This is a genomic window from Pullulanibacillus pueri, assembly GCF_014639255.1.
Lineage (GTDB): Bacteria > Bacillota > Bacilli > Bacillales > Sporolactobacillaceae > Pullulanibacillus > Pullulanibacillus pueri.
Genome location: NZ_BMFV01000020.1, coordinates 1 through 57,671, shown reverse-complemented (window position 1 = coordinate 57,671; position 57,671 = coordinate 1). Strand labels below are relative to the sequence as shown.

Genomic DNA, 57,671 nt, shown 5'->3' with positions numbered 1-57,671 from the left:
TGATGAGAAAAGAAAATTATTTTCGCTTACATTTTCAATTTTATTTTATTTTCATTTACTTATTCTTCTTGTCCTTGTTTTATTTGGGGGCGTTCTTATTTCAATGATGGTGTTTGGACACCGTTCAGATCCGAGTCATTTCGACTCTACGCGAAATAGAATTTCGCTTATTTTCATTGTTTTTTACATTTTTCATCATGGGCTTTTGAGACTGAGGTTAATCGGTTATTTTAAAGGTAGGATGAAATTTTATATAGACTTAGTCGCATCCTTTGTGATCTATCGATGGTTGAATTTTTTTGTGTTTATTTTGGTGGGGTTAAGTCAAGGGTAGTTTATGTAGCTTAGGGGGTTTGGGTTGTGAATCAAAAGGATATTGTTGTGGCTGTGGATATTGGAACAACGAGTACAAAATCGGCGGCGTTCGATCCGACCGGACATATATATGCAGAGTCTGCTCAAGAATATCCGCTCTATTCTGAGGTAGCCTCACGTGCCGAGCAAGATCCAGAGGAGATTTTTCAAGCGATAATGAAAACCCTCTCAGATGTTGTCGCGAGTATGGGTGAGGCGCGTGCGCGAATTGCTGCGGTTTCTTTTAGTAGTGCGATGCACAGTTTAATTGCACTTGACCGTGAGGGAACACCGCTCACACGCTCGATGACTTGGGCTGATCAGCGTGCCAGTCTTCATGCTGAACAATTGAAGGCAACGGCTGTGGGCCAAGGCATCTATCAGCGAACAGGGACACCGATTCATCCGATGTCCCCTCTCGTCAAATTACTTTGGTTTAAAGATGAGGACCAAGAAACTTATCAAAAGGCTGCGAAATGGGTTGGCATTAAAGAGTATGCCTTTTTCCGTTTGTTTGGAACGTATGTGGTCGATTATTCGATCGCGTCGGCTACAGGATTATTTAATCTTCACACGTGTGACTGGGATGCCGAGGCTTTGGCCCTAACGGGTGTACCTAAGGAGAAATTGCCTGAGCCAGTACCAACTACTCAAGTCATTCAAGGCTTGAACAAGGCCGATGCCGAACAGTTAGGACTGCCTGCGGATCTCCCGTTTGTCGTTGGAGCAAGTGACGGTGTGCTCGCCAACCTAGGTGTGGGCGCTATTGCACCGGGAACTGTTGCTTGTTCGATTGGAACGAGTGGCGCTGTTCGCACGGTGGTTAATGCACCAACAACGGATCCTAAAGGTCGACTTTTCTGTTATGCGCTCACGGAAGATCAGTGGGTTATTGGTGGCCCTATTAATAATGGTGGTGTTGCCTTCCGTTGGGCTCGGGATCACATTTTTCCTGACCTCAAAGCGGGTAGTGAGGACCCTTATGAGTATTTGACTCAACTGGCGTCGGAGATTGACCCTGGTTCAGAAGGGCTGCTTTTCCTGCCGTATCTCACTGGTGAGCGTGCCCCATTATGGAATGCGGATACGAAAGGTGTGTTTTTTGGACTCACTTTAAATCATGATCGTCGCCATATGATTCGGGCGGTGATGGAGGGCGTCATGTTCCAGATGCATGCGGTTGTGGCAGCATTAAAAGAAACGGGAGTTGACCCGCAAGCCTTCCGAGTGACCGGTGGCTTTACAAAATCATTGCTTTGGCGGCAAATCATGGCCGATATTTTCGAAAGAGGCATTCATGTGCCTGAAACACCACAAGGCTCCAGCTTCGGTGCGGCCTTGCTCGCCATGAAAGCACTAGGGATTTTAAACGATTTTTCAACAGTGGAAGAGATTGTAGCTATCGGCCATCGTCATACACCGAATGACGAGGCGAGTCAGGTTTATCGCAAGCTTAAGCCGATTTTTATGGATCTAGCAGAAAAGCTCACGCCTGATTTTAAGGCACTCTCCGCTGTTCAAAGAGACTTAGGACAAAAGCAATAATTTAAAATACATCATAGATTTGAGGTAAGAGGCAATGAATATTGGTTTAGTTGGATTAGGTAAAATGGGTTTCAATTTAGCATTAAATATGCTGGATCATGGTCACGGCGTTGTGGCCTATGATACCAATCAAAATGCAGTGAAAAAAAGCACAGAACATGGTGTGGTCGGTGCAACGTCATTAGCTGATTTAGTGGACAAACTCCCGGCCCCTCGCTTGGTATGGTTAATGGTACCCGCAGGGAAGATCACGGATTTAGTCGTTAATGAACTCAAGCCCCTTCTCGCGGCCGGTGATCGCGTGATTGATGGAGGCAACTCTAATTATAAAGATTCTCTCAGCCGATACGAAGCTTTTGCAGACCTGGGCGTTCACTTCTTTGATGTTGGCACCAGTGGAGGGACAAGTGGCTCTCGCGAAGGGGGTTGCTTTATGATCGGTGGCGATGCCGAGGAATTTAAAGCGATCGAACCCTTATTTGCTGATATCTCCGTAGAAAATGGCTACCTTTATACAGGAAAAGCAGGAAGCGGACACTTCTTGAAGATGGTCCACAATGGTATCGAGTATGGCATGATGGCGGCCATCGGTGAAGGTTTTGACATTCTTGAAAAGAGCCCGTTTGATTATGACTATGAAAAAGTGGCTAAGGTGTGGAATAACGGGTCTGTCATCCGTAGCTGGTTAATGGAACTGATGGAGAATGCCTTTAGTAAGGATCCCCACCTTGATGATATTCGCGGCGTTATGAATTCCTCTGGTGAAGGCAAATGGACAGTCGAATCAGCCCTTGATTTTGAGGTTCCTGCGCCTGTTATCGCTCTTTCCTTAATGATGCGCTATCGCTCCCAGGAAAATGATACTTTTACCGGTAAAGTCGTCGCGGCCTTACGTAATGAATTTGGTGGTCATGCGACAGTCAAAAGCCATTCATAATACTTATTTCAGCGGGTGGAGATTTCACTCTTCCCCCGCTATCTCATGCAACTAGACTCACATTCTTAGGAGGAACAACTCATGTCTGATTGGTATTTAATTCTGATGACCCTACTTGCAATTGTGATCGTTATCATTGGGGTCACCGTTCTCAAATTGCACCCTTTTATCAGTTTACTTATTGCCAGTTTATTCTTAGGGATTGTCGCCGGGCTTCCTGTGACTAAAATCGTTAGCTCTTATGAAACTGGGGTTGGAAACACGTTATCCAGTCTCGCCGTCATTATCGGTCTTGGTACAGTATTAGGCGGTATGATTACACAGTCGGGTGGCGGGACACAGATCGCCAACACTCTGACCCATAAATTAGGAATGAATCGTCTTCACTGGGCCATGATGATTTCAGGATTTATTATTGGTCTCCCAGTGTTCTTTGAAGTCGGTGTCGTCTTATTAATTCCACTTGTAATTTCAGTGTCTCGGAATACGAAAAAATCGATTCTTTTCGTTGGACTGCCATTGATTGCTGGTTTATCGATTGTACACGGGATCGTCCCTCCCCATCCAGGTGCGATGACAGCCATTGATATTTATCATGCAGATATTGGTAAGGTTTTGATTTATGCCCTCATTGTCGCTATTCCATCAGTTATTGTTGCTGGACCGTTATTTGGGAAGTGGATTGCCAAACACGTCGTTCCAGTAGGTCAGCCTAAACTTGGCGGAGCCGTTTTCTCGGGTCCTAACGGTGAAAACGATAAGGAAGCTGGGCCATTACCCAGTGCGTTTGCTTCATTCTTTACTGTCCTACTCCCGATTATTTTAATTTTAATTGCAACCATTGTGCCTTACCTACACTTCAATAAAAGCGTTGAACATGTCATCGAGTTTATTGGTGACCCGATGATGGCCTTACTGATTTCTGTTGTCGTTGCTTTCTTCACGCTCGGCTATACGAAAAAAGTGAACAAAGGAAGAGTGGGTGCTCTCATTGATGATTGCTTGAAACCCATTGCAGCTATTCTCTTAATCATCGGTTCTGGTGGTGGCTTTAAGCAAATTCTTATTGATAGTGGTGTCGGTGATGCAATTGCTAATATTTCTGGACATTTCAACATGTCTCCGATCGTATTGGCCTTCATCATTGCTGCCCTTGTCCGTATTGCTACCGGTTCAGCTACAGTCTCCTTGATTACCGCTGCCGGCATCGTCGCACCGATTATCGAGCATACCACTGGCGTGAACAAAGAGCTCCTCGTGATCGCAACAGGTGCTGGGTCTCTGATCTTCTCCCACGTCAATGACGCTGGCTTCTGGTTGATCAAAGAATACCTTGGTCTTACCGTCAAAGAAACGTTTAAAACCTGGACTGTGCTCGAAACCTTACTTTCCGTGACGGCCTTCATCTGCGTTTTAATCGTCAGCGTATTTGTATAATACATTATGTGCTTTAGGCGGGAACCCTTTGTGGTTCCCGCTTTTTTCATGCCTAACGTGATGTAGAGCTATGGAATCATAGGACAATAGTTGGATAAGGATTAGAGTATACAAGGTGGGCAAGGCGCAAGCGGTTCAAGCTACAAATGAGCCTGCACACTTCCAAATGAAGCACTCTGATTCACAAAAGGATGATGAAGCGCGACGTAAGAAGGGATGATGAACAAAAGCTGGCTACCACTCAAAATGGTGCTCGAATCAAAGCCGAAACTGACAAATAGGCGCTGCACCCACACATAAGAACGCGCCAATTCACAAAAAAAGCGCTCGCTCCTTTATTGAACGCGTCGCGCTTTTATGTTCTTCTGTTTTTTATCTTCTGAGGAAGCGGTTGACTTCTTCTAATGTTGGTATGCCGTTTTGGGCGCCGTGGGCTTTGACGGAAAGGGCTCCGACGGCGTTGGCAAAGTGAATGGCAGATTCAAGGGGTTCACCGATGGCGAGACTGTAGGCTAAGGCGCCGTTGAAGGCATCGCCTGCACCAGTTGTATCAGCAACCTCGACATTATAGGTGGGAACAGTGGCTAATTTTTCACCATCAAAGTATTGGGCACCCCTTTTTCCTTTGGTCACGATCAATTTTCTTGCTAGTTCTTTGGTCCGGGCATCTTTCATGAGATTATCGTATTCTAATTCATTAGGTGTGATATAATCTACCGTTTCGACTAATGCTTCGGGAAGACGCTGAAAGGGCGCCGGATTGAGTATCACCTTAACATTATGTTGATGGGCAAGCGCTGCGGCCCGCACGACAGTCTCTATCGGAATTTCCAGCTGAAGTAAGACGACATCGCTTTCCTTAATCAGAGCCTCAGCCTCTTGAATGTGGTCAACTGAAAGTTCGCGATTCGCTCCTGGAACCACAACAATACTGTTATTGCCCTTATGCACTGTAATTTGAGCGACTCCTGAGCTTTTACCCTTTAATGTTCGAACTTTATCTATGTGAATCCCTTTGGTCTTGAGGTTATCCATCAATTGTTCTCCAAAGAGGTCATCACCGACACAACCCACCATGGCAACATCGGCCCCAATTTTCGCAGCTGCTACCGCTTGATTGGCTCCCTTTCCGCCAGGGTGAAGGTAAAAATTGAGTCCTCGAACAGTTTCACCTTGTTTCGGTGGGCGCTCAACCTCCGTCACTAAATCCATATTAATACTGCCGATTACTGTTATTTTAGGCGCCACGATAAAAGTCCTCCTTTGGCATCCTTTTCGCATCACTTATAGAAACACATTTTATCCTTAAGCTTTCAATTCTGCAACTCTTACTCAGGATTTCATGGGCCATCGTTAGGATGTGAAGCCCTCTTCACCTTTTTGAACTACCCACCACTTAGCACGCTTACGAGTGGCTTGAAGTGGGAGTCTTCTGTCGGAAAACGATAAATTTTCCCTTTTTGAGTTTTATTAAATCTTGAAGTTTAGCTTAAGTCTATTTTTTCTTTCCCTAAATTTCGCTCTCTAACACCAAAAATTGACATCACATGGCAAAATATATATTTTTTGAAAATAAAAATTATATTATTGTAAATTTGCCTTTTACCAATTCTGTTAATATGTTATACTACGACTGAAAAGTGTTCCCATTTTTTAAATAATTACGAAGGGACTGAAAAAGTGGTTACCGAAAGAGAATTAGAAATTGAGTTTTTGAAGGGCATTAATCGTGAGCTCACCCCCAAAGAATTAAACTTTATTCGATGGATGGTGGAAAATCAAAAACAAGTAGGTACATCCACAAACAGTCATAAAGCCGAGCAGTAAAAATTCCTGAGCACCGATGCTCAGGAATTTTTTGGTCCTTATTGGTCAATAATTTTTACATTATAATCCTTAAGCCAGGTATTGATCTCAATCAGGTGGGCAATCAATTGTGGTCCCTGCATAAGCTGACCGTACCATGGGACATCAAAGGATTTCCCTTCTGTTTCTAAAATGGTTTGTAACTGCTTTTTATCGAGAAGCTCTTGGATGGGGGATGTGCGATCATTAAGAATATTAGTGAACTCGGTGACAACGGCTTTAGTGTAGGCTGGATGAAAAGTTTTCGGATACGGGCTTTTTTTACGATAGAGAACATCTTCAGGCAATACGCCTTTAAGCGCACGGCGGAAGAGGCCTTTTTCTCTACCATCCATCATTTTCATATCCCAAGGAACATTCCAGAGGTATTCCACAATCCGGTGATCAGCAAACGGCACACGCACCTCTAAGCTTGCCGCCATACTCATTCGGTCTTTCCGTTCCAGTAGCGCCGCCATAAACCAATGCATATTTAAATAAAACAATTGTCTGCGTTTGGCATCGATCTCTGATTCGCCTTCAAGTTTTGGCGTCTCATTAATCGTCTCTTGAAACCGACTGAGGGTATATTCGCGAAGCTGAAGCTTATGCCGCCACTCCTCGGAAAGCAGGTTTTGGCGAGCCTCAGTTGAACGCATCCACGGAAAGCCCTCCTTCGCAGAGGTTTCCGGGCTATGGAACCATGGATAGCCTCCGAAAATTTCATCCGCACATTCGCCGGATAAGGCGACGGTTGCCCCTTCCTTTATGCCTTCGCAAAACCACAGCATCGAAGAATCAATATCGGAGTAACCTGGGAGATCACGGGCATGAACTGAATCTGTTAAGTATTTCACAAGTGACTGTTGATCAATGACTAAGCTATGATGCTTGGTCCCTAGCGCCTTTGTGACCTTTTCAACCCAAGGGCCATCGGGGTCGGGAGTAAATGTGCTGGATTCAAAGTATTGATCATTTCCTTCATAATCAATGGAATAAGTATGGAGCTCCATGTTACGTTTTTTGTATTCTTGTGCTGCGACCGCGGTAATCGCGCTTGAGTCTAGACCACCAGATAAGAAGGTAGCGACAGGTACATCGGCGACGAGCTGGCGAACAACAGCATCATTGAAAAGTTCCCGCAGCTTTTCTATCGTTTGTTCTTCATTATCTTCGTGTGGTGCACTTTTGACATCCCAGTACTTCCACACCTTTAATCCCTCACGTGAAAACAGGAGGGCATGGCCTGAGCGTAATTCGTCAATGTCTTTATACACACCGTGTCCAGGAGTTTTCGATGGTCCTAAGCCGAACACCTCTGCAAGTCCTTCGCGATCAACAATCGGTTCAATATCCGGATGAGCAAGAATCGCTTTATGCTCAGAACCAAAAATAAAATGCCCATTTTTTTCAGTGTAGAAAAACGGTTTGACGCCAAGACGGTCACGGGCAGCAAAGGCTTGCTGTTTCTTTTCATCCCAAATAACAAAAGCAAAAATACCATTAAAACGTTCAAGGCAATCGGGACCCCACTCCATATAAGACGTGAGGAGTACTTCTGTATCGGAATGCCCACGGAAACGATGACCTTTTTTATAGAGTTCACTGCGAATTTCTTCTGTATTATAAAGCTCCCCATTGTAGACCAAAGTATAATGCCGATCACCAAGTGTTCTTGTCATAGGTTGCTTTCCGCCCTCGGGATCAACGACAGTAAGTCTCGCATGGCCAAGGGCTGCATAGGGCGATGTGTACGTATTTAAGTCATCGGGCCCGCGTTTATTAAGGGTTTGAGCCATAGCTCGCACAGTCGCTTCTTCCCCGCGAAGATCTCTATTCCAATCAATCCAACCAGTTATGCCACACATTTCACAACACCTCTTTATTCATGTGCTCGATCGATCATAGGCAAAGGCCCATTAACTAACATATTCAAGTGAAGCAGATGTGTGAACGAAAGTATTAGAATCCAGTAAGAAGTAACGATACCATAGATTGAAAGCCTGTGCATAATGTGGATAAGCTGTGTATAAATGTGTAAAAGCCCACCAGTAAAAGGATTTTTGACAAAAAAGCTATTTTCCCGTCAAAATTCTCTCTATATTTCGCAAGTTGTACACATATTCCTGTGGATAATTGTGGATAACTTGTGGGTTGATACTGGATAATTTATGGATAACTTGTGAGTTATCCATAAAACGCTCCTATTCTTGGGGCGCCAGTAGTGATAAGCCCTGCACTGTTATATGACCGTTTATTAAATTTTGTATATCACGCATTGCTACTAGCTATTATTTCAGCTTGACCTTTTGTTATGTGGCCGACTTTTTTTAGGCGTCAGCACCTTCTTACGTGTGTATCCCCCCGTCTTTTGTTGGAGTCGCTCACCTTTTGTGAGTAACAGCCACAGGTTGCCCTCCTTATTTTTCTATCCAAAGGGGTGTTTTTGACATCTTATTTTAACTATGGATGAGGAAATACAAGCCTATTGACGTTTTTTGTTTTTAAAGAGGCTTTTAAACGATTCTTCGTGTTTGTAAAATATTTAAAAAAACACTATAATGGTTTTGTTGTGTTCGGATCTACTTTCAGGTGGCCTGAAGGTAATCTAATCATAAATGAGGTGTGATATTGAACGTACAGACAATTAAAGACAACTGGTTTTCTAACATCAAGAATGATGTTTTAGCCGGCATGACGGTTTCCTTTGCGCTCATTCCAGAAGCGATTGCTTTCTCTATTGCAGCGGGGGTTGACCCCATGGTTGGGCTTTATGCATCATTCATAATTCCAGTCATCCTTTCTTTCTTTGGTGGGCGTCCAGGGATGATTTCGGCAGCAACAGCGTCAGTAGCCATGCTTGTTGGTGTTTTAGTTAGTAAATACGGTGTCGAATATTTATTTGCCGCATCGATACTCGCAGGGATAATCCAAATGATTTTTGGGGCATTAAAATTCGGGAGGTTCATCACCTTTGTGCCACAGTCGGTTATGATTGGTTTTGTTAATGCACTCGCGATTATGATCTTTATGGCGCAGCTCGTCCATTTTCACGGTGCCTCATGGATCATGTATGCGATGGTTGCAGGTACACTCGCGATTATTTATATCCTTCCACGGTTTACCAAGGCTGCCCCTGCAGCGCTTATTGCAATTATTATTATGACTATTATTGAATACGCAACAGGTATTGATGTTAAAACTGTCGGTGATTTAGGTCACATGTCGAGCCATTTACCTTCCTTTCACCTTCCGTCGGTTCCACTCTCTTTACACATGTTAGCTGTTATTTTTCCTTATTCATTATCTATGGCGGTTGTGGGTTCTTTAGAGACATTAATGACTTCAACGGTTGTCGACGAATATACGGAAACGAAAAGTGATAAAAATAAAGAGGTCAGAGGTCTTGGTCTTGCTAACTTCGTCACTGGATTCTTTGGTGGTATGGCTGGGTGTGCGATGATTGGACAGTCGGTGATTAATGTTCAATCTGGCGGGCGCAAAAGGCTATCCACGTTTATCGCTGGAGCATTCTTAATGGTCCTTATCGTGGTACTCAGTCCTGTTGTTAAAAATGTGCCTATGGGGGCTCTTGTCGGTGTCATGTTTATGGTGTCTATTAATACTTTTGATTGGAAGTCACTCATAAACCTAAGAAAAATGCCGGTTGCAGAAGCTATCACGATGATTCTCACTGTTATTATTGTCGTGTTCACTAGTAACCTTGCCATTGGTGTTGGTGTGGGGGTCGTTATTAGTGCTCTTATCTTTGGCTGGCGGATTGCAAGGATTCATACAAGTGTTGGTGTTAATGAAGAGGGGATAAAAACTTATACTGTCTCTGGGCAAATGTTCTTTGGCACCATGAGTCATTTTGTTGAGACTTTCGAAGTGCGTAATGATCCGAACACAATTATTATCAACTTCGAACACTCTCACATTTGGGATCACTCGGCAGTGACCGGGATCTCTAAAGTTATTGAAAAATATAAGGCGCACAATAAGAGCGTTAAAATTGTTGGACTTAATGATGAAAGTAAAAATGTGATGAATAAAATTGGATTAGGAACATCAGGCCATTAATTGCAGGTAAGGATCTGTCATATAAAATTGACAGATCTTTATTTTTATTGCCATGAGAGGACGCCCGGATCTCCCGCAGCAAGCGAGGGTACTCCACTCAATAGCGAGACAAATACCCTAAAAAAGATTTGAAAAGCCAGACGCCCCTCGGAAATCCAGGTGGGTCTGGCTTGATTTGTTATGTTATGTACATATAGACTTGCGTCAAAATGCATTCAACTTAAGCTTCTTCAGCATCAGCAAGAGCAAACATAAAATCGGCTTCGCAAGCAATTTCGCCGTCTACTGTAGCGACACCGTGGCCTTTGCCCATGCTGCGGCGATACCGAGTGAGTTCCACTTCTAGTTTGAGTTGATCACCAGGCTTCACTTGGCGGCGAATCCGGCAGTTATCGATGCCCGTGAATAAAGCGAGGCGTCCTTTGTTTTCTTCCATAGTAAGGACCGTAATGCCACCGACTTGGGCGAGGGCCTCAATGACGAGAACACCTGGCATCACCGGATATTCAGGAAAATGGCCGTTGAAAAAATCTTCATTAGCTGTGACGTTCTTAAGCCCGACGGCACGCTTACCTGTTTCAAGTTCTAAAATACGGTCTACTAGTAAAAAAGGATAACGATGAGGTAGGATTTTTTTTATTTCGTCTATTGTTAGCATGTCTATTCCGCCTTTCCTTGTTCTATCATTTTTTTTAATCACATGGCAAAAGCGGCATAATAATAGGCCGCCATGTGAGAGAGTCATAAGAAAACTATAATCACCATCATCCTAGTGAGACGTGAATGGCTTCTATCATTAAGTCCCTTTAGTGACGAGATCTTTAATATGCTTCCATGTGTCGACATGGAACACATCCATTGGATTGCCTTTTCCAATCACACCATAGCCAATCATGGCGCCTACGGCAAGAGCTACAAAGGCTAAAACGATCAACAAAACGAGGCGAAGCCAAATCGGAAAGGCTCTGACCTTAAGCTGTTTTTTCTCTTTCCTTAAAGCCTTACGACGTTTTTGTCGCGTCGCCGCTTCTTCCTCTCCATTTTCACCATTTTCTGTTTGCTTTAACCCCTCGCGCTTGGCCGTTCGTGTTTCAACGGGCTGGGACTGGGACAAGGTTCCTGTCCCTATGTCCCCGGGTAAGGCGCCTGTTCCCATAGCGGCGGCAAGTTCGTTAGGGTTAAATTCACGTGTTTGGTCAACCGCTTCGTCACTAGGTTCGTCTTCATGATTTTGATCCGCAGTATGTATCGCTGGATAGCCTGCGTCTTTTTCCTCAGTAGTAAGTGCTTCATGGTCGCTGTCAGCTTCAGGCTGTACTTGTCGTCCATGATCATGATCTTCGGGCTTTGATGACGTGGGGTCATCATGTTTAGGACTGCCTAAATTCGACGTCTGGACAGGCTTTTCTTCATGAGTCATCGGAGGCTTCTCTTCGCCGGTTTTTGGCCTCTCGTCACTTGAATGCTGCGCGAGGTTTTTATTCGAATTGTTATCCTCTGAACCTTTTGCATTACTCATCATTAACATACTCCATTTTCCCCATAGTTGTTTACTGCTGTTGATTTTATCACAACAGACGAGAGCAACCACCCAAACACCCTAATCGCCATGATAGTCGGTGTGGTGGCAGCTGCCTCTGATGCCTGATGGTTTCCACCTTATCCCCATAAACTTTCCTTATCTCATTGAATTAATAAGGTTCATCATATCATCGGAAATACTGATGGCCCGTGCGTCAAACTGGTAAGACCTTTGCAAGTTTGTTAATTGTGTCATCTGGTCAGTGAGGTCAACATTAGAAGCTTCTAATGCGCCCTGCTGGACACTTCGATCGTCGGCATTCAGCTGATCAAAAACATCTGCTCGCGTTAAGCCGAGAGCATTAAGATCGGGCAAAGTAAAGGCACTATCCCCCATCGATTCTAATAACTGTGGATGTTTAATGCTGACTACCCCTAGCTGTCCAACATTGACAGTGTCTAACGTGCCTGGTCTTTGGGCAGTAATAGCCCCTGTATTTGACACCTTAATGTCCTTAAATTGCGCAGGTACTTGGATACGATTCCCTTGGTTATTCAAGACAAAAGACCCATCAGCCGTTACGAGATTCATAAGGTTCGCATTTTGTGCATCCTCTTGTAAATAGAATGCCCCATTCCGCGTATAACGGGTTTCAGCTCCCCCGTCATCATTCACTTGAATGGTAAAGAACTGATTCGGTTTCCCTAAGGCAAAATCTAAGGCGCGATCCGTTTTTTCAATACTGCCTTGGCTTGGATCGATCTGAGTGGCCGCAACTCTTGAACCACTTCCAAAACGCACGCCTAATGGCGATAGCCGTCCAAGATCTTGATTTTTATCGGGCTGTTCATTCATTGACTGAACGAGCAAACTCGAAAAAGATACGTTCCGACCTTTAAACCCCGTCGTATTTAGATTCGAGATATTATTTGAAATAACGTCCATACCTTTTTGCAACTGGCCCATAGACACAGCAGCAGTAATCATTGAACGATCCATGCGTTACCCTCCTTGGGATGTCTCTTCCCGTTTCGATTTAACTAACGGTTATTCAACTTGTCCGACTTTATTAGCTACAAGCTGCATGCTTTGGTCATAGGCTTTGAGCACTTGCTGATTCGCCTGAAAAGTTCTATAGGTGTTCATTAAATCTGTCATAGCCTCTTCAGGGGAGACGTTAGACTGTTCTAAAAAGCCTTGCTTGATACTATAGCCGATCTGTTGATTTCCCACCGCCGAAGGGAGAACCGCACCCTGCTCGCCTGCTTTATATAAACCGTTTCCTTCTTTAACCATTTGGGCAGAATTAGCCGCATAACCAATATTTAATTGCCCACTCACGCGACCATTATCGTAAACTGTACCATCTGAAGCCACTTGGAAATCCTCTGAGCTTACTGTGATTGGTCGGTTGTTTGTACCTAAAATCAAGTTGCCATCGGATGTCTCTAGGCGTCCCAAAGCATCCACACTAAGGTTTCCATTTCTCGTATACCGTGTGCTACCATCTGCTTGCTGAACCGTTAAAAATAGAGCGCCAGGTTGTCCGTTTTTTTGATCGGCTGGAACCTCTGTGGGCACTAACGCTAGGTCCGTCGATTTCCCCGTTTCATTCAATGTCCCCATTGAAAAATCAGGAATGCCTTCTTGGAGGTATACACCGGTTGATAGCCCGCCAAGGTTTTGGCTGGAAGACACGCCACTCAAGCGACTGATCAGCACATCCTTAAATGAACGTAAGCTGGTTTGGTCAGCCTTATATCCCGGTGTATTCGCATTCGCTATATCATTGGTCAGCACTTGCTGACGTTGCATTTGCGCCAGCATGCCACTAGCAGCCGTGTAGTATCCTCTTAACATCGGTTTTCTCCTTTATTTCAAAAGTTCTCTTGATAAAGCCGGGGACCTTTAGCTTAAGCTTGTCCACTCACTGAAGTACACATCTTGAGCGTTGCTTGCAAATGGCGTACGACGCTCGTTTTTCTTAAAAGTCCTTCAATGCATATATTTGTTTCTAAAAAGGATGGTCTAAGCTTGTCATCATGGATAAGGCCTTGGTGTAAGCCCAGTTTTTCTTAGTAGACAATTAGCTTAATTTTTTCTTTGGAAGCTTGTCCAAATGTTCAAGCATACGACCTGTGCCTTCAGCTACGCAGGTCATTGGATTCTCAGCGATAACAACAGGAACCTTTAATTGTTCCGCTAGCAGCTGATCAATACCATGAAGCAGTGCGCCACCGCCCGTTAAAATAATCCCTCGGTCAATAATATCGGCAGAGAGTTCTGGAGGCGTTCTTTCTAATACGTTTTTTGCAGCCTGTGTGATCGTATCCACAGGTTCTTGCAACGCCTTTTGGATTTCTTTGGAGGATATAGTAAGTGTTTTCGGTAGGCCTGACACCATATCTCGTCCACGAATGGTGATCTCCTCAGTACGCAAATCAGGAAAAGCTGTTGCAACCCCGATCTTGATATCTTCGGCAGTGCGTTCACCTATGAGAAGTTTATGCTCTCTTTTTATATAATTTAGAATTTCTTGGTCAAATGTATCTCCGGCAATTCGAGTAGATGTGGCGGTGACGATATCACCCATGGAAAGCACCGCAATATCGGTTGTGCCACCGCCAATATCTATAACCATGTTTCCACTTGGCTGAAAAATATCCATCCCAGCTCCAATCGCAGCAACTTTTGGTTCCTCTTCAAGATACACATGCTTACCACCACTTTTTTCTGCTGCTTCACGTATAGCCTTCTGCTCAACAGAGGTGATGTTTGTTGGCGTACAAATCAAGATCCGTGGCTTACTCATAAAGCCCTTCACTCTGATTTTATTGATAAAATACTTGAGCATAACTTCTGTGATTTCAAAATCAGCAATAACACCATCTCGGAGAGGTCTAATCGCCACAATATTTCCAGGTGTACGGCCGACCATGCGCCGTGCTTCTTCACCGACAGCAAGCGCTCTTCCCGTTTTGGTATCTATCGCAACAACGGATGGTTCGTTTAAAACAATCCCACGACCTTTTACATATATTAAAACATTGGCAGTGCCAAGGTCTATCCCAATGTCCCTTGAAAACATTCCTTATCCCCCTATAACGAGCCCTATTATTCGTCACACTTCGACTTATATCATCTTTTTATTTTAGCATATTTTTTCCCAATAGGGAGTCTTTTATTGAAAAAACTTGGATCACTACAATTTTAATTTCTACCAATAGTCTTCGGTATTCCAAGGGAAAGCGGGATCAGAAAAAGAGTGGGTGTGAAAGGTTATTGACCAACTTTTTCAACGGTATCTTCAGAGTCTTTTTTATACTTTATTCGTGTTGCTTCCCCTCCCCTTAGATGTCGGATTGATTTATGGAAATCAAGGACATCCTTCACCTCATTTGCTAAATCAGGGTTAATAATGGGGAGTCGCTCTGTAAGATCTTTGTGGACGGTACTTTTGGATACTCCAAACTCCTTAGCAATCACACGAACCGTCTTTTTCGTCTCCACGATATGCCTGCCTATCTTGATTGTTCGCTCTTTGATGTAATCATGCACACCACTCGCCTCCCAAAAATTTAAGACATGCAAAATGAGATAGGTGGCAGCAATAGGTCACTTACAATCCACCCTATAGCCCTCATTGCCTGCACAAACTCAGATCATTTTGTGAGTTTTGTAACATTTTATTAAACCGCTAACGGTTATATGCCTAAAACTCAGAAGGGACAAGGGTTTTTATATGATTTTTTATATAAGATTTTATTCAGACGGGCACTACACACGTGTTTGAGCTTCTAACGTCCTGCTTATTTTTTGAAATTTTCATTTTCCTTTTCCGAACATCTCCCTTCGATATCAGGTTAATTATTTGAAGCCATGTTCATGGGTTCTATGAGGGTTAAGCATTTTGGGGATGCGCCTATTTTTGAGGTTTTTACTATTCATGTGAAACCCTTTGTTTTAAGCCGGAGTCTATAGGGTAAATTTAGTCATAAATAACACCATTGGTTGGGGGCCAGCCCCCCTTGAAACTTATGTAAAAGGAAGTGAATCTTATGCCAACGATCATAAAACTTTTGATCCCTCTCTGCTTGCTTGTCCTCCCTCTTGCCGGCTGCGGTTCAAATAAGGATGCGAATAAAAACAGTGACCAAGCAACGGAGTCTCATGAAGGGACGAGTCAAACGAACCCTAACACAGGTAAAAGTGAGGCTGAAAACCAAGCGAAGGACACGCAAAACAACGCGGACAGCCAAACGGGGCAGTCATCATCCAGTGATTCCTCACAGGATGATCAAGGAGACAGCAGTCAAGACGCCCATCAAAGTTCTCCTCCCAAGACCATCCACCAAGCGATGGAGGATACGGCTCATGCTCTCAAAACCTCCGTACCCCTTATTCTCCCTACCGATGCTTCTCTTGCTGAGGGCACATATTTAACTTCGGTCACAAAATCTGAGAAGTGGTTCTATCAGGTGAAATTATATGAAGTTGATCAACCGACTGAGGTCAATAGTGGAGCGGCAGGAAAAGGGAAGTCAATTGGAACAGTCGAAGGAACAGAGTATAAAAATTCGGCAGCGGCGAAAAAGGCGATCACTCATTACTACCAGGTGGATCAGCCCAACATCGATCTTGGTCATAATATTAAAGGAGAAAGTAGCGCAGGCGCTGGCCATTCCTATATTATATGGAACGAAGGCAGATGGTCTCTAAGCATTGATACTCCGACTGACCCTGCCAACCAAACGACACAATTCGATACAGGAAAAACGCTAGCCAAAGAAATTGTCGATTATCTCGAAAGCCATACGCTTCCTGCACCACAATCCATCGGCTCGATTACCGTTCATGCTTGGAAAGACTCACCGAGCATTACAGTGTTTTGGCAGAACCACGAAATGACCTATAAAATAAGCAGTCAAACCGATCCTCTCGGAGTTTTAAAACTCGCAGTGTCTATGAAAGCTTTTTAATAGAAGGAAGTTGAAGTAAAAGTTTGAGGTAAGAAGGACCGGGCATAAAGCATGCCCGGTCCTCATTTAGTTGGACATTAAAAAGTTTTTTTACCAAAAAGGTTTGTCAGTATCAAGTGGATTGCAGCGGAAGACGCGAGATTCGGAACACTTAAACAAAGTGTGTTCCTCAGCGCCGCTGACTCACAGATGCCTAAACTAGAGTCCTTCGGGAACCGCACATGTCCGAAGATCCACTTGGGAAAATCGATTGTCATCCCAAGTTAGCAGAGGCCACTAAGGACGATCGGCTAAAAACGTCACGTCATTAAGGAACTTCGACTAAACCCGTCACGTCCGTGTGACAACGCCGAAGCTAGCACTTCCTGTGCGTCGAACGCCGACCCTACCCACATCGTGTGGGCATGAGGAAAGCGAGCGTTCTGAAGCGTAAATCCACACTCCTGATGACCAAAATTTTGTGCTTTCTTATTCCTTCAGAAAACTAGTCAAAGAGCAGAACAGCCCGTCTGTGTCTAGGCACTATGCATTTTTTATATCAAAAATGCAGCAGCAATAATCAAGTAGATTAGAGCGGAAAATGCGTGATGCCAGTGTCGCGAAACCGTGTCCTGAGATCCGTGCCCCTTGGATAAGTTAATGAACTGCCACTATGACCAAAGACAAACTGCACCTCCATTGTTTCTTAACACGGGAGTGCAGTTGATTTTTTTACTGGATGAATTTATACATGGATTGTCGTTTTATAGCTCGTTTTTCAGGTTCTCTTTGAAAACGGGCGCCACCCGACCGCTCTGGTGACCAATTTTTCTCTTCTCCTTCAAAACGGGCGCCACCCGACCGCTCTGGTGACCATTTTTTCTCTTCTCCTTCAAAACGGGCGCCACCCGCCTTCTCTGGTGACCATTTTTTCTCTTCTCCTTCAAAACGGGCGCCACCCGACCGCTCTGGTGACCGTTTTTTCTCTTCTCCTTCAAAACGGGCGCCACTCGCCTTCTCTGGTGACCGTTTTTTCTCTTCTCCTTCAAAACGGGCGCCACCTGCCCGCTCTGGTGACCAATTTTTCTCTTCTCCTTCAAAACGGGCGCCACTCGACCGCTCTGGTGACCAATTTTTCTCTTCTCCTTCAAAACGGGCGCCACTCGCCTTCTCTGGTGACCGGTTTTTCTCTTCTCCTTCAAAACGGGCGCCACCTGCCCGCTCTGGTGACCAATTTTTCTCTTCTCCTTCAAAACGGGCGCCACCCGACCGCTCTGATGACCATTTTTTCTCTTCTCCTTCAAAACGGGCGCCACCAGCCTTCTCTGGTGACCAATTTTTCTCTTCTCCTTCAAAACGGGCGCCACCCGACCGCTCTGGTGACCAATTTTTCTCTTCTCCTTCAAAACGGGCGCCACCTGCCCGCTCTGATGACCATTTTTTCTCTTCTCCTTCAAAACGGGCGCCACCCGCCTTCTCTGGTGACCGGTTTTTCTCTATATTGCTTTGACCGTTGCTATAGAAGGAGGGCCTGCAAGAGGCTTTAGCTGGCCATAAAGATAGCGCCGTAGCATAAGGAGCCTAAGATCACAAAGGCGGGATGAATCTTCAGCCTTTCGAGCAGGACAAAGCTGACAATGATTAAAAACACGGTCTGAAAGGCGCCGCCTTCCACAAAGGAGCTCCGAAGAAATTCATACGTCATGACCGCGAGTAACACCGCAATTGTTGGACGAATGAGCAGGGTTAATCGTTTGACCTTAGGTGACTTTTTAAAGCGATCTAATAGCTTCAAAAGCACGATCATCAATAGAATAGAGGGGGCAACAGTCGCTAACAACCCTATGACTAAACCCAAAATATTCCCTTGTTCAAACCCAATATAACCCGCCATTTTGGTTGCTATCGGTCCAGGCAGCGAATTTCCAAGTGCTAACACTCGACTAAATTCATTCACTGTTAACCAGTGATAATGTTGGACAACCTCATTCTCAATCAGCGGAATGGAAGCCGGACCTCCACCGTAGCCAACGATACCTGGAATGAAAAAGGCTAAGAAGATATGCCATAAATTAGCCATCTATAGACTTCCCCCTTTTCACTTCAGACTGCTGTGTCTTGTTCGGCATCACGAGGACATAAACGAGAAGCGCCAAGATCACAATGGCAGGATGGAGACCAACACCCTCCATTAACACAACACTGATGACAACCAAAACAATGGCTTTCCACCAGCCTAAGCCTTCTTTAGCCTTTGAAAAAAATTGCCAGGTTAATGTTGCTAGCATGACAGCAACAACAGGGACAACAGCATGCGTCATGCCCTTGACCCAGCCTTTATCTTGAAAGGTTAATAAGAAGGTTAATAGGATAACCATGAGGATAATCGTTGGAACGATCGTAGCGAATAACGCGACCAGCATACCAAAAAAACCCGCGATTCGCCAGCCAATGTATCCCGCCATCTTCGTTGCAATCGGTCCCGGTAAGGCATTGCCTAAGGCGAGCACATCCCCAAACTCATCATCCGTCATCCAACCATATTTATCGACGACTTCTTTATGAACAAGTGGGATGGAGGAGGGGCCTCCACCGTATCCCAGAAGACCGACGCGTAAGAATGCTAGACAGAGATGCCAAAGCGTCATATACACCAAACTCTCTTTTTTATCTTTTTAAGAACTGCAAATCTATTGACCTTAATATCGCGCGCTCCTACCAAGCGGCAATATGTCCATCGGTTCGCGACTCTGTACCCCCGACAAGGGACCCTGTTTCTTGGTCATACCAAATGATTTGCCCACGACCAAAACCATTCGGTTCAAGGGCAATCCGGATATCATGCCCTCGGTCTGCTAATGCTTGGGCGAGATGGTGTGGAAAAGTTGGTTCTACTTCCACCGTTTTATCACGCATCCACTGCCAACGGGGCGCATCGAGTGCCGCTTGGGGATGAAGCTGAAAATCTATCGTATTCATGATTACCTGCAAATGGCCTTGAGGCTGCATAAAGCCGCCCATGACCCCAAAAGGACCGATGGGCTGCCCTTCTTGAGTTAAAAAGCCAGGAATAATTGTATGATAAGTGCGTTTTCCAGGGGTTAAAGCATTTTCATGATTCGGATCCATTGAAAAGTTGTGGCCACGGTTTTGCAGTGCAATCCCTGTGCCTGGGATGACGATACCAGAACCAAAGCCCATATAATTACTTTGGATAAAGGACACCATATTGCCTTCGCCATCGGCCGTTGCTAGATAGACTGTGCCGCCTTTTGGCGGTTCACCTGCTGCTGGAGTTAGTGCGTCTTCGCCTATTAACGCCCGTCTTGTCGCCCCATACTCTTTTGATAGTAATCCTTCAATGGATTGCTTCATAAAGCGTCCATCAGTAATATATTTATTTCCATCGGCGAAGGCGAGCTTCAAAGCTTCAATTTGCTTATGGAATGTCTCCACATGGTCCTTTTCAGGAAAATCCAAGTCTTGGAGAATATTCAGTGCCATTAAAGCGATAAGCCCTTGACCATTGGGGGGGATCTCCCAAACATCATATCCTTTATAATGGATGGAAATCGGTTTAACCCATTCCGGGGAAAAGGCCGCTAAATCCTCTTTCCTTATAAAACCATTGTACTTGCGGGAAAAGGCATCTATTTTATCTGCTAATGCCCCTCTATAGAAGGATTCAGCCTCTGTGTCTGCGATCTCGCGCAAGGTTTTAGCATGGTCAGGGGACTGCCACATCTCTCCGACTTTAGGCGCTCTGCCCTTTGGCGCAAATGTTTCAAACCAATGAGAAAAGACCTCATCCGTTAAGCGCTGCTTAAATGAGCGATAAGCCCTGCCCCAAAACTTTCCAAGAACCGGCGATAAAGGATAACCTTCTTCAGCATAGCGAATTGCAGGAGCCAGTGTCTCACGCAAAGGCAGGCGACCAAATGTACGGGAGCATTCTGCCCAAGCAGCCGGTGCGCCCGGGACTGTGACGGGCGTCAAACCATGTGCAGGCATTGTTTCGTGGCCCCTGGCTTTGACAGCTTCGATGGAGAGCTCTTGAGGGGCTGGCCCACTTGCGTTTAAGCCGTGCAAAGCCCCTTTTGTCCAAATTAATGCAAAGGCATCGCTACCGATCCCGTTCGAAGTGGGTTCTACCACCGTTAGACAGGCGGCTGTGGCGATCGCGGCATCAATCGCATTTCCTCCCTTTTGCAAAATTTCTAGTCCCGCTTGTGCCGCAAGGGGTTGCGACGTAGCCACCATCCCGTTTTTCGCATAAACAGGGCCGCGTTTCATAGCATAGGGATGACAATTAGGATCAAATCCCAACATACTTCCACTCCTCTCAATGATTAAGTCTCTGTAGGATTCATTTTTTATCGATCAAGCATTAAGCTCTTCACCCACGTAGTGGCAGGCGGCATAATGTCCCTCGCCAACGGCTCGCCATTCGGGTTTACTTTGGCTACATAATTCTGTTGCGATAGGGCAACGGGTATGGAAAGCACAGCCTTTCGGAGGATCTGTCGGACTTGGAATTTCGCCCATCAACTTAATCCTTTCTCTTTCCTTATTCGGAACGGTTCGAGGAATAGCCGATAATAGCGCCTGTGTATAAGGATGAACTGGATTTTCATAGAGAGCCTCAGAAGGGGCGAGTTCAACCATATTCCCTAAGTACATAACTAATACCCGATCAGAGATATAACGTACAACACCCAAATCATGAGAGATAAACAGATAAGTCAGTTCATATTTGCTTTGTAGCTTTTTAAGGAGATTTAGTACTTGCGCTTGTACGGATACATCCAGGGCTGATACCGCCTCATCACATACAATAAATGACGGCTGTAAGGCTAATGCCCGGGCAATCCCGATCCGTTGCCGTTGGCCGCCACTAAACTCGTGTGGGAACCGCCCATAATGCTCTCGCTTCAAACCGACTTCTTCTAATAAAGAAAGGACTTTTTCCCGTCTTTGTTTCGCATTCATAGGGTTATGGATTTTAATCGCCTCTTCAATAGCAGCCCCAATTCTTTGCCGAGGATTTAAGGAGGCATAAGGATCTTGAAAAATCATCTGCATTTCACGTTTAAAGGGTTTTAACTGCCTTCTTGAAAGCTGTGTAATGTCCTGGTCTGCAAAAATTAATTGTCCCTCCGTTAAAGGTTCGAGTCCTAATATCGCGCGTCCTAGCGTGGACTTCCCACACCCCGATTCACCAACAACACCTAGTGTCTCTCCTTTAGTAATCTCAAGCGAGACCCCATTTACTGCTTTCACTTCACTTTTGGTTCGCCGCAGTATGCCGCCCTTAATTGGGTAATGTTTTTTGACATTTTTAACTTGGAACAATGTTGTCGGCAATTGACTCACCCTCCTTCATCCAGCATCTCGTTTGATGACCGTTTTCTTCATAAATAGGGGGCGCTTGCGAGCGACAGATATCCATCGCGAAAGGGCATCTTGACTGAAACCGACAGCCTACAATGGCTTCCCCTAAATTAGGAAGTGAGCCAGGAATGGCTTGAAGCTGAGTGAGTTCACCCTCCACCTTGGGAACGGAGGCTAAAAGCCCTTTGGTATAAGGATGCTGGGGGTCATTAAAAACCGTTTCCACATCCCCCTCTTCTACAATTTCTCCAGCATACATGACAACGACGCGATCGGCTGTTTCAGCGACCACTCCCATATCATGCGTAATCATGACCACACTCGTCCCTAACTGTTCTTTCATGTCATTAATTAAATCAAGGATTTGAGCTTGAATTGTCACATCCAGAGCTGTTGTTGGTTCATCAGCAATCAGGATTTGCGGGTGGCACGCTAACGCCATTGCAATCATGACCCGTTGTCTCATACCCCCGCTCAATTCATGAGGATACTGCTTCATTCTTTGTTCCGGAAGAGAAAGTCCGACTTGCTTTAAAAGCTCGATCCCTTTGACATGTGCCTGCTTTTTACTGAAACCTTGGTGTATTCTTAAGGGCTCGCGGAGCTGATAGCCTATCGTGAACACAGGATTAAGAGCTGTCATCGGTTCTTGAAATACCATCGATATTTTATTCCCTCTCATCTTACGCATTTGGTCTGGCTTTAAGCTGAGCAGATCGGTCCCCTCGAATAGGATCTTCCCTTGGGCAATATGCCCATTTTCTGGGAGCAATCCCATTATGGATAAGGCACTGATACTTTTACCACAGCCCGATTCACCGACAACACAAACAGTTTCTCCCTTTTTTACTGAAAAAGAAAGGTCGTGAACGGCGGAGAGGGAGCCCTCAGCCGTTCTAAAATGGATATTCAAATTTTCGATTTGTAGAATGTCCGTCATTTTACGCTCCCCTACTTTCTTGAGACGTTGTATAAGAACCAATCCCCTGTTGGGAGAATATCGATCCCTTCTATATCGTCTTTATAAGCACCTGTCACAACACCATGGTCCATCACAACCCACGGGGCCTGTTTTATCGCGAGCTCATTCGCTTTTTTTAATTTTTCCTTCCGCACATCCTGGTCCACGGTATAACGAGATTCATCGACTAATGTGTTAAATTTTTTGTTGTTAAAGGCAACAACATTTGATGCCCCAATGTTATCTCCCCCAAGGTTCGGATAGAGAAGTTCGCTGCCATCGGCCGTGCTATTGGACCACCCTAGGAAGGTCATATCAAACTTATCTTGCTTACTGACATCGAGGAAGGTTCCCCATTCCATCGTCCGTATTTTGGCGTTAATCCCCACTTTTTTCAGTTGATCCTGGACGATTTGCCCCATTTGCATATAGGCGGCTGTGTTGGCAACAAGGAGATCAATCTGTTTTCCGTCCCATCCGTTTTCTTTTATGATTTGTTTAGCTTTCTCAGGGTCATAATCATACCCTAGACTTTCAGCTGATTTATCGTAGCCAAAGATTTTCGGACCAATGATACTATTCGATTTTGTTCCTAAGCCATTGAGTTGCTTGACGTAGGCATCTCGATCAATGGCATAAGAAATCGCTTTTCGAAACTCAAGATTGTTCATCGGTTCACGGCGAAGATTGAAACCTAAGTAAGAGACGGCAGTGCCTGCTTTCTTAGTGGTTTTAATCCCTTTTAAGTTTTGGACACGGTCCCATTGTTCAGAGGGGACATTTTCAATAAAATCAACCTGCCCAGTTTGTAGCATCGATATTTCTGTATTGACATCAGGGACGACTTTAAAGGTGACCTTGTCAAGCTTTGCTGGACCCTTCCAATAATCCGGATTCTTGACCAAGGTTACATGATCACCAGGAACCCATTCCTTTAACATAAAGGGGCCTGATCCTACGGGTTTTTTCATTAGATCCTGTTTTTTATCAGCGGTCGGACTAATAATCGCTGAGTTCCCATGGGAAAGAGCGGCTAACATCGGGCCATAAGGTTTTTTCGTTTTGATGACGACCGTCAAATCATCCTGTGTCGTGATAGAATCTACCGCGGATAGAAGCGAAGCTCTTGGTGCCCCTGTTTTCGGATCTCTTAATTTATCAAAAGTATATTTAACGGCTTCGGCATTGAGCGGTGTTCCATCTGAAAACTTAATCCCCTTATTCAGATGAATAACCCAGGTCTTATCGTCTGGCGTCTCATAGGATTTTGCCAGGTTAGGCTTTATTTCCATTGTTTCTGGATCCCGGGTAAAGAGTGTTTCATAAATTTGATTGAGGACATTTTGCGAAACGGAATCATTGGTCATCGTGGGAGATAAACCAACAACTTTTGAGGTTTGCGCGAACGTCATCTCTTGGGCCTTTCCACTCGACCCCGATCCGCCACTCGAAGCACTTCCACCGCTTGCTCCTGAACTACTACATCCTGTTAGTACAATCCCGACGAGCACTAAAAACGCCAAAATACTGAATCCAATTCTTTTCACTCTGCTCTCCTCCTACTACCCCTGTTTTTTCATATTTGGATCGAGTAAATCTCTTAACGCATCGCCCACAACATTAAAGGCAAAGACGACGAGCATAATCGCAATCCCTGGAATAATCACCATGTGCGGCGCCTGCCACATAAATTGTTGCCCCGCAGCAATCATCGCGCCCCATTCCGGGGTTGCTGGTTCAGCCCCTAAGCCTAAGAAACTGAGTGAAGAGGTCGATAAAATAGCTGTCGCCATGTGCATCGTGGCAAAGACAATGATTGGCGCTGTACAGTTGGGTAAAATATGTTTAAATAAAATCCTCCGGTCACTTGAACCCAGTGATCGCATTGCCGTAATATACTCCTGTTTCTTAACACTCAGAACACTGCCACGAACGATTCTGGCACAGCTTGGAATCGACCAAATACTAATGGCAATCACGACGTTCGTAAGACTTGAACCTAGGACTGCAACAATTAATAACGCAAGTAAAATACCAGGGAATGCAAACATCAAATCCGACAATCTCATAATCAGTCCATCTAAAAATTTGTAATAACCTGCTAGGAGTCCTAGCAAAACACCAAAGAAAGTCCCCACAACTACGGAAATGAAGCCAACAATAAGAGAAATTCTTGCACCATATAACAAACGACTCCACATGTCCCTGCCATAATTGTCGGTCCCTAGCCAATGGCCCGCACTACCTGGTGGTGCATTCACTAACGATAAATTTTGAGTGAGCGGATCATAGCTTGTTAACCAATTTGCGCCTAAAGCCATCACTATTTGAATGCCAATTATGATTAAGCCGACAACGGCAAGTTTATATTTCAAGAGTTTCTTAAACGTTTGACTTATCTTATGACTTGCTTTCTTAGGCTCAGGTATCACTACATCTGCTTGTGTCACTTCCGGTTGCATCTTTTCACCCCTTCTCCTTCATGTTGTTCTTAATCATAATTAATCCGAGGATCGATCAACGCGTAAACAATATCGACGACTAAGTTCACAAAGACGAAAATGGCGGCGACGAGTAACACGGCACCTTGAACCATTGGGAAATCTCGTGAGCCGATGGATTCAATCATCAAACGCCCAATTCCATTGATCGCGAAGACTTGCTCGGTAATTATGGTCCCGCCTAATAGAAAGCCAAAGTTCAAGCCAATAACGGTAATAACCGGAATCATGGCGTTCCTTAAACAATGCACCCAAATGACAACCCGTTCCTTCACCCCTTTTGCCCGGGCGGTACGTACAAAATCAGAATGTATAATTTCAAGCATTGAAGAGCGCCCCATTCGGGCAATCATAGCGGCCGATCCCGTCCCTAACGTTATCGCTGGTAGAATCATTTCTTTGAAACCTTGTAATGTCCAAAAGGGTGCATCCAGTCCTCCGACAGGAAGCCATTGAAAGTGAACGGCGAAGACAAGGATTAACATGGCGCCTAACCAAAAGTTAGGGATGGATATCCCTCCGAGCGACAAAGTGGTACTGAATACATCTAACCAAGAATTTTGTTTAAGCGCGGAAATAATACCCGCTGGAATACCAATAATGACTGAAACAATAACGCTAGCAATGGCTAAGTTAATCGTATTTGGAAGTCGAGTAAAAAGCTCAGCCGCCACAGATCGTTGTGTCTGAAAAGATACCCCAAAATCACCATGGAGGAGACCCACTAAGTAATTCCAATATTGTACAAGGATAGGCTGATCTAACCCGAGCCTTTGACGAATCCCAAGAATATCGGCCTTGGTTGCTGTCGGCCCCCCGATAATACTTGCAGGGTCTCCAGGTGCTAAATGCATACTGATAAAAACAATAAATGAGATCCCAATAAGTAAAAAAATCATTTGGATAAATCTACGAATGATTAATGCTGACACTACAAACACCTCACTTCATCAGGCCAAAACCTTTGAAATGGCCTTCTCTTCAATAGGTCTTTCTTACTGGTCTAGAGGTCTAGTTATGATTAAAAATGACTATCCAATCTCTTTACTAAAATCCCTATTTTTTACCTACTCCTCTCCCTTTGTTATTCATAAAACCAAAAGATCATACAAAAGTAAGTTAATATTGCAAATAAACTTAACAAAAGAAATTAATTTATAAAAGATTATAGGTCAATCCCTCCAGATAATCAATGGAATTTTTAGAAAAATATTAATTGCGCACTTATTCGAAGTTAATAGAATGCGTTTACATTGTCTTAACAATCGCACTTTACACCCCCTAGGATTTTTTTCTCTTTTTCGCCTTTAAATTCACCCTTTGTTGCTCTTGATAAAGAGTGCGACGTAATGGATGAGTGGATATACATCGGACGGAGCTCGTACATAAGAGGCGCTTCACTCACAAAAGACAGCTATTACTCTCAAATGGCGCCCGAATCATGCCCAAATCGAACAAATAAACGTGGCGGACACACATAAGGAGCTGCTGATGAACAAAAGGGATATCACAACTCACAAATAGTCATAACGGAAAGACGAGAATTCTGTCACAATGGTTGTTAAGCCGTAAATAAAGTAAGAGCGCCAGAAGAGCCTTCACGTCGCAACTTACTTCATCCCCTAAAACCCAAAAAGGTGGAGAATCGCTTTGAGCCATTCTCCACCTTTTAATACAAATGAGTAATCGGATTTTCCATTCACTTAAAGTTTTAAGCCATTTCTGCTTTTAAAGCGCCTTAGCAAGATATGGCTATCTACGCGCGTTATTCCCTCAAGTGTATAAATTTCCTCGTTAATAAATTTTTCAAGCGCTTGAAAGTCCTCGACCAAAACGTGCATATGGAGTGTGCTTGGTCCTGTCATCTGATAACAACTCGCCACCACGGGGTTATTGACCAACGTTTCCGCGACCGTAACGAGTGAGGACGGCTCACAATCCACTTCGAAAAAGGCAGACACTGTTTTCCCTGCCAGCTCCGAGTTAATGACAACACTAAATTTTTCAATAATTCCCTTTTCACTCAGTTGATTGACACGCTCCCGGACAGAAACTCTTGACATGCTGAGCTCTTTACCAATATCTACATAAGACATGCGGCCATTCTCAGTCAGAAGCTCTAAAATTCGTTTGTCGATATCATCAATACGCATTTTCTTTCACCCACTTATCACTCTTCTAAGTATCCCCCTTAGCATTATCAACAGTAAAAATATGGTTCGAGATTCATGATGAGGAATATGAGACCCCCTCTTTCTCTCTGCTTCAAGCGCGCTTCATCTGTTACTACGCTCTTCCATTTCAACTGTTTCTAATGTTCAGTCATTTTTCATTATATAGAAAATGACTTACTTAGCAATCCTTTCTAAACGAGAAACTGTTAATTCCTCTTCATATTATAGAGTCTTTTTACCTAGTGCAAAAGGTTCAATTCTTTTGTGTTATCCCTTTTATTTACATTAAATTCAATTCTAAATGTATGTTTTTCGCTTGGTATTACATCCTATGATTATCGAGAAATTCTTTTCTTTGGAGTGGTATTTATGTTTCAGAATGCAAAAGCTCAACTCACCGCAGCCGAAATTCAAGGATTGTGGTCTAATTATATGGCTGATAGTATGGCGCTCGTCTTTATTAAGCAATTTTTAGGGCATTGTAAGGATCGTGACATTATTTCCGTTTTGAAGCATGCCATCAAGCTATCGACCTCACATCTAAAGTTTATTTCCCAAACATTTGAAAATGAAGGTATTGCGATTCCAAGGGGCTATTCGGATTCAGATTATAATCCCGAGGCCCCCCCACTTTTTACTGACAGTTTCCTTTTATTCTATATCAAAAATATGACCAAAACAGGTCTCGCAACATACGGAGCCTTTCTCAGTGGGTCTAGCCGTGAGGATATTCGTACTTATACTACAGAATCTCTTGAAACGACAGCGGATCTTTTCAATCAAACAACCGATATTCTTCTTAAAAGGGGCCTGGAAATACGCTGCCCTCTGACCCCCTATCCAAAAGAAAATAAGTTAATCAAATCAACACAATTTCTTGCCGGTTGGTGGGGCGAACAAAGGCCACTAACCAGCGGCGAAGTGTCAAACCTCTTTATGAACCTTACCACTCAAAATAATATCGCTACATTAATGACAGGCTTTAGCCAGGTTGCACAAAATGAAGATGTTAAACATTTCCTCAACAAAGGAAAGAAAATCGCTAAAAAGCACGCTGAGACTTTTTCTGGTTTTTTAAAGGAAAGCGATCTCCAAACGCCGGTCCGATCGGATACAGGAGTTACAACCTCCAATACACTGACCTTTTCTGATCGCCTAATTATGGCCCAGATTGCTTTACTTCTCGAGTCCTGTATTGGAGATTATGGGATATCTCTTTCTTTATGTCACCGTCGGGATTTAAGCTTAAATTATGTTAAACTCACTTCAGAAATTTCAACTTATGGGGTAGATGGTGCTAAAATACTGATCAAAAATGAATGGATGGAGCAGCCACCAGGAGCAGTCGATCGCGATAACCTCTTATTATGATTATGCTTTCCTGCTTGAAGTAAACTTACCTTGCGCCTTTCCTTTAAAAGCCCTGATTCTCTAACCTTCTACCTTCCTTTTAAGAATATTTGACTAAAAGGTTTAAAAATATTTTTAAAAGGGTATTCTTATTTTACCCACCTTTTATATCTCAGAATGTAGGAGACTAAAAGCACCGTAGTCCAAGCAACTACGGTGTTTTTCAATGTTTTTTTGATGTCATTCTTTCGCTTTCCGAAATACATTTACTTTTAAAATTATTTTATATTTTTTAAATAATAAGAAGGGATTCTTCATTTGGTTGAAGAACTATATAAGTGAAGTTTCTTTAACTTCACAATGCCATTGACTGGAGTCAATGTGGCGCTTCCCTAAAATCCTACAAATCCTACACTTGTTTTGCCTTTATGAGTCCAGTCACAGACTCTGCATAAGTTTTTAATGGATCGCTTCTCTATGAAGATCAGCAGAGGATCACCTCCGCTTTCCATAGAAAAAAACCACCGGATAATTTCGGTGGTCAGCGGTTATAAACGTTGGCTCCAGTCTTTAAAAATGGCGTTGTGACTTTAGTCTAATTCAGCATTTGTATCAGAACTATCGTCACTTTGGTTAGAAGAATTTTGTTCATCCTTGGCCTTGTCATCATTGGTTGACTTTTGGTCAGATGAAGTACCATTGTCTTTGTTGTTTTCCATGTTACCTTCGTTACTGTTTTCTGCAGCAGGTGTTGAAGGTTCTGGTGTACCACTTGTGACTTGAGCGGCTTGATCATTTGTTTTTACGTCCTTAAGACTTGCTAGGCCTTTTTGGAAGTAAGATTCAGGATTGACGGGTTTGTCATCTTTGCGAATTTCAAAGTGAACATGGACGCCGGCTTCAGCATTATAAAGATTTTTGCCTGCAGTACCAAGAACTTGTCCTTGAGAGACTTGTTCACCTTTTTCAACATCAAGCTTTGCAAGGCTTTGATACATGGTTTGAACCCCATTGTCATGTTGAAGAACAACGACATAGCCTAAATCCGGGTCTTTTGTTGCCTTTACAACCTTCCCGCTCATAGATGCTTCGACGTTAAAGGTTTTGCCATCCTTTCTCGCTAGGCAAACACCTGTATTTTGGGAGGTCGTATTATTGTAAGTTACAAGAGCTTTTTGTTGGTCTGCAGCTTTGCCATTGACATCATAGAATGGCATGACAACCTCTAGAGCATCAGAATCTGCAGCAGGCATCTGGAACACTTCATTGGAACCGTTGACTGGCACTGCATCGTCCTGACTTTGATTCAATGCACTTTCGTGGCTGTCTTTTTGATTTTTATCAGCACTCGGATTTTCCGAGCCTCTTTGCGTCCACAGGACGGCTGAAACAATCAATGCAACAACACAAAGATAAAGGGCCGGATAAAACCAACGTTTACTTCTAAGCTTCCGCATCTTTTTATTTTGAGATTCTTCCTGCGGATTTTTCTTTTGATCTTGATCTTTCATGTCTATCACCTCAAAAACCATTCTGATCAGATTTTCGGTGATCTATACACGAAATTAAAAAAAACTTATATATTTTTCTACAAACCACTTTAAAATATGCATTCAAAGTGTACTTTTAACGCCTTTGGATGAAAAAATGGCCCACAGCTTGGTGGACCATAGGAAACATCATTTACTTTTTCGCTGTCATTTTATTGAGAAACGGCTCAGCTTTCTCGATTTTTACACCTTTATAATAATGTTTAACAATTTGTTCGTCTGTTTTTCCATCTTCCGCCATACCATTGGCCCCATACTGACTCATTCCAACGCCGTGCCCGTTCCCTTTTGTGGTAATCAAAATCATGTCACCTTTTCGCTCCATCGTAAAATCTGCTGAAGCCAAACCCAGTTTTTCTCGAACATCCCGGCCGGTGAACGTTTTTCCTCCTATGACAATCGACGCAATCTGCTTGCCCTCGGTCAGCTTTTTATTCGTCCCTATGGGTCCATCCTCAGCATTTAAGGTCACGCCCAGCTTCTCTTGAACAGTAGTGACCGGTTTACTTATCGTCTGCTTATATTTAGGGGTGCCAATATCCCACGGACTGCTCACACTTTTTAAATAAGGGATGGGATTACTCCAATAATCCTCAGCGTTTTCGGTTTGACCATTACTTGTTGAGAAAAAGGAAGCCGTAATGGGCTCATCTTTATATGTAATGATTTGATCGGCTGTATCATCAACCGCTTTTTCTATCTTTTTTATTTTCCATGCATAATCTTTGCCCCAAACTTTTTTCAATTCGTCATTACTTTTAAAGACTTGATAAGCAGTAGTATCTCCAACCACGGCATTACCCGCACTATCACCGAGATCATCCTTATCCACAAGACGCCGAACAATATACGTTCGGGCGGTCAGGGCTTGTGCCTTTAGAGCCTCTATATTAAAGTCTGCTGGCATTTCACTCGCCACAACACCAATAAGATAATCACGTAACTGCAGTTTGTCTACCTTTTGGGTTGCACTTCTATACACAGAGACAGGCACCGCTAAATCCTGTGCCTTGGAGACGGTCATTGCTTTCTGTTGGGGCTTTTTTTCAGTCTGAGCTTCTGATTTTGATGAACTGGAAAACGGAAGTACAATAAGTGATGGAATAACAAGAACGATAAGAAAAAAGAATCCTATGACAATCATTAAAGGTCGTTTCATGTCCACTCCTCCATGAAGCCTGTATTTGTATCAGTTTATGGGGTTGGACAAGCATTTAGAACCTTACAAGTGAACAAATGGTGAAAGATCTGCGCACGTTTTTTCATAAAAATTAATAACATGCATATAATTTAAAAACCCTCGAAAAAACCAATCAACACAGACCGTCATGTCAACCACGATCACACACTATCCCATCATGATCACTATTAAAAATCAATTTGATTTAAATAAAAAATCAGGCAAAGAGCGCCAGCCTAAAGTGAAGATCAACACCTTTAGATACACTTCTCCTTTAGTAAGAAAAACCGGGCAACCATGCCCAGTCCTTATAAAAGCAATGAAAAAATTTTTGAATACCAAAATGTACCTTCAGAAACAAATGGGTTGGAGCGGAAGACGCGAGATTCGGAACACTTATACAGAGTGCGTTCCTCAGCGCTGCCTAAACTAGAGTTCTACGTGAACAGCACGTGTCCGAAGATCCACTTGGGAACCAAATTGACCATTCCCAAGTTAGCTGAGGCCACTAAGGACGATCAGCTAAAAGCGTTTCGTCCTGTGACAACGCCGACCCTACCCATATCAAAAAATCGTTTAAAACATGATTTTTCTGCGAGGATTATTCTCTTAGGAGCTTCCCTTAGTCCTGTGGGCATGAGGAAAGTTGAAGCGGAAATCCCATCGTATACATTCTTATACTTCGAAAAAAAAAAAGAGCCGTCAGTAGCGGCTCTCTAGGCAAACTTTGGTTTCATATTTAATTTTGGGGTAACAGGGACAGAGGCAGTAGCTTCAGCTTCTTCCTCAATCGTCACTCTTTTAATATTGGCACCTAAAGCTCTTAGCTTACCTGTCAAATCTACATACCCACGATCAATATGTTGTAAATCCGTTACACGTGTGACGCCTTCAGAAACAAGACCAGCAATAACCAATGCAGCTCCCGCACGAAGATCAGTGGCAGCGACTTCAGCCCCTTGCAGTTGTGAAGGTCCATTAACTATTGCAGAACGTCCTTCAATCTTAATATCAGCATTCATGCGTCTGAATTCTTCAACGTGCATAAAACGATTTTCAAAAACCGTTTCAGTAATCACGCTTGTTCCTTTTGCCTTAAGAAGTAGGGCCATCATTTGGGATTGCATATCTGTTGGAAAACCAGGATGAGGCATGGTTTTAATATCGGTTGGACGAATGATATCAGGGCCAATCACTCGAATGCCCTCTAACTCTTGTTCAACATGAATGCCCATTTCAGTCATTTTTGCAATTAATGGCCGAAGGTGATCAGCATCCGCATTTTCAATAAGGACATTACCTCCAGTGATCGCCGCCGCAATCATATAGGTCCCTGCCTCAATACGATCAGGGATAATCGTATGCATGGTTCCCTTTAATTGCTTCACGCCGACTACAGTAATGGTACTCGTACCCGCACCCTTAATTTTAGCACCCATCGCATTAAGATAATCTGCCAAACAAACAATTTCAGGTTCTTGCGCACAATTTTCTAAACGGGTTTCTCCTTCAGCTAATACTGCTGCCATGAGAATATTTTCGGTAGCACCCACACTTGGAAAATCTAAATAAATATTTGCGCCCTTCAGTTTCCCATTGACTTCAGCTTCAATAAATCCATTGCCGGTGTATACTTTAGCGCCCATGGCTTCGAAGCCTTTTAAGTGTTGATCAATAGGACGTGAACCAATGGCACAACCTCCGGGCATAGCAATGCGCGCACGGCCTTCTCTAGCCAAAAGTGCACCCATTACGAGGACAGATGCTCTCATTTTACGAACATATTCAAAAGGGGCTTCTGTACTCAATTCTTTCCCAGCATTTACCGTCACACAACCCTCTGTAAAATCAACCTCTGCACCTAAGTGTTTCAGTACTTCATTAATTGTATAAACATCTGCTAATGCAGGAACATTATATATTTTACTAAAACCTTTAGTTGCCAAAATCGATGCAGCGATAACAGGAAGCACTGCGTTTTTTGCTCCGTCGATTTTAACGGTTCCGTTCAAACGCCTGCCCCCTTGAACAATGATTTTTTCCAACGTATTCCCCTCCGCGTCCAATTTCGTTATTCAATTTTCATGGAGCTTGTAACAAGGCATCAGCCCAACCCTCAATTTATTAATATTCAGTAGTAATGATAGGTGTGCCAATTGTTACTGTTGTTTGCTCGTGTGCCTTACGCAGCCCCACTTGAACATTCATTTTATTGCCGTTCGTTTGAATCAATTCCTTCCAATGCTTATTATATGCGGAAAGGGATACAAACGTTTTATCGTCTATTTTCTCAATTTCATGTGCATTCAAATCGCTTAAAAATTCCTGTGCTTTCGCAGTCATACCAACGTCCATTTTACCATCGAGCGCACCGGATGCCCATACGAAGATTTTCCCATTTTTATTCTGAAAAATCGCTCGTAATCGCTCGTCTATATCAGATGATATCGATTCCCACTTTTTACCGTCCCAATGTTTGCCTACTGCTTCATATATGAAATACGTTTTAAATCCATTTTTATAGGGGTAGGCAAATAAGGTCACGGTCTCTTGATACTTTTCCCCATTAAACGTGCCTGTAAACTTTAATTGCTGCTCATTCTGAACCTCTATATCTTTCCAATGGAATTCGCTAAATTGTTGTTTTAAAGTCGCTGCTTTGGAATAAAACTCAGATTTGTCTAGAAATGTTTCTGAGTTTTCTCTGCCATAGACCGACCAACTGTTGACGCTCACGTTCTCTTTATGCAGAGCACCAATAATAGCTGGCAATTTACGCATTTGGAGGGTATACGATTGTGAATGTGCATGCGCATAGGCACCAATAAAAAAAGTAAATAAAAATACAAAAATCAAGATTTTATGGGTAAACGATTGTCTCATCTTTAATACTCCTCTCCTTACTATCAGTGTTGCCAAGGAGAAGGGCATCATACGCAGAATTCATCGATAAAATTTGTGTTTATATGACAAGTTCAGACATTACTTATAAATTTGTGGTAAATATAAAGATTGACTAAAGTAATCGAGGAAAAAGTCTGCAACCAAATAGCTGATTGCAATACTCAGTAATATCAGAAAGGCTCTTGCTCTTATTCCCTTGGGGTTTTTAAGTAAAAATTCAAGATTCAAGCTTTGAATTGCCCACCAAGTGAGAATCAGTGCACCAATATGTATCACTAAATATAACAAGGCTTGAGCACCAAAATTCATCAGAGACTGAACTCCTTTCTTCTTACAAGAACTTAAGCGAAGCTTCTTACTACTCGTAGATGTTGATGGATATTGCCCCGCAAGCTTACCCAACGTGTTCTGTTGTTGTAAGCATTTCAAAAAAAGCCCTTTTTCTTTTTAAGGATCTCTTTAAGCATAACCTTTTCTAAGGTTTAAAAAAAGGGAAATAGGTCCTTTTTTCAGTTTTAGTGTCGATTTTTGTCGCCCCTGAGATCCCTCACCTTATGAAAGGCTCTTTCTTAGGGGGTTTTAATTCATTTTGTAACATAAACTTATTATATTATAACATGTTTGACTCATTATTTTAACATAATAAGTGAAATTATTTGTGTTTTTAGGAGATGTCCTGCATGATTTTTTCACATTTACGCCACAATTTAAATAAAAAGCTTTTTAGGAATGTAGCCCTGTTCTAGTAAGGCGACCAGTCATAAGGATGGTGAGGATATTGAGTGGACCCTCTTTTTAGATGCGAGGGTTGTGCTTTTGTGAGTCGATCGCTTTTTAGAGCGTGCCTTTGGGAGTGTTAGCTTGAAGTCAATCCAACGCCTTAACACATTAAAGATGTCGCCATGCCATTGTGACGAAGTTCAAGTTGCCCTTACACTGTCTTCCGTATGCATTAACACTGCCGTTACAAAAAAAGATGCACGAAGTATTTTCTTCGTACACCTTAGATTGATTTTTATTATAACGATGCGACATGCAGTCTATTTTCAGCACGTTGTAATTCTTTTTGTGCTTCTTGATATTCTGCTGTTTTTTCGTTAAGTTCAGCAAGCCGTTGCTGCGCTTTTTCTTTTGCAAGTTGAGCGCGCTCGACATCGATGTCTTCTTTTCTTTCAGCAGCTTCTGTAAGGATGGTGACGACACTTCCTCGTCTCACTTCAACAAAGCCACCACTTACAGCTACGTACTCATCAATACCTTCACTTTTAAGCTTCACTGCACTTATTTTCAATGGAGCAACGATAGGAATATGATTTGGAAGTATACCCATATCGCCACCCGTCGCACGAACACTAATCATGTGGACGTTACCCTCATAGACTGTTCCATTGGGTGTAACGATACTTGCGCTAATGGTATTCACCTGCATAACCTCCTTGGGCGCACGGCTAACAACACACTAAGGGCGCGCACCCTTAAGCGTCTTGCTCCATTTTCTTCGCGTTTTCAATGACTTCTTCAATGCGTCCAACTAAACGGAAAGCATCCTCAGGAAGATCATCGTATTTCCCTTCAAGAATCTCTTTGAATCCACGGATCGTTTCCTGAACAGGAACGTATGAACCAGGCTGTCCTGTAAATTGTTCAGCCACGTGGAAGTTTTGTGATAAGAAGAACTGAATACGACGCGCACGAGCAACGACGAGTTTATCATCATCTGAGAGCTCATCCATACCTAGGATCGCGATAATATCTTGAAGTTCTTTATATTTTTGTAAAGTCTCTTGAACCCGACGTGCTACGCTATAATGCTCTTCTCCAACGATCTCTGGTGCTAATGCACGGGAAGTTGAAGCGAGTGGATCCACCGCAGGATAGATCCCCATCTCAGAAAGACTACGCTCAAGGTTTGTTGTTGCATCCAAGTGAGCAAAAGTAGTCGCTGGCGCTGGGTCAGTATAGTCATCGGCAGGGACATAAACCGCTTGAATAGAGGTTACAGAACCTTTTTTCGTTGAGGTAATCCGTTCTTGAAGTTTACCCATTTCCGTCGCGAGTGTTGGCTGGTAACCAACGGCAGATGGCATACGACCGAGTAGAGCGGAAACCTCTGAACCAGCTTGAGTAAAACGGAAAATGTTATCGATAAATAACAGCACGTCTTGGCCTTCCTCATCACGGAAGTATTCCGCCATCGTCAAACCACTAAGAGCCACACGCATACGAGCTCCAGGAGGTTCGTTCATCTGACCGAACACCATCGCTGTTTTGGCAATAACGCCGGAGTCGCTCATTTCAAAGTAAAGGTCATTTCCTTCACGTGTCCGCTCACCAACACCCGCAAATACGGAAATACCCCCGTGCTCTTGCGCAATGTTGTTAATCAATTCTTGAATCAAGACGGTTTTACCAACACCGGCACCACCGAAAAGACCAATCTTACCACCTTTAACGTAAGGCGCTAATAAGTCGATAACTTTAATTCCTGTTTCAAGAACTTCCGTTTTAGTTGTTAATTCATCAAAAGCAGGTGCCTCGCGGTGAATAGAATCACGGCGCGTATCGGCAGGCACATCTTCTTTTAAGTCAATAGGCTCTCCAAGTACGTTAAAGACGCGACCAAGTGTTGCACTTCCTACGGGTACGGAAATCGGAGCCCCCGTATCGGTAACCTCCATGCCACGGACAACACCGTCAGTGGAATCCATCGCAATCCCACGTACAGTATCATTTCCAAGGTGGAGCGCTACTTCTAAAGTAAGGTTAATATCCGTTTCACTTGAGCTTTTAGCTTTATATTCAATTCTGAGCGCATTGTTCAATTCTGGGAGTTCGTCATGATTGAATTTAACATCGACAACCGGACCCAGAACCTGAGTTACATAACCCTTGCTCATGCCTTTCCCTCCTAACATATTCGTTTAATCACATTATTGTAATGCCGCTGCACCACCGACAATCTCACTAATTTCTTGTGTGATTGCCGCTTGTCGTGCTCGGTTGTATTGAAGTGTATATTTATCAATAAGCTCTGAAGCGTTATCTGTAGAACTCTGCATCGCGGTCATTCTCGCTGCGTGTTCTGCTGCTTTCGCATCAAGAAGTGTACCGAAAATCAATCCTTCAGCGTAGAGCGGTAAGAGAGTTTCTAATACCTCTTCTGCATCTGGTTCATACTCGTAAGTCGCGGCCTCACCAGCTGCTTCCACTTCACCTAGAGGAAGTAATTTCATATCACGAACCTCTTGAGAGATTGCACTATTAAAATGGTTATAGACCAAATGAAGTTCATCAATTTCTTGACGCTCAAACATACCTACAGCGAGCTTGGCAATGTCTTTCACATCATCGAATGTCGGTTGGTCTGGTAGACCAATTTTTTCTGAAGCAATCGGCATTTCCCGATTACGAAAACTGTTTAAACCCATCCGTCCTAACGCAATAATGGTATATTCATCACTAGAATTATGACGCTCGCTCACCATTTTATTGACACGTTTTAAGACATTACTGTTGTAAGCCCCTGCTAAACCACGTTCTGCTGTAAACGCAATATAGGCGGTTTTCTTTACCGGACGGGATTGCAACATAGGATGGCGAATGCTTCCTTTATTTGCTGTTGCAATATTACTTACAACCTCACGGAGCTTATTCGTATATGATTGATAGGCTTGGGCTTGTAATTGCGCTCGATTCAATTTTGCGGCCGATACCATTTGCATCGCATTGGTAATCTTCCTCGTGTTCTTTGTTGAATTGATCCGAGCTTTCAAGTCGCGTAATGATGCCAAGACTTTTCACCACCTTTAGAGAGAATTTCTTCTATTAGACAAATGGAGATGTCGGGGATACCCCCGACACTTAATTGGATGCTACAAAGGTTTTCTTAAATTCAGTGATTGCTGCATTAAAGACATCTGCTTCTGGGAGCTGCTTTTTATCACGGATCGTCTCTAAGATTTCCTTATTGTTCTCTTGTAGGTAGCTCAAAAGTTCTTTTTCAAAACGCTTCACATCCGCGAGTGGCACATCATCAAGGAAGCGGTTGTTTAATGCATAAATGATGGCGACCTGATTTTCAACAGGGTACGGATTATGCAAATCTTGTTTAAGAACCTCAACGATTCTTTGACCTCTGTTCAACTTGGCTTGTGTTGCTTTATCAAGGTCAGAACCAAATTGTGAGAAGGCCTCTAATTCACGGAATGAAGCTAGATCAAGCTTCAAAGATCCGCCCACTTTCTTCATCGCCTTTGTTTGTGCAGATCCACCTACACGGGAAACTGACAAACCAGCGTTAACAGCAGGACGAACACCAGAGAAGAAGAGATCTGATTCTAAGAAGATTTGACCATCTGTAATGGAGATAACGTTCGTTGGGATATAAGCAGAGATATCGCCCGCTTGTGTTTCAATGATAGGTAGAGCAGTCATTGAACCCCCACCAAGATCGTCACTCAATTTTGCTGCACGTTCCAATAAACGGGAGTGTAGGTAGAAAACATCCCCTGGGAACGCTTCACGACCTGGAGGACGACGAAGGAGTAGGGAAAGTTCACGATACGCTACCGCTTGCTTGGAAAGATCATCGTAAACGATTAAGACATGCTTACCGTTATACATGAATTCTTCACCCATGGATACCCCTGCATAAGGCGCAAGGTAAAGCAATGGTGCGGGATCAGATGCACCTGCAGAGACGACGATTGTTTTATCAAGAACGCCGTTTTCACGAAGGGTTTCAACCACACCCGCAACAGTAGATTCTTTTTGTCCAATCGCAACATAAATGCTAAGAACATCTTCATTTTTTTGGTTAATGATGGCATCGATAGCAATCGCCGTTTTACCTGTTTGGCGGTCACCGATGATTAATTCACGCTGTCCACGACCAATTGGAATCATCGCATCAATCGCTTTAATACCTGTTTGCAATGGCTCATGGACAGACTTACGTGCCATAACCCCTGGTGCTTTATTTTCAATTGGACGTGTTTTTGATGCATTTATAGGACCTTTACCATCAATAGGTTGTCCGAGTGGGTTAACCACGCGACCAAGAAGTTCTTCACCTACAGGAACCTCCATAATACGGCCTGTACGCTTGACTTCGTCCCCTTCATGGATATCACTGTATGGTCCAAGAATAACGATACCGACGTTATTTTCTTCAAGGTTTTGGGCAAGACCCATAACACCATTCGCGAATTCAACAAGCTCTCCCGCCATTGTGTTATCAAGTCCGTGTACACGCGCAATACCGTCACCAACCTCAATTACGGTCCCTACGTCTGTGACTTGAACTGCGGAATCATAATTTTCAATTTGTTTCTTAATAAGCGCACTAATTTCCTCAGCTTTAATACTCACGTCAATATCACCCCTATCTGCCTGATTTCAATTCTTGATGGAAACGATTGAGTTTGCCAGACAAAGTCCCATCATAGAGACGATTTCCGACTTTCACTAAAACGCCACCAATCACTTTTGGATCGACTTTTGTATGCAGACGAAGCTTTTTGTCATAAATTTGACCAAAGGCTTCCATTATTTTCTCTTCTTCATCTTTATCTAAAGGACTTGCTGTTGTCACGTTGACATCCAGAATTCCTCGATAATCATTTGCAATTTCCACAAAAGACGCTTGAAGATCTTCTAAAATTGATTCTCTGCGGCGATCAATGAGGATCTTCAAGAGATTCAAGACCTCGCCATTCACTTCAGTTTTAAAAATTTCTTCAACGACTTTCTTCTTCACTTCCCCCGCAATACCAGGGAAGTACAACATTTTTTTCAAATCTGTACTTTCTGCAACGATTTGATTGACTAACCCTAGCTGTTCTTCAACAGCATCAATAGTCCCACGTTCTTTTGCTACTTCAAATAAGGCACCTGCATAACGCTTTGCAACGACTACGCTCATAGACGCTCACCTATCTGTTTGACAAACGCATCAATTTCTTGCTTGTGTTCTTTTTCGCTAACCTCACGTTCTAGTACCTTAGAAGCAAGTAACATAGAAAGATGAGCAACCTCGTCACGTAATGAGGCAACAGCTTTTTCCTTCTCCGTCCTAATTTCTTCCTTAGCATCTTCAACGATACGATCAGCACGGGCTTTGGCTTGGTTCAGGAGCTCCTGTCCTTCTGCTTCAGCACGCTTTTTCTCAGTTTCCAGCATTTGGTTCGCCTGTTCACGCACTTTTTTTAACTCTTCTTGCTGCTTAGCCAAGATAGCTTCCGCTTCTTTTTGACTATTTTCAGCAGCTTTTAACTGATCATCAATGTGCGTTTGACGATCTCTCATCATGCGGACCACAGGGCCAACTGCGAACTTCGAAACGATCAACATTAATATAATAACAACCACGAGTTGAAATATAATGTCACCTAAATGGAATTCAAGCACTCTTCAGTCACTCCCTTCAATCGTAAGAAAAGTGTAGTGCTCCAACAGCAAGCAAGCATACACTTAAGTTTGGCATGAATTTTAAACAATAGGAGACGGGAATTTTCTTCCCGTCATGTGTTAACCACCAATAATTCCGAAAAGGACGAGGAGACCGAAGGCAATTGAAATAATCGGTAGGGCCTCAACAAGACCAAGGGTAATCATACCTTGTCCAAACAAAGTTCCACGTGCTTCTGGTTGACGTGCAATACCTTCCAAATAACGACTAAATAAAATACCGTTACCAATACCAGCGGCTAACGCGCCGAAAGCTATCATAATCCCACCTGCAAGTACAGCTAAATCCATTATAAAATCCTCCTTAGTATGAAAAGCATTTAGTATAATATTTTCTTAGTGTTCATCAGCGATTTTTTGAGAAATATAAACCATCGCCAATACGGTAAAGATGTAGGCTTGAATCGCACCAACGAAGAGTGAGAATCCAATCCATGCTATGAGAGGTATTCCAGTTAAATACCACATGCCCTCACGCAGAATGATGATGAGCACTTCTCCAGCGAAAATATTGGCCCAAAGTCGGGCTGCGTGTGTGACTGGTTTTGCCAATTCATCGATAAGATGGAGTGGCAGCATCCAGAAATACGGTTGAACGTAATGATTAAGATAATCCCTTGGACTTTTTCTAATCCCCATAAAATGCGAGAAAAAGAAAATCGCACCCGCCATAGCAACCGTGACGTTAATATCAGAGGTTGGTGACTTAAACCAGCTCACTGAATTGTCAGCAGCATCCAATACATCCTTTGTTAAACCAAGAGAAGGCATTGGACCAGTTGCATGTGCTGTAATCATGAGAATAACTCCAAGTTCATTACCTATGAAGACAAAGAGGAAAATCGTTACAGCAAAGCCAACATATTTGGCCGCCCTCTTTGAATCTAGCATCATATTCGTAACACCTTGTATAAATTCTACAACCATCTCAAAAAAGTTCTGTGCACCTTTTGGTCGTAAGTTACGTCCTCTACTGGTTAACAAGACAATAATGAGAACTAATATGGCTGTTACAAGGGTTCCGATCATTACTGTAACATCAAACGTTAAACCAAGAAACTCAATCTTTGGAGTTGTCTCCAAGGCCATCCCTCCCTTCCTTCATAGTTGCCTCTTTTCTTGCATATAAAACTGCAACAATGATTAAGAGGACAAAATTTAGAAGTAAACCTAAAATCAAAGACCGATAGTCAATCCAATCCGGGAAACGCGCTGTGATTAAAATAGCGAATAACACCATTAAAATCCGATTGAACATCCCCGTTCCTCGTAAAAGCCCCGGTGCCCCTGTCATCGCAACCTGACCCGCCATCCTTATTCGCCGTGCAAGATACAATAAATTGTACAAGCTTATTATGCCTCCAAGGAGTAGTCCAGCGATAAAAGCTTTAGCAGGAGTTACTAGCCAGAGAAGAATGAGGATGATGATAAAACTACTTGAGAGGATGATGATTAAGCGGCGTATCCAATCGAGTTCCGCTGTTTCATGTTTCATCCGGGTCATTCCTTCATAAAAGTTTTCAATGTGAAGACCGCACTGATTAGTCCTAGAATTAATCCGGCTAAAATCCCGATTGCCAGCCACATTGGTGCTGTATCAAACTGATCATCCATATAGCGACCGAGAAAAACGCCTCCTAAAATAAAAGCAAGAATCTCCAATCCTAGCGTGCCTACAAGTCCTACTGTTTGCCAAGGGTTATCTGTGTCTTTTTTCACATGAACACCCTTTCATAAATAGAGCTTTCACTAACTTGTAATTTACTAACTTTCATTATTACCAAAAAAACGAATTACAATAGCAAAAAAAATAGAGGAAACAAAGGCATGATAGAACGTAGAAATTGTAGAAAAAATTCAGGCTTTTCAGTACTTTTATTTCGTTAGCCCTTTCATGAAAACCCTTTTTCTCTGTCATCGTACCAAGCCATAGTTAGCTTGTCAACGACTAATTTCCGGATGATCATTAGATAAAAATTTATATTGTTTCTAGTACCTATTTTACTTAATATTTGACTTCAATAACGCGTTAAAATATGACGTTTTATTGAACGATAATTAAAAACAAATAATTATTGTCACATTAATATATTTAAAAAATAGGAGGGTTCAGAATTAAACCCTCAATTTCATTATTTTGTTCCGAACAAACGATCGCCCGCATCCCCAAGTCCAGGAATGATATAGCCTTTATCACTTAACTTTTCATCAAGTGCCGCAAGATAAATATCAACATCTGGGTGATCCTCTTGAATCCTTTTCACACCCTCTGGAGCAGCGATTAAGCACATCAGCTTAATGTTATTGGCCCCTTTTTCTTTGATCATCTTCAAGGCTGCCGACGCTGAACCCCCGGTTGCAAGCATAGGATCAACAACAATCAGTTCGCGCTCACTAATGTCAGTAGGCATTTTTGAATAATATTCAACAGGCTCCAAAGTATTAGGATCACGGTATAATCCGATGTGTCCCACCTTTGCTGCTGGAATAAGATTAAGAATACCATCAACCATACCCAAGCCTGCACGAAGAATTGGGATAATGCCGAGCTTCTTTCCTGCAATCTGATAGGTTTTCGCTTCGGCTACTGGTGTTTGTACCGTTATCTCTTCTAATGGGAGATCACGCGTGATTTCGAAGGCCATTAGCGTTGCGACTTCATCGACCAATTCTCGAAACGTCTTCGTCCCTGTTTGATGATCACGAATATGTGTTAATTTATGCTGGATTAATGGATGATCTAAAACTTTAACTGCTCCCATGGTATCCTCTCCTATCTATTAAACCTCTTCGACAAATTTTACATAAAAACAAGGGTCAGTTCAACTTCCATTGGCGATTTATCAAGATGATTAGCACTTCATGTCATATGATTCATCTTTAATGGCCCTTTTAAATAGTAAAACCTCTGTTTTATTGTACCACCGGAACCGCGATGGCATGTGTCTAAATTGTTGCAATTTGTAGAGAAATATCAACTATTGGTGAAAGGTGTCGCTGGTTTGAAATAGGAGGTTTGAGTAGGAAGCAAGGTGCTGTGGACGGGTGAGTGTTCTTTCGTGCGTAAGCTCCCCCTTTTTGTTAGTTTCACCTTTGTTTCGTTTGCCTTTTGGGAGTGCGCACCTTTTTATGTGGGCGCTCCGCTTCCTTTTTTGCGTTGGCCGCCCTATTGTGTTTGTCTACAATCACTTTTTTTCCGCTTCAATTGTTAGGGCACTCTCACTATTTTTTAAAATTCACTTGACTTCATGGTTTAAAGGTTTTATGGTTAATTACATAACTAACTAACCAATTAGGCGGTGGATGAATTGAATACACTAACAGATGACAGCCGGCCTATTTTTTTGCAGATCGCTGAACAAATAGAAGATGACATTATTAAAGGAGGCTTACCTGAGGAATCACAAGTCCCTTCCACCAATCAATTTGCTTCCTTTTACCAGATTAACCCTGCCACAGCGGCAAAAGGGGTGAATTTATTAGTCGATCAAGGCATTTTATACAAGAAACGCGGTATTGGCATGTTTGTTACAAAAGGGGCACGAGAAATTGTAATGAAAAAAAGACGTGAACAGTTTTATGAACAGTATGTCATAAAGATGAAACAAGAAGCTGAGAAATTAGGTATTACAGCAGAGGAACTTAAAGAAATGATTATGAAAGGAGAGGAATAGAATGAGTAAGGTTGTTGACATTCATAACCTAACAAAGTCTTATGGCAAAGACATCGCTGTAAAAGATGTTAGTTTTTCTATAGAATCCAATAAGATTTGTGGGCTTCTTGGGAGAAACGGAGCGGGAAAGACAACAATCATGCATATGATTACAGCACAACTCTTTCCTACGAGTGGTGACTTAAAAATCTTTGATGAGAGGCCCTACGAAAACCGCGACGTCCTTAATAAGATTTGTTTTATAAAGGAGAGCCAAAAATACCCACCTAACTTTTGTGTTCATGACGTTTTAGAGGTTGCTGCTACACTTTTTCCAAACTGGGATCAACGCTTTGCTAAACGTTTGCTAAAAGATTTTAACCTCCCTAGAAAGCGGAGAATTAAAAAGTTATCTAGAGGGATGTTATCCTCTGTTGGTATTATTATTGGGCTAGCTAGTCGTGCCCCCCTTACCATTTTTGATGAACCTTATTTAGGGCTCGATGCGGTTGCTCGGAATCTCTTTTACAATCATTTGATTGAAGATTATGCAGATCACCCACGGACCATTCTTTTGTCGACTCACCTAATTGATGAAGTAAGTAAAATTTTGGAGCAGGTGATGGTCATCGATAAGGGTGAGTTAATTATTAATGAAGAGGCCGATTCCTTGCGCGGAAGTGCCTATGCCGTAGCTGGTCTGGCCACGAAGGTGGACGCCTTCATTCAAGGGAAAAAGGTTATTAATAAGCCTCATTCCTTAGGAGGGTTTACTTCAGCTGTCATTATGGATACGCCGAAGTTTGAAGATCGTAAACAGGCAGATTTACTTGGCCTTAACATCACTTCTGTGTCCATACAGGAATTGATTGTTCATCTTACAGGTGGAAATTCTCAAGGAAAGGCGGTAGAACTCCAATGAATCCAGCCATCAACGTCATGAAAATGCATTTCAAAGAAAAATGGTCATGGTTTTTCGCTCCATGGATCATTCTCTTGTCTAGTTTTCTTATCAATCTCTTCGTTGGCTATTTGACAAGCGGAGATGAACCCATTTACACAGGTGGCTTATGTTCCATCTTCGCTTATATGCTAGTCTTAGGGATTGTGACTCTAACCCACATGTTTCATTTTGCTATCGGTTTAAGCGTGAGGAGAAATGATTTTTACCTTGGAACCTCGGGTATGTTTTTTGTAGTCAGTGCGGGTATCGCTGTTCTTTTACTCCTTTTTGCTTTTTTTGAAACAACATCAGGAGGATGGGGTGTCCAGTTACACTTTTTTCATTTGCCGTACCTTAATGACGGTTCACTAATCGAGCAGTTCTTACTCTACTTTGTTGCAATGCTGAATATGTTTTTCCTGGGTTTCATGGTTTCAAGTATTTATCAGCGGTTTGGGCAATATGGACTTTTCGTTTTCTTTGGAGCTTTATTGGTCCTTTTCTCTTGTGGCACTTTTCTTTGCACCTATTATGGCTGGTGGATGGATGTTTTTCATTGGATTGGTCAACACACAGCATTTGGCCTTTCTATGTGGACACTTCCTTTTTTAGTGATTTATATAATCGTCTCATATCTCTTTATTAGGCGGACAACGGTTTAACTATTGGTTAGTGAGCTGCCTTTATACTCAGACAGTCCGAAGGCGTTCATCTTCACCCAAGCGACTTTCACAAAAAAGGATCTTCACAATTAGAAAAGCGGAGGAACCCTAAGGTTTCTCCGCTTCATTGTTATGTTTAGTTTTTATTCGGATAAAGTGGGAAGGCTTGAGTCAGCTTACCGACTCTGGCTTTCGCCTCTTCTGCAACGGCTTCATCTTCGACGTTCTTTAAGACGGACGCAATAATGGCTGCGAGTTCTTTCATCTCTTCCACACCAAATCCACGGGTCGTTACCGCAGCGGTTCCCATACGAACGCCACTTGTTACAAACGGCTTTTCAGGATCATAAGGAATCGTGTTTTTATTGGTTGTAATGCCAACATTATCGAGCGCTCGCTCAGCAACTTTACCTGTAAGGGAAAGGTTACGAACATCAAGTAGAACGAGATGATTATCTGTACCATCAGAGACGAGCTCAAGACCTTCTGCTTTCAATGCTGCTGCAAAGGCCTTGGCATTGTCAACAATTTGCTTAGCGTACTCTTTAAATGAAGGCTCAAGGGCCTCGCCGAGTGCGACTGCCTTAGCCGCGATGATATGCATTAAAGGACCGCCTTGGACGCCAGGGAAGATTGACTTGTCCACCTTTTTGGCAAACTCTTCTTTACATAGAATCATGCCGCCCCTTGGTCCCCGTAAGGTTTTATGGGTGGTTGTTGTGACAAAATGAGCATAAGGAACAGGATTAGGATGAAGGCCTGTTGCAACAAGTCCAGCGATATGAGCCATATCTACCATTAAATAGGCACCGACCTCGTCAGCAATTTCACGGAACTTTTTAAAGTCAATTTCTCGAGGGTAAGCACTGGCACCCGCTACAATTAGCTTCGGTTGATGTTCTTTTGCCTTAGAGAGAACATCATCGTAATCAATGCGATGATCGACTTTATCGACCCCATACTCTACAAATTTATAAAGCTTGCCACTGAAGTTAACAGGACTTCCGTGAGTGAGGTGGCCACCATGTGAAAGGTTCATGCCTAAAACAACATCGCCAGGCTCGAGGATCGAGAAGTACACACCCATATTCGCCTGAGCACCGGAGTGTGGTTGCACATTGGCATGTTCAGCTCCGAATAACTCCTTCGCGCGTTCGATCGCTAACGTTTCCGCTTCATCGACATATTCGCAGCCTCCATAGTAACGTCGGCTAGGGTAACCTTCAGCGTATTTATTCGTCAATACTGAACCTGCAGCCTCTAAAACGGCTTCACTGACAAAGTTTTCTGAGGCAATAAGTTCAATTTTATCACGTTGTCTGTTTAATTCTTTATGGATTGCTTCGTAAACCTTCGGATCTTGTTCCTTGATGCTTGTCATCCTTTACACCCTTTCTCACTTTAGCATGTTCAAGAACAGAAAAAACAGAAGCCTGCCCATATGAGGTCAGCCTTATGCTTCTTCAGGTTCCAAACAGCTGCTATTAAAATCTATCCACATCATATCATAAATAAAACGAATTTTGACAGATTTTTTGTAGAATTCAAAGGAGTAATTTACCGAGGTTTTAAACTCATTTGCTTGTCCTTTATCCTTCTGTTACCAAAGTGGCCTTTAAGGCTTGATCTAAATCGGCCATTAAATCCTCAGCATCCTCAATGCCGACCGAAAGTCGTAACAAACGATTGCAGACACCTTTTTTAATACGAACGTCTTCAGGAATTTCGGAATGGGTTTGGGTGGCTGGATAGGTCATAAAACTTTCCACTCCCCCTAAGCTTTCTGCAAAGGTAATGAGCTTGAGATTTTCCAATAATGGTGCAACTTGCTTTTCGTCTTGCACTCTAAAGGACACCATGCCGCCTCGACCAGGATAAAGCACATCAGCGACAGCTTCATGGGCTTCTAGGAAGGCGCAGATTGCCTTGGCATTAGACTCATGCTGACGCATTCTTAAAGCAAGTGTCTTCATCCCTCTCATTAAGAGCCAACAATCAAAAGGCGCTAAAACAGCACCTGCTGCGTTCTGATAGTTTCCGAGTTTCTTTCCGACTTCAGGATCCTTTGCAACAATGAGCCCTGCTAATACATCATTGTGTCCCCCCAAATATTTCGTCGCACTATGAAGCACAATATCCGCTCCCATCGTTAAGGGACGCTGAATATAGGGGGTATAGAAGGTGTTATCAACGATTAGTAATAGGCCTTTCTCTTGTGTAAACGCTGCAATCGCTTCTATGTCAATCTTTTTCATTAAAGGATTAGAGGGCGTTTCTATAAAAATAGCCTTAGTCTTTGGAGTGACTGCTGCTTTAAAATCCTCAAGCTCATCACTTTCTGTTGAGCGGAAATAAAGGTGTCGCTGGTCCCTTGCGATTTCCAAAAGACGATAGGTGCCCCCGTATAAGTCACTTGACGTCACGATTTCATCTTCTGAAGAAAATAAGGAAAGCAGTCCTTGGATGGCCGCCATTCCAGAGCTGTAGGCAAGTCCCCGTGCCCCACCTTCGAGTTCGGCAATTGCTGCTTCTAGAGTTGCTCGAGTAGGATTGCCTGTTCTTGCATAATCGTAACCTGTTGAGCGCCCTAACCCCTCGTGACGGTAGGCGGTCGATAAGTGAATCGGCAAACTGACAGCTCCCGTCAACGGATCCTTATTATTTCCAATTTGTACAAGTTGTGTTGCTATTTTTCGATTCTCCACACTCATCCACCCCATTAAATACTTTGATTTTCTTTTTAACCTGTCTCTCCATCGGTCGCACTTATCTTATCGGCTGTCATCCCCAAAATAGGGCGTGGGTGTAAACATAAGCCTGTAACGCAAAAGCAGACCACTCATAAAAAGAGAGGTCTGCATAAAGACTCTTATCTTACAAAGTTTGTGCCTTTGTAGGAATTGGCACCTTGCTTATATAGCAGGTTGCCGGGCTTCACAGGGCCAGTCCCTCCACCTCTCTTGATAAGAAAACACTTATGGAATTGGTTATTATGCCTTGGATTTTATCAATCTAAGACTCAAAAGTCAATCTATTTTTAACTTTTCCCCTTTTTGATGTTTATTTCTAAAAATGATTAACTTTTTCCTTTTCTGGATAAACCGCTCGTTCACCACCAATTAATTTTGGGCGCGTCCGGGCGAAAGTGACATGAGCATTGCCAATTTCCTTGATCGCACAACGCAACGGAACAACGACTGCCTTAAGATGCATACCAATAAATGTGTCTCCGATATCGATTCCGGCATCTGCTTGAATCTCTTCTACTACAACAGGATGGTTCATTTTTTGATAAGCTAACGCTGCCATCGCCCCTCCTGCAGAGCGTACAGGAACCACTGTGACTTCACTCAAATGCTTCTGTTCAGCCGTCTCCGCTTCGACCACTAGGGCGCGATTTAAATGTTCGCAGCACTGAAAAGCTAACTGAACACCCGTCTTTTGTTGAAATTCATTTAAAGCTTGATAAATAGCGTTAGCTACCTCAACTGTTCCTGCAGAACCAATATGTTCACCAATAACCTCACTCGTACTTGCACCGATCACAAGGATATGTTTACTTGTCAGTGGCATGGCATCTTGTAAAGCCTCCAAAACTTGATTGACTTGTTGGCTGATACCGTTAAGCTCATCCATCACTACTTGCCTTCCTTTCTATGTCGTAAAAAATATCAAAAATTTAAGGTCATTCCCTAGGATTTCTGATTCTTTCTTGGTCTCATCGCTCTTCAAACTTCAACAGACTTCTTAACCTTTCGCCATTTTCCCAGTCAGATTTCGATATTTCCCGGGAAAGATTAGACATATTTCCTTAAAATCCGTTAGATTATTCCCCATCTTTTTTTATAAATTGATCTATGAGTGCTTGCAATTCTTCAAAAACCTCTTGATATACTTCTTCCGACCCGCCAAAGGGGTCCTCTATATCTATACTGTTTGTTGTGTACTCTAAAGTATGGATCCGTGCTTCAGCCTCCCATAACTCTTGTTCAAGCTCACTTGTTTTTGCCTTGTCCTTTTCGTTTGTATATATCGCCTTCTTCATTTGATACTCCGCCATCGCTTCTTTCCAAAGTTTCCAATCCTCATCAGCACTGACATATCCTTTTAAAGTAGCCGTTTTTTGAATCGCTTCAGGAAACTGCTGTATTAAGGCGTTTTTATGTCCTTCTGTCATAGTGAAAATAACGTCTGCCCAATCCACTAAATCCTTGGTCAAGGGTTGAGAGGTGTGATGGTGAGTAATGCCGTGATCTGCTAGTACTTTCATCGCATTTGGATGAGCAGATTGACCTCTTTGGGCAAAAAGACCCGCTGATTTCACTTCATACTGATCACCCGCCCGCTGTTTCAATATTGCTTCCGCCATTGGGCTTCTGCATGTATTCCCAGTACATATAAACAGCACCTTTTTCATTGTTCATCACCCCAACGTAAAACAAATAGAACTTTAACTGGTTTCCCTTATCCTCATCTTAGATATAGATTAAACCTATTAAACAAGAGATATGTAAGTGTCGCCCTATTTGTGTTTAAAAGAAGAATTAGCCACTCTTTGGATGAGCATTCAATGTTAAAAACATACTGTCCTTATCACACTGTCAACTGTCCATATCCTAAGAGCTTCTGCCTTTTGGCAGTCCTTCTTTTAGAACTATTTATATCACATATTAGAGGTCTATAAAAGCCTCTTCACTAGAATTTAACACGATAACTTTCCGACAATTTTCATTGACTCCGCTGGAATGCAGACGATCCTTCCTTTAGGAGAATCCATTTAAAAAACGCCCATAAAAGGCGCTTATTTTTTGAATTGTTCTTTTACATACTCAGTAATAGTTTAATCCCAAAAGCAAAAAGAATACAACCACCTAAAACCTCACTATATGACCCGAAAAGTTTTTGAAATTTACGACCTAATAATAATCCCAGCCATGTCATCACCATGCTCACAGCACCAAACATTACAACAGTAGCCCAAACTCTTGCGCCATATATCCCAAGACTTAAGCCCACTGAAAAACTGTCAAGGCTCACACTCACCGCAAATATAATGAGCCCTAAACCAATAGGCTGGACAATGGGACCTGCTTCCTTTTGAAAAGAAAAAAAGATCATTTGTGCTCCGAGTAAAATAAGTAGAACGCCGCCAGCAAATAATGCCACCTTACCAAAATGTGCGGAGAGGATCACCCCAATGAACATTCCGGCTAATGGCATGATGACATGAAAGACCCCAATGGTCAGTCCAATTTTAAAAATTTGTCGAAGCCTTAGAGATATCATCCCCATCCCCATACCTACCGAAAAGGCATCCATCCCTAAAGCAATTGCCATCATAAATAATGCCACTAATGATTTCATTACAGCAACTGTATCCACTGGTTCGCCTCCTTACATGCCTAAAGCCATCCTATGCATGTCCGAAGCGATTTAGAAGTCAAGCCTTAAATATTTGTCCATATGCCCAGACGGTCAAGAGCCTTCGAGAATGCCTCAAAACGGGCCATTAAAGGATGCGTCCGTTCGCCGCCTTTTTTAATCGATTCATTATAGCAAGGCCAATGCCTTCTGATGAAAAGGTTTCACAGAAGATCACATCGACTTCCGCCTGATCCATTTTCCGCAATGCATCATAAAGTCTTTGTGCTACACTCGTGAGGTCTTTTACTGATCCCATAGCAGTGATGACATCAGCCTCTCTATAAGCCTCCAAATGTTCTTCGGTTGCGATGACACCCACATGCTTCCCAGTCTGTTTCTCCTTCTTTATAAAAGAGGGAAGACGTTTCTCTGGATCCTTCACGAGGTAAACCGGTGCTTCTGGCGCATAATGCCGGTACTTCATTCCTGGGGATCGCGGCGCTGCATCCGATTGCCCAAGGGTAGGATCTTCTTCTAATGCTCCTAAAAGTTCAATGAGTTGTTCCCGAGAAATACCGCCTGGACGCAGCAATACGGCTTTTTCTCCTGTAGTATCCACCACGGTAGACTCGACACCTACACCGGTAACCCCACCATCCAATATTCCCGCTATACGACCATTGAGATCATAAGCAACATGATCAGCGGAGGTAGGGCTAGGTTTTCCAGAGCGGTTAGCTGAAGGGGCCGCCACAGGGACACCCGCATATTTGAGAAGATCGAGCGCTATGGGGTGAGCAGGCATGCGGACACCCACTGTGTCTAATCCCGCAGTGACTTTTTGGGCAATTTCTGGCGCTGCCGGTACAATGACGGTAATAGGCCCTGGCCAAAAAGCATCCATAATCCGCTGGGCTATCGGGGGGATCGTCTTCGCCACTTGATGTAATTGCTGACGTTCAGCGATATGCACAATTAAAGGATTGTCACTTGGGCGCCCCTTCGCTGCAAAGATTTTAGCAATCGCTTCATCTGATAATGCGTTTGCACCTAAACCATAGACTGTTTCTGTCGGAAAAGCGACGGTCTCATTGTCTTGGATAAGTGCCGCCGCCGCCTTTATGTCTGCTTTTTTAGTGGCCTGATCGACCGCTTGTACATTCCAGCGTTTTGTCTCGTACATGTCCATTACTCCGTTCTTTCCCTCAAACCTGTGGATAAACATCGTTTTATCCACAACTCTGTGAATAAGTTGTGAATAAGTTCATTATTAGTCACTTTCAATCGTATACTGCATCACACGGGCTGAGTTGCTTTTTTCTTTCGTAAATAAAGGATCCTTTTGAAGTTCATTAGGAAGTTCCGTAAAGGGAATCTCTACAAATCCTAGCGGCTCAAAGAGATCAGCTGAAGCCATCGTCAGAAAATAGAGACCTTCTGCATGCAGGCTTTCTGCCTTGGCAATTGCAGCTGTTAGCAACCGCATCAAATCGTCGCCGTCACATTGTTTGGGATCCAGCACCATCGTACGCAAGATCGCGTGTGTATGGTTTTTAGCAATGCCTATAACTGCGGCCCAAACCCCTTTATTATCCATAACAAGGAACTGGGCATCCTCACACTCTGGTGTCCACACTAACCCTACCTTGTGAATAAACCTTTTGATTTGTTCCCTATATTTAGCATCCACCTCAATAATTTCGCGAATCATCGTCATCCTCCTCTAATCTATCATTTCTAACCAATCTATGAAATGGATTTGATAAATAGACGTGATTCTTAATAGAAATGTGATAGGAATGGTTTATCCACATCATCAACAAGGTTTATCCACAACCATGGACTTTGAATGAGGATAACTTCTTTATAAAAGTGCTCCACTTTACCAGCAAAGAGCGCTTTCCCGCGACCACTTGCTCTACAATTTAAGAAAAACCGGGCGAAAGCATGCCCATTCCTTAAAAGGACTGAGAAATTTCTTAATACCAAAATGCATCATCCACACAGGTCGATTGAAGCGAGCGTTCTAAAGCGGAAATCCACACCGTTTCTGATAACCAGAATGTATACTTACTGATTCGTTAAATTAAAGTCTTAGACCCTTTTTTCCTAAACTTTGATCTTGTAATCACCTTTAATGCTACCAACCCTTGTTAAAAGTTTCAGTTAAAAAAGTTTTGAGAAAAAGTTGCCAATGCCTTCAAAAAGATCGACAAGGAAGAATTTAACCTCAGGCTTGTCACTTTCTTCTTCGTTCTTATCCGTTACTTTTTGAGTCACTTTATCTGTTTGATGTTGGTTTCCAGCATCCTCTACTTTTTTATGTTGTTTCCCCGTATCCATTACTTTTTTAGGCTCTGCTTGCTTTTCTGCTTTATGGGTTTCATCATCTGTCTTTACGGCATCACCATTTGAGAAATCTAAAAAACAGAGAGGTGGAAACAACACGCACCACCAATTGGCGCCAACACCTTGACCTAAGGTAATCACTAAAGCTTCATATTTCCCAGCAGGATAGACATAACCACCGTACATTTTAGTCGGAAAATCAGCTTGACCTAATTTAACCGTAAAGGATTCATCAAGACCCATTTTTGCTAGTTTTGTAGCTACTGTATCTTGCACTTCATCAAGATGGTCACGAATCACACGTTTCGCCTGTTTGGCTGTTTTGAGATGTTGGACCCAGCCTTCAACATCTGCGTTTACAGCATCTCTAATTTGTCTTTTTACTGATTGATCTGCCGCTGAATTACTATTGGCTAAAATCCGAAGACGGATGGCGTCCTCAGGAATAGGATTGGCACTTTCTTTGGCATTTGATAGCCTTGTTTGAGTTTCCATAATAACAACTAAAATAAATAAAAGAAGTATAAATGCTAGAATCATTTTTCGTTTCATTGTTCTCCCGCCTTTCTTGGTACTTCAGTATGGACGGGATCACAAATCTTAAACATTAGCAATCAAAAATTTCTCTAAAAACCGTTCGACAAAACTAGCAATCTGTTAAATACTTTACTTGAGTTGGTTGCGGTTTTGCCAGCGTGGTGCGATTTTGGGCTGAGCACGCAGTTGTTTTGTGCGTAAAGGGCTTCGTTTTGAGCACGACCACTTTGTTTTCGGTCGTGATTTGTGCGGATCCCCACTGTTTCGTGCGCGCGGAACCACAATTCGTGCATCATAGTATCCCTTTCGTGGGCATTTTGTGCGCCGCGCCGCCGTTTCAGGCGCATAAGCCCTCTTTTTGTGCGCGGCCACTCTACTTTTCGTGCGTCATTTTATTTTTTCCCAAAAACAGCAAAGACCATTCTTTCATGCTTATTGATGTCATGTTTGATCATTGTCTTTACATTTCGATCACCTAAATGTGATTCTAAGAGCTCAGCAACCGCTGCGCCTTGCCCGCTGCCAATCTCAAATCCGACAAGCCCTTTTGGACCCATGACATGTGGCAGTTGCTGACAAATCAAACGATAGGGACTCAATCCATCCGCCCCGCCATCAAGAGCTAGCCTCGGCTCATGGTCTTTGACCAGAGTATCTAATTGATCAACCTCACGGCTCGGAATATAAGGAGGATTAGAAACGACAATATCAAAGGTCGCTTTCCCCAAAAACGCGCTCAGTAAATCACCCTCAACAAAAGTAACTTCTGCCCCTAAGGATTTGGCGTTCTCCTTGGCCATCTCTAAAGCTGCTGGCGATATATCCACTGCAGTCACGTGGCTTTTAGGATCTTCTAGCGCTAAAGTTGTCGCAATCGCACCACTGCCGGTACCAATATCACAATAACTAACCGCCCCTTTGTCAAAATGCTCCTTTTTTAACTGTAGGATGGCCTGAACGAGTTCCTCTGTTTCAGGCCTTGGAATCAGCACCGATGGATTCACTTTGAATTTTCGACCATAAAACCATTCTGAACCTATAATATGCTGAACAGGCATGCCAGTAACATGGGCGTGGATCTGCTTTTGTAACCAGTCCCAGTCCTCCGCCTTCAATGATTCGCGCATTTCCGCAAAAAGAGAGGCTCTTGACAGCTGCAAACGGTGGCAGAGAAGGAGTTCACCAATGTTTTCATCACGATGATGCTCCTGTAAAAAAGAAGAAGCCCATCTTAGGGCTTCGTAGATTTTGATGGCCATTATAGCGCCTCCGCTTGTTCAATCATTTTCGCTTGATCTTCCACTATCAATGCATTGATGATTTCATCAAGGTTCCCATTAAGTATGGTGTCGAGCTTTTGCAAGGTTAAACCAATACGGTGATCCGTTACACGGCTTTGAGGGAAATTGTACGTCCGAATACGTTCTGAACGATCCCCCGTACCGACGGCTGATCTTCGGTTCGCAGCATATTCTGCTTCTGCTTCTTTTTGGAACTTATCATAAACACGCGCACGTAAGACTTTCATTGCCTTTTCTTTGTTTTTAATTTGTGATTTTTCATCTTGAATAGAAACGACGATGCCGGTGGGAAGGTGAGTCAACCGCACTGCGGACATCGTGGTATTCACACTTTGACCTCCAGGGCCACTCGAAGCAAAGGTATCCACGCGAATGTCTTTATCATGAAGCTCGATTTCAACCTCTTCTGCCTCTGGAAGGACCGCGACTGTTGCTGTCGACGTATGAATCCGGCCACCAGACTCCGTTTCTGGGACACGCTGTACGCGGTGAGCGCCATTTTCATATTTAAGTTTAGAATAAGCGCCTTTACCATTAATCATAAAAATGATTTCTTTATAGCCGCCAACCTCACTCTGACTGGCTTCCATAACATCGATTTTCCACCCTTGGTTTTCTGCATATCGGGTGTACATTTTATAAAGATCCCCAGCAAATAACGCAGCTTCATCACCACCCGCTGCTCCGCGGATTTCGACAATGACGTTCTTGTCATCATTAGGATCCTTTGGAATGAGCAGGATTCTTAGCCGTTCCTGAAGCTCATCAATGTGTTTCTCTAATCCGTTGATCTCTCCACGGATCATCTCTTTCATATCGGCATCGCTTTCTTCTTCAAGCATCGCCTTAGCATCCTCAAGTTCTTGCATCGCGGTTTTATATTCACGGTAGGTTTGTACCGTTTCTTCTAGATCAGATGACTCCTTGGAGTAATCGCGAAGCTTTTTTTGGTCACTAATCACTTCAGGATCTGAAAGGAGTTGGTTAAGTTTTTCATAACGATCCTCTAAAGATTGCAATCGGTCAAGCATTGAACCTTCACCTCATTCTATAGTCACTCTCATTTGCCACTCTGATTTTAAATGGCAACGCATTGAAATTCATATTATTAAAGGTCATCCAAAAATACAGAAAACCTGTCTGCCGCACATATAGGCACTTCCTAAGTATATTACAGCTAAAATCGAACGTCAAAATTCGCTGAGACTTCCGCTGTATAATATGTGCAATCGTTTCAGAACGTTCAGGTATCACCCACCAAGTATACTAGAAGCCACCCTTACCCTTTATTAGAAAATGTGACTTTCACTTCACCGCTTCGCTAAGCACAGCCTGATGTGTAAGTATATGCCTTCACATATTGGGGTTGTCACCACGACGTAATGACGAAGACAAGGTAGTCCTTATAAGGTTTTATTCAAACGTTTTAGAAAAACCGGGCGAAATGCATGCCTGGTCCTTATTCAGTTGGGCATTAAAAAGCTTTTTTACCAAAATGCTTCGTCAATATCAAGTGGATTAGAGAGGAAGACGCGAGATTCGGAACACTTATACAGAGTGTGTTCCTCAGCGCCGCTGACTCACGGATGCCTAAACTAGAGTCCTTCGGGAACAGCAACCAGCGTTACTTCACGAATAAACTTCGAGTTGTTCCGAGAAAGCTGACGACGAAGCGATACGAGTAGACGCAGGAACAGGGGTT

At 43.1% G+C, this 57,671-nt stretch carries 54 protein-coding genes and 1 riboswitch; of the genes, 10 read left to right on the top strand and 44 right to left on the bottom strand.

All coding sequences use genetic code 11. The annotated features are described in order from the left end of the window. The first annotated feature begins 360 nt into the window (after positions 1–360). The 3 genes from IEV91_RS13135 (at position 361) to IEV91_RS13125 (ending at position 4,273) form a co-directional block, all read left to right on the top strand. The gene (locus IEV91_RS13135) at positions 361–1,899 is read left to right on the top strand and encodes a gluconokinase (RefSeq protein ID WP_188497871.1); all 1,539 of its coding nucleotides are present in this window, start codon (positions 361–363) and stop codon (positions 1,897–1,899) included. A gap of 34 nt (positions 1,900–1,933) precedes the next feature. Beyond that, positions 1,934–2,836 (top strand): phosphogluconate dehydrogenase (NAD(+)-dependent, decarboxylating), encoded by a 903-nt coding sequence (gene gnd, locus IEV91_RS13130; protein ID WP_188497870.1) that lies wholly within the window; start codon positions 1,934–1,936, stop codon positions 2,834–2,836. An 81-nt stretch (positions 2,837–2,917) separates the two neighbouring features. After that, a complete protein-coding gene (locus IEV91_RS13125; protein ID WP_188497869.1) occupies positions 2,918–4,273 on the top strand; it encodes a GntT/GntP/DsdX family permease in 1,356 nt (451 codons plus the stop codon). 372 nt (positions 4,274–4,645) lie between these two features. Here IEV91_RS13125 and rbsK read toward each other — a convergent pair whose 3' ends face one another. After that, on the bottom strand, positions 4,646–5,524 hold the full coding sequence (rbsK, locus tag IEV91_RS13120) for a ribokinase (protein WP_188497896.1): 879 nt from the start codon (positions 5,522–5,524) through the stop codon (positions 4,646–4,648). 429 nt (positions 5,525–5,953) lie between these two features. Here rbsK and IEV91_RS13115 point away from each other — a divergent pair, with 429 nt between their 5' ends. Continuing rightward, on the top strand, positions 5,954–6,100 hold the full coding sequence (locus IEV91_RS13115; protein WP_188497868.1) for a hypothetical protein: 147 nt from the start codon (positions 5,954–5,956) through the stop codon (positions 6,098–6,100). 38 nt (positions 6,101–6,138) lie between these two features. On the opposite strand, the gene asnB is transcribed toward IEV91_RS13115, so the two are convergent. Further along, positions 6,139–7,986, bottom strand: coding sequence for an asparagine synthase (glutamine-hydrolyzing) (gene asnB, locus IEV91_RS13110; protein ID WP_188497867.1), 1,848 nt, complete (start codon positions 7,984–7,986; stop codon positions 6,139–6,141). A gap of 763 nt (positions 7,987–8,749) precedes the next feature. Between asnB and IEV91_RS13105 the strand changes: the two genes are divergently transcribed. Then, positions 8,750–10,201: a SulP family inorganic anion transporter gene (locus IEV91_RS13105; RefSeq protein ID WP_188497866.1), complete on the top strand. Its 1,452-nt coding sequence runs from the start codon at positions 8,750–8,752 to the stop codon at positions 10,199–10,201. A gap of 220 nt (positions 10,202–10,421) precedes the next feature. On the opposite strand, the gene fabZ is transcribed toward IEV91_RS13105, so the two are convergent. From fabZ to spoIIID, 6 genes are all read right to left on the bottom strand, one after another. Further along, positions 10,422–10,859, bottom strand: a complete 438-nt coding sequence (gene fabZ, locus IEV91_RS13100) for a 3-hydroxyacyl-ACP dehydratase FabZ (protein WP_188497865.1) — start codon at positions 10,857–10,859, stop codon at positions 10,422–10,424. A gap of 138 nt (positions 10,860–10,997) precedes the next feature. Beyond that, complete coding sequence (locus IEV91_RS21740) at positions 10,998–11,723, bottom strand: DNA-directed RNA polymerase subunit beta (RefSeq protein ID WP_229745589.1); 726 nt, start codon at positions 11,721–11,723, stop codon at positions 10,998–11,000. 156 nt (positions 11,724–11,879) lie between these two features. Continuing rightward, complete coding sequence (locus tag IEV91_RS13090) at positions 11,880–12,722, bottom strand: flagellar hook-basal body protein (protein WP_188497864.1); 843 nt, start codon at positions 12,720–12,722, stop codon at positions 11,880–11,882. 48 nt (positions 12,723–12,770) lie between these two features. Further along, complete coding sequence (locus tag IEV91_RS13085; RefSeq protein WP_188497863.1) at positions 12,771–13,583, bottom strand: flagellar hook-basal body protein; 813 nt, start codon at positions 13,581–13,583, stop codon at positions 12,771–12,773. Between the two features lie 226 nt (positions 13,584–13,809). Then, entirely contained in the window at positions 13,810–14,811 is a 1,002-nt protein-coding gene (locus IEV91_RS13080; RefSeq protein WP_188497862.1) for a rod shape-determining protein, read from the bottom strand. Between the two features lie 191 nt (positions 14,812–15,002). Beyond that, positions 15,003–15,281 carry a sporulation transcriptional regulator SpoIIID gene (gene spoIIID / locus IEV91_RS13075; protein WP_188497861.1) on the bottom strand — a complete coding sequence of 93 codons (279 nt, stop codon included), beginning with the start codon at positions 15,279–15,281 and terminating at the stop codon, positions 15,003–15,005. A gap of 500 nt (positions 15,282–15,781) precedes the next feature. Between spoIIID and IEV91_RS13070 the strand changes: the two genes are divergently transcribed. Further along, positions 15,782–16,702, top strand: coding sequence for a hypothetical protein (locus tag IEV91_RS13070; RefSeq protein ID WP_188497860.1), 921 nt, complete (start codon positions 15,782–15,784; stop codon positions 16,700–16,702). Between the two features lie 743 nt (positions 16,703–17,445). On the opposite strand, the gene IEV91_RS13065 is transcribed toward IEV91_RS13070, so the two are convergent. The 10 genes from IEV91_RS13065 to IEV91_RS13020 all read right to left on the bottom strand — a co-directional run bounded on the left by IEV91_RS13065 (position 17,446) and on the right by IEV91_RS13020 (position 27,687). Then, positions 17,446–18,138: a hypothetical protein gene (locus IEV91_RS13065; RefSeq protein ID WP_188497859.1), complete on the bottom strand. Its 693-nt coding sequence runs from the start codon at positions 18,136–18,138 to the stop codon at positions 17,446–17,448. Positions 18,139–18,224: 86 nt separating this feature from the next. Beyond that, on the bottom strand, positions 18,225–18,761 hold the full coding sequence (locus IEV91_RS13060; RefSeq protein WP_188497858.1) for a chromate transporter: 537 nt from the start codon (positions 18,759–18,761) through the stop codon (positions 18,225–18,227). Beyond that, entirely contained in the window at positions 18,754–19,329 is a 576-nt protein-coding gene (locus IEV91_RS13055; protein WP_188497857.1) for a chromate transporter, read from the bottom strand. Before IEV91_RS13055 ends, IEV91_RS13060 begins: the two co-directional genes overlap by 8 nt. A 67-nt stretch (positions 19,330–19,396) precedes the next feature. Continuing rightward, complete coding sequence (locus IEV91_RS13050) at positions 19,397–21,010, bottom strand: gamma-glutamyltransferase family protein (RefSeq protein WP_188497856.1); 1,614 nt, start codon at positions 21,008–21,010, stop codon at positions 19,397–19,399. 51 nt (positions 21,011–21,061) lie between these two features. Further along, the gene (locus tag IEV91_RS13045) at positions 21,062–22,054 is read right to left on the bottom strand and encodes an ABC transporter ATP-binding protein (protein WP_188497855.1); all 993 of its coding nucleotides are present in this window, start codon (positions 22,052–22,054) and stop codon (positions 21,062–21,064) included. Then, positions 22,020–23,012: an ABC transporter ATP-binding protein gene (locus tag IEV91_RS13040; RefSeq protein WP_188497854.1), complete on the bottom strand. Its 993-nt coding sequence runs from the start codon at positions 23,010–23,012 to the stop codon at positions 22,020–22,022. The genes IEV91_RS13045 and IEV91_RS13040 overlap by 35 nt, the downstream gene beginning before the upstream one ends. Positions 23,013–23,023: 11 nt before the next feature. Beyond that, on the bottom strand, positions 23,024–24,580 hold the full coding sequence (locus IEV91_RS13035) for a glutathione ABC transporter substrate-binding protein (protein WP_188497853.1): 1,557 nt from the start codon (positions 24,578–24,580) through the stop codon (positions 23,024–23,026). A gap of 15 nt (positions 24,581–24,595) precedes the next feature. Further along, positions 24,596–25,495 carry an ABC transporter permease gene (locus tag IEV91_RS13030; protein ID WP_188497852.1) on the bottom strand — a complete coding sequence of 300 codons (900 nt, stop codon included), beginning with the start codon at positions 25,493–25,495 and terminating at the stop codon, positions 24,596–24,598. 29 nt (positions 25,496–25,524) lie between these two features. Continuing rightward, positions 25,525–26,466, bottom strand: coding sequence for a nickel ABC transporter permease (gene nikB, locus IEV91_RS13025; RefSeq protein ID WP_188497851.1), 942 nt, complete (start codon positions 26,464–26,466; stop codon positions 25,525–25,527). 771 nt (positions 26,467–27,237) lie between these two features. Beyond that, on the bottom strand, positions 27,238–27,687 hold the full coding sequence (locus IEV91_RS13020) for an Lrp/AsnC family transcriptional regulator (RefSeq protein ID WP_188497850.1): 450 nt from the start codon (positions 27,685–27,687) through the stop codon (positions 27,238–27,240). 390 nt (positions 27,688–28,077) lie between these two features. Between IEV91_RS13020 and IEV91_RS13015 the strand changes: the two genes are divergently transcribed. Continuing rightward, a complete protein-coding gene (locus tag IEV91_RS13015; protein ID WP_188497849.1) occupies positions 28,078–29,079 on the top strand; it encodes a DUF3231 family protein in 1,002 nt (333 codons plus the stop codon). Positions 29,080–29,648: 569 nt separating this feature from the next. Here IEV91_RS13015 and spoIIQ read toward each other — a convergent pair. The 16 genes from spoIIQ to upp all read right to left on the bottom strand — a co-directional run bounded on the left by spoIIQ (position 29,649) and on the right by upp (position 43,922). Further along, positions 29,649–30,569 (bottom strand): stage II sporulation protein SpoIIQ, encoded by a 921-nt coding sequence (gene spoIIQ / locus IEV91_RS13010; RefSeq protein ID WP_188497848.1) that lies wholly within the window; start codon positions 30,567–30,569, stop codon positions 29,649–29,651. Positions 30,570–30,741: 172 nt separating this feature from the next. After that, the gene (spoIID, locus tag IEV91_RS13005) at positions 30,742–31,767 is read right to left on the bottom strand and encodes a stage II sporulation protein D (RefSeq protein WP_188497847.1); all 1,026 of its coding nucleotides are present in this window, start codon (positions 31,765–31,767) and stop codon (positions 30,742–30,744) included. A gap of 737 nt (positions 31,768–32,504) precedes the next feature. Beyond that, entirely contained in the window at positions 32,505–33,833 is a 1,329-nt protein-coding gene (gene murA, locus IEV91_RS13000) for a UDP-N-acetylglucosamine 1-carboxyvinyltransferase (protein ID WP_188497846.1), read from the bottom strand. Between the two features lie 79 nt (positions 33,834–33,912). Beyond that, positions 33,913–34,671 carry a YwmB family TATA-box binding protein gene (locus IEV91_RS12995; protein WP_188497845.1) on the bottom strand — a complete coding sequence of 253 codons (759 nt, stop codon included), beginning with the start codon at positions 34,669–34,671 and terminating at the stop codon, positions 33,913–33,915. Positions 34,672–34,770: 99 nt separating this feature from the next. Further along, positions 34,771–35,001 carry a DUF1146 family protein gene (locus IEV91_RS12990; protein ID WP_188497844.1) on the bottom strand — a complete coding sequence of 77 codons (231 nt, stop codon included), beginning with the start codon at positions 34,999–35,001 and terminating at the stop codon, positions 34,771–34,773. 709 nt (positions 35,002–35,710) lie between these two features. Further along, a complete protein-coding gene (locus IEV91_RS12985) occupies positions 35,711–36,115 on the bottom strand; it encodes a F0F1 ATP synthase subunit epsilon (protein ID WP_229745588.1) in 405 nt (134 codons plus the stop codon). A 52-nt stretch (positions 36,116–36,167) separates the two neighbouring features. Then, a complete protein-coding gene (gene atpD, locus IEV91_RS12980; RefSeq protein WP_188497842.1) occupies positions 36,168–37,589 on the bottom strand; it encodes a F0F1 ATP synthase subunit beta in 1,422 nt (473 codons plus the stop codon). Positions 37,590–37,622: 33 nt separating this feature from the next. Then, positions 37,623–38,483: an ATP synthase F1 subunit gamma gene (atpG, locus tag IEV91_RS12975; RefSeq protein ID WP_188497841.1), complete on the bottom strand. Its 861-nt coding sequence runs from the start codon at positions 38,481–38,483 to the stop codon at positions 37,623–37,625. A 70-nt stretch (positions 38,484–38,553) separates the two neighbouring features. Then, positions 38,554–40,062, bottom strand: a complete 1,509-nt coding sequence (gene atpA, locus IEV91_RS12970) for a F0F1 ATP synthase subunit alpha (RefSeq protein ID WP_188497840.1) — start codon at positions 40,060–40,062, stop codon at positions 38,554–38,556. Positions 40,063–40,075: 13 nt separating this feature from the next. After that, the gene (locus IEV91_RS12965) at positions 40,076–40,615 is read right to left on the bottom strand and encodes a F0F1 ATP synthase subunit delta (RefSeq protein WP_188497839.1); all 540 of its coding nucleotides are present in this window, start codon (positions 40,613–40,615) and stop codon (positions 40,076–40,078) included. Further along, the gene (atpF, locus tag IEV91_RS12960) at positions 40,612–41,100 is read right to left on the bottom strand and encodes a F0F1 ATP synthase subunit B (protein ID WP_188497838.1); all 489 of its coding nucleotides are present in this window, start codon (positions 41,098–41,100) and stop codon (positions 40,612–40,614) included. Before atpF ends, IEV91_RS12965 begins: the two co-directional genes overlap by 4 nt. Before the next feature lie 120 nt (positions 41,101–41,220). Then, positions 41,221–41,451: a F0F1 ATP synthase subunit C gene (gene atpE / locus IEV91_RS12955; protein ID WP_188497837.1), complete on the bottom strand. Its 231-nt coding sequence runs from the start codon at positions 41,449–41,451 to the stop codon at positions 41,221–41,223. A gap of 45 nt (positions 41,452–41,496) precedes the next feature. Continuing rightward, positions 41,497–42,243, bottom strand: a complete 747-nt coding sequence (atpB, locus tag IEV91_RS12950) for a F0F1 ATP synthase subunit A (protein ID WP_188497836.1) — start codon at positions 42,241–42,243, stop codon at positions 41,497–41,499. Then, positions 42,221–42,655, bottom strand: coding sequence for an ATP synthase subunit I (locus tag IEV91_RS12945; RefSeq protein ID WP_188497835.1), 435 nt, complete (start codon positions 42,653–42,655; stop codon positions 42,221–42,223). Before IEV91_RS12945 ends, atpB begins: the two co-directional genes overlap by 23 nt. 5 nt (positions 42,656–42,660) lie before the next feature. Continuing rightward, positions 42,661–42,879 (bottom strand): AtpZ/AtpI family protein, encoded by a 219-nt coding sequence (locus tag IEV91_RS12940; RefSeq protein WP_188497834.1) that lies wholly within the window; start codon positions 42,877–42,879, stop codon positions 42,661–42,663. Between the two features lie 413 nt (positions 42,880–43,292). Continuing rightward, positions 43,293–43,922, bottom strand: coding sequence for a uracil phosphoribosyltransferase (gene upp, locus IEV91_RS12935; protein ID WP_188497833.1), 630 nt, complete (start codon positions 43,920–43,922; stop codon positions 43,293–43,295). Between the two features lie 546 nt (positions 43,923–44,468). On the opposite strand from upp, the gene IEV91_RS12930 reads away from it, so the two are divergent. From IEV91_RS12930 to IEV91_RS12920, 3 genes are read left to right on the top strand one after another with little or no spacing between them, the layout of a single operon-like run. After that, positions 44,469–44,834, top strand: a complete 366-nt coding sequence (locus IEV91_RS12930; RefSeq protein WP_188497832.1) for a GntR family transcriptional regulator — start codon at positions 44,469–44,471, stop codon at positions 44,832–44,834. A 1-nt stretch (position 44,835) separates the two neighbouring features. Beyond that, on the top strand, positions 44,836–45,735 hold the full coding sequence (locus tag IEV91_RS12925) for an ABC transporter ATP-binding protein (protein ID WP_188497831.1): 900 nt from the start codon (positions 44,836–44,838) through the stop codon (positions 45,733–45,735). Next, on the top strand, positions 45,732–46,418 hold the full coding sequence (locus tag IEV91_RS12920; protein ID WP_188497830.1) for a hypothetical protein: 687 nt from the start codon (positions 45,732–45,734) through the stop codon (positions 46,416–46,418). Before IEV91_RS12925 ends, IEV91_RS12920 begins: the two co-directional genes overlap by 4 nt. A gap of 136 nt (positions 46,419–46,554) precedes the next feature. On the opposite strand, the gene glyA is transcribed toward IEV91_RS12920, so the two are convergent. The 10 genes from glyA to prfA form a co-directional block, all read right to left on the bottom strand. Then, positions 46,555–47,799, bottom strand: a complete 1,245-nt coding sequence (glyA, locus tag IEV91_RS12915; RefSeq protein ID WP_188497829.1) for a serine hydroxymethyltransferase — start codon at positions 47,797–47,799, stop codon at positions 46,555–46,557. 208 nt (positions 47,800–48,007) lie between these two features. Continuing rightward, positions 48,008–49,129, bottom strand: coding sequence for a methionine biosynthesis PLP-dependent protein (locus tag IEV91_RS12910; protein ID WP_188497828.1), 1,122 nt, complete (start codon positions 49,127–49,129; stop codon positions 48,008–48,010). Positions 49,130–49,284: 155 nt separating this feature from the next. Then, a riboswitch (SAM riboswitch) is annotated at positions 49,285–49,388 on the bottom strand. Positions 49,389–49,484: 96 nt separating this feature from the next. After that, positions 49,485–50,054 carry a TIGR01440 family protein gene (locus tag IEV91_RS12905; protein WP_188497894.1) on the bottom strand — a complete coding sequence of 190 codons (570 nt, stop codon included), beginning with the start codon at positions 50,052–50,054 and terminating at the stop codon, positions 49,485–49,487. A 190-nt stretch (positions 50,055–50,244) separates the two neighbouring features. Next, positions 50,245–50,835: a low molecular weight protein arginine phosphatase gene (locus tag IEV91_RS12900; protein ID WP_188497827.1), complete on the bottom strand. Its 591-nt coding sequence runs from the start codon at positions 50,833–50,835 to the stop codon at positions 50,245–50,247. Positions 50,836–51,239: 404 nt separating this feature from the next. Then, positions 51,240–51,782, bottom strand: a complete 543-nt coding sequence (locus tag IEV91_RS12895) for a manganese efflux pump MntP (protein ID WP_188497893.1) — start codon at positions 51,780–51,782, stop codon at positions 51,240–51,242. Between the two features lie 145 nt (positions 51,783–51,927). Beyond that, positions 51,928–52,965 carry an L-threonylcarbamoyladenylate synthase gene (locus IEV91_RS12890; protein ID WP_229745587.1) on the bottom strand — a complete coding sequence of 346 codons (1,038 nt, stop codon included), beginning with the start codon at positions 52,963–52,965 and terminating at the stop codon, positions 51,928–51,930. Between the two features lie 87 nt (positions 52,966–53,052). After that, a complete protein-coding gene (locus tag IEV91_RS12885; RefSeq protein WP_188497825.1) occupies positions 53,053–53,493 on the bottom strand; it encodes a GNAT family N-acetyltransferase in 441 nt (146 codons plus the stop codon). Between the two features lie 455 nt (positions 53,494–53,948). Further along, positions 53,949–54,683 (bottom strand): stage II sporulation protein R, encoded by a 735-nt coding sequence (gene spoIIR / locus IEV91_RS12880; RefSeq protein ID WP_188497824.1) that lies wholly within the window; start codon positions 54,681–54,683, stop codon positions 53,949–53,951. A 377-nt stretch (positions 54,684–55,060) separates the two neighbouring features. Further along, a complete protein-coding gene (gene prmC, locus IEV91_RS12875) occupies positions 55,061–55,921 on the bottom strand; it encodes a peptide chain release factor N(5)-glutamine methyltransferase (RefSeq protein ID WP_188497892.1) in 861 nt (286 codons plus the stop codon). A gap of 5 nt (positions 55,922–55,926) precedes the next feature. Beyond that, complete coding sequence (gene prfA / locus IEV91_RS12870; protein WP_188497823.1) at positions 55,927–57,000, bottom strand: peptide chain release factor 1; 1,074 nt, start codon at positions 56,998–57,000, stop codon at positions 55,927–55,929. Positions 57,001–57,671: the final 671 nt, after the last annotated feature.

Coding starts and splice junctions, on each gene's coding strand:
- IEV91_RS13085 (WP_188497863.1), bottom strand. CDS start 13,583: ATGTTAAGAGGATACTACACGGCTGCTAGTGGCATGCTGGCGCAAATG.
- IEV91_RS13050 (WP_188497856.1), bottom strand. CDS start 21,010: ATGTTGGGATTTGATCCTAATTGTCATCCCTATGCTATGAAACGCGGC.
- spoIIQ (WP_188497848.1), bottom strand. CDS start 30,569: ATGAAAGATCAAGATCAAAAGAAAAATCCGCAGGAAGAATCTCAAAAT.
- IEV91_RS12895 (WP_188497893.1), bottom strand. CDS start 51,782: ATGAAATCATTAGTGGCATTATTTATGATGGCAATTGCTTTAGGGATG.
- IEV91_RS21740 (WP_229745589.1), bottom strand. CDS start 11,723: ATGATGAGTAATGCAAAAGGTTCAGAGGATAACAATTCGAATAAAAAC.
- IEV91_RS13125 (WP_188497869.1), top strand. CDS start 2,918: ATGTCTGATTGGTATTTAATTCTGATGACCCTACTTGCAATTGTGATC.
- IEV91_RS12945 (WP_188497835.1), bottom strand. CDS start 42,655: ATGAAACATGAAACAGCGGAACTCGATTGGATACGCCGCTTAATCATC.
- prfA (WP_188497823.1), bottom strand. CDS start 57,000: ATGCTTGACCGATTGCAATCTTTAGAGGATCGTTATGAAAAACTTAAC.
- IEV91_RS13080 (WP_188497862.1), bottom strand. CDS start 14,811: ATGTTTTCAAGGGACATTGGGATAGACCTTGGCACTGCCAATGTTTTA.
- glyA (WP_188497829.1), bottom strand. CDS start 47,799: ATGACAAGCATCAAGGAACAAGATCCGAAGGTTTACGAAGCAATCCAT.
- IEV91_RS13070 (WP_188497860.1), top strand. CDS start 15,782: ATGCCAACGATCATAAAACTTTTGATCCCTCTCTGCTTGCTTGTCCTC.
- IEV91_RS12920 (WP_188497830.1), top strand. CDS start 45,732: ATGAATCCAGCCATCAACGTCATGAAAATGCATTTCAAAGAAAAATGG.
- gnd (WP_188497870.1), top strand. CDS start 1,934: ATGAATATTGGTTTAGTTGGATTAGGTAAAATGGGTTTCAATTTAGCA.
- spoIID (WP_188497847.1), bottom strand. CDS start 31,767: ATGAAACGACCTTTAATGATTGTCATAGGATTCTTTTTTCTTATCGTT.
- IEV91_RS12905 (WP_188497894.1), bottom strand. CDS start 50,054: ATGGATGAGCTTAACGGTATCAGCCAACAAGTCAATCAAGTTTTGGAG.
- IEV91_RS13020 (WP_188497850.1), bottom strand. CDS start 27,687: ATGCGTATTGATGATATCGACAAACGAATTTTAGAGCTTCTGACTGAG.
- atpE (WP_188497837.1), bottom strand. CDS start 41,451: ATGGATTTAGCTGTACTTGCAGGTGGGATTATGATAGCTTTCGGCGCG.
- IEV91_RS12910 (WP_188497828.1), bottom strand. CDS start 49,129: ATGAGTGTGGAGAATCGAAAAATAGCAACACAACTTGTACAAATTGGA.
- asnB (WP_188497867.1), bottom strand. CDS start 7,986: ATGTGTGGCATAACTGGTTGGATTGATTGGAATAGAGATCTTCGCGGG.
- IEV91_RS12965 (WP_188497839.1), bottom strand. CDS start 40,615: ATGAGCGTAGTCGTTGCAAAGCGTTATGCAGGTGCCTTATTTGAAGTA.
- IEV91_RS13040 (WP_188497854.1), bottom strand. CDS start 23,012: ATGACGGACATTCTACAAATCGAAAATTTGAATATCCATTTTAGAACG.
- IEV91_RS12995 (WP_188497845.1), bottom strand. CDS start 34,671: ATGAGACAATCGTTTACCCATAAAATCTTGATTTTTGTATTTTTATTT.
- IEV91_RS12925 (WP_188497831.1), top strand. CDS start 44,836: ATGAGTAAGGTTGTTGACATTCATAACCTAACAAAGTCTTATGGCAAA.
- IEV91_RS12885 (WP_188497825.1), bottom strand. CDS start 53,493: ATGATTCGCGAAATTATTGAGGTGGATGCTAAATATAGGGAACAAATC.
- IEV91_RS13060 (WP_188497858.1), bottom strand. CDS start 18,761: ATGGCTAATTTATGGCATATCTTCTTAGCCTTTTTCATTCCAGGTATC.
- IEV91_RS13015 (WP_188497849.1), top strand. CDS start 28,078: ATGTTTCAGAATGCAAAAGCTCAACTCACCGCAGCCGAAATTCAAGGA.
- IEV91_RS13055 (WP_188497857.1), bottom strand. CDS start 19,329: ATGACGCTTTGGCATCTCTGTCTAGCATTCTTACGCGTCGGTCTTCTG.
- IEV91_RS13090 (WP_188497864.1), bottom strand. CDS start 12,722: ATGGATCGTTCAATGATTACTGCTGCTGTGTCTATGGGCCAGTTGCAA.
- IEV91_RS12990 (WP_188497844.1), bottom strand. CDS start 35,001: ATGAATTTTGGTGCTCAAGCCTTGTTATATTTAGTGATACATATTGGT.
- IEV91_RS12890 (WP_229745587.1), bottom strand. CDS start 52,965: ATGTACGAGACAAAACGCTGGAATGTACAAGCGGTCGATCAGGCCACT.
- upp (WP_188497833.1), bottom strand. CDS start 43,922: ATGGGAGCAGTTAAAGTTTTAGATCATCCATTAATCCAGCATAAATTA.
- fabZ (WP_188497865.1), bottom strand. CDS start 10,859: ATGCTAACAATAGACGAAATAAAAAAAATCCTACCTCATCGTTATCCT.
- spoIIR (WP_188497824.1), bottom strand. CDS start 54,683: ATGAAACGAAAAATGATTCTAGCATTTATACTTCTTTTATTTATTTTA.
- IEV91_RS13030 (WP_188497852.1), bottom strand. CDS start 25,495: ATGCAACCGGAAGTGACACAAGCAGATGTAGTGATACCTGAGCCTAAG.
- atpD (WP_188497842.1), bottom strand. CDS start 37,589: ATGAGCAAGGGTTATGTAACTCAGGTTCTGGGTCCGGTTGTCGATGTT.
- IEV91_RS12900 (WP_188497827.1), bottom strand. CDS start 50,835: ATGAAAAAGGTGCTGTTTATATGTACTGGGAATACATGCAGAAGCCCA.